Raw genomic sequence first — 57,671 nt, 5'->3', positions numbered from 1 at the left:
AGTTGGGAATCTGATCGATAAAGGTATGAAAAGCGTGCAGCATTGTGCCGTCTCCACCTATCGAGATGACGATTTCCGGAGACTCGGCATCCAGTTGCAAATCCCGCTCCGCCGCCAGCTTGTGAAATTGCTCGGCAAGTTTGATTGACAGCTCATCACCGCGGTCCAGAACATAATATCTCAAGATGTACAAGCTCCTTTATATAATTCCGTCATACACCGATCATAATCAATCTTGCCCCGGAACACAATATGTAATCAACTTCGGCGCATCAATCGGAGCATTGCCATAAAGACAGGAATAAGCAGTGACACTAGAAGAGCAGCGGCCAGTATAAGACTCAGTAGAGCTAGGCTGGCAGTGACACCAGAGGCTGAAGGTGTAAAGGCGGTGGAGGCTGGCAGAGAGACCCAGGCAGAAGACAATCCTGATCCCATCACAGGCTTCCATAGCAGCACCACGAGACCTGCTGCGAGTACGGCATGTATTAGTCTCGCTGTTAAGAACGGCAGATAACGCAGCCCGGTACCGTTCAAAATACTGGCGACTTGGGCATGTACAGATAATCCGCCCCAAGAGAGAATAAAGGCAGCTGCTGCGACCTTGAATTGAAGCGGGATGGAAGAAGCGGCTTCACCAGCAGAACGAGCACCTATGGTGACCTCGAATAATCCGCTGATCAAGGCCTGAGCTAATTCGGGAGGCCCTCCAACAAGGGAGACGAGAGATCCGGCCAGGCTAAATAGTGAGGGCAGGATTCCGGCACGGGCAAGCAGCTCCATTAGCACGTTGAAGAATACAACCAGACCCCCTACGACAATAATAAGCTGTAGCGAGGATTGGATCGCTCCTTTTAACAGCTCCCCGAAGCTACGTCCATCCTTGCGCCGGGCTTCGGACATCGCAAGGAGTGCGGCATGTATTCTGCCGAATCCTTGTTTTGCTGGAGCAGAGGGGACGTCAGAACTACTTTTTGTTGGGTCTTGGGTGGGGGTCTTTTGTTCCTTGCGTCCATGAAATGACATTAGGAGACCAACCATTAAGCCACTTCCGTAGTGGGCTAGTGCCAATATTAGCCCCAAAGAAGCATCGCGAAAGAACCCAACGGATACCGCCCCTAATAGAAAAATAGGATCGGAGGAGGTTGTAAATGCTACAAGGCGTTCACCTTCGATTCTGCTGATCAGCTTCTGCTCCCGCAGCTTAGCGGTTAATTTGGCTCCAACGGGATATCCTGATACATATCCCATGGCCGCGACAAAACCACCGCTGCCTGGTATACCGAAGAGGGGACGCATCAGTGGATCAAGTAAAGCGCCGAAGAGATGGACAATGCCTAAGCCTAGCATGATTTCAGAAATGACGAAGAAGGGAAACAGTGAAGGGAAGAGCACGTCCCACCAGATGGCCAGGCCACGTAAGGCTGCGGCAAGAGATGCTTCAGGATGAAGTAACATAAGCAGCATACAACCTGCCAATATGAATCCCAGCAGCGGGCCGCCAATCTTTTTAAAAGTCATAATTAACGCCTCCTGGTCTATGGTTAGATGTATGCAAAAAGAGGGACAAACAGCACAAAAAAATGGAGAAAGCGGTTACAATTATCTGTGCTTTTTCGCAGGAATTATGATATTATGTAATAAATAAATGCACCCTCTGTTACACGATTAAATGGGATGGAGTGATGGCGATGAGCGTTATAGCCGGAGTTCTCGTTTGTGCTTTTGTATATGTAATCCGGGTCTCTCTCGTCCCTCCTGGTGATGAGGAATTTAGGACCTACTAACCTTACTCTTCAGGCGCTGAACTATAGTTTAGCGCCTTTTTTCTGTAGTTTAGAGAGCACTTTCGACGGATATCCGTGTTATGCTTATCTTTGGTATAATAAAATAAGTAACGTTTCATTAATATGGAAGAAGGCTGGTAACCTCAATGAATCCAAATGAGAGTATATATGACAATCTAGGGGGGGCTGAAGCACTACATCGGTTGGTGGAAGTGTTCTATGCCAAGGTACAGCTTCATCCGCAGCTGGGGCCCTTGTTCCCTGAAGATATTACTCCAGTTCTGGAGAAGCAATATCAATTCCTGACACAGTTTTTTGGCGGGGGTCCACTTTATTCGGAATTACATGGACATCCCATGATGAGAGCAAGGCATATGCATATTCCTATTACTCCAGAACGTGCTGAGGAGTGGCTACAATGTATGAAAGAGGCACTGGTGGAGACTGGAGTCGAAGAACCACTGCGTTCATTCGTGCTTAGCCGCCTTGCAGGTCCTGCACATCATTTTGTTAACATGCCCCAAGAATAATAAGGGACAGGTTGATCCTGAAAGGAATGAGAGTACTTGACAGAGTTAATACCCCTATATTCTATTAAGGTCAAGTGTTGCAACTGTGAAAATGAATTTTCAACCTCGCGGGTACGCCCTAGTCTAAAAAAGGCTATTCGGCGTGATGCTGATTTCTGCGCGTATTATAAAAATGAGAATCCGGATTATTATGTTGTACGGGTCTGCCCCAATTGCGGGTTTGCCTCCACAGAAAATTCGGCTGACAAGCTGACGGAACGCCAGCGCAAGGCATTTAATGAACAGGTAGGGAAACGCTGGAAGAGCCGGGACTTTGGAGAGAAACGAGACTGGGAAACTGCGCTCGAGACCTATAAGCTGGCGCTTTTATGTGCTCAAAGTATTAACGATAAAGATCGGATTATCGCAAGTCTGCTGCATCATATTGCTTGGCTCTATCGCTATCAAGGGGAGACTGAGCAGGAGAAGCGTTTTTTACGCTATTCTTTGGACGAGTATGTTAAGGTCTATGAAATAGATGGCATTGCCGGCAATGATGCCCGGCTCATGTACCTGATCGGCGAACTTAATCGGCGGATCGGAGAATACTCAGTGGCTGTAATGTGGTTCTCCCGTCTGATCAATGATCAGAAGATCATGGATGCGGCGATGATTCGAGCGGCACGTGAGCAGTGGGTTATTTTACGGGAGCAAATGCGTGCTGAGGCTCTAGATGTTGAAGTAGATATCGAAGGCTTGTCTTCAAGTTCATAATGTTTGCGAACAACAAAAAGCGCAGAAGAGAATTAAATTCTCCTCTGCGCTTTGTAGAAAGAAAATGTTAGGATTTGCTTATCTGACAGCTCGATCGAACAAAAGGTAATCGCCGTCATTATCTATAACTGTAGGACTGGCGCTGCAGCAGGGGAAGACGAGCAGTTTTTTCTTGCCGTCACGAACGATTTGTAATTCTTTAGGCTTCATAGGCAGAAGCACATTCTCTGAGTTGCAGAATGGACAGTATTGCACATACATATCGCCTAGAATGATGTCATAAGGCCAGGTATGACTAAATGGAATCATTGTGAGTCCTTCCCAGAAGGAGTCTCTTCATTTTCGCCCTCAGTTTGTGGGGGATTTTCTTTTTTGGATAGCTCCGCTATTTTTTGTAGTAAAATATGTTGGGGCATATGCATCAAGTGTTCCAAAGGAACGCCTAGTTGCTTGGATAACGTAATGGCTGTTTCCGGTGAAATTTGTAGTGGCTTCATATGGATGCCCTCCTAAAGTTTATCGGCTATAAATGTTCAGATATCGTTATTCACTTTACCATGGTGTTAAGACAATTACAAAGAAAGTCAAATGAAAGCAAAGGAATGGTGAGTACACATGAAACAACCGTTATCACTGACTTGGGAACTCGATACTATTTTTCCGGGGGGTTCTTCGTCTGCAGAGTTAGAAGGGTTCTTGAGCAAGCTTGAAAAAGATATTTTATCCTTGCAAGGCTTTGTGAAGGATGCTGTGACACCAACGGATGTTGCGTCTACAAAAGCATTGGATGAGGTTATAGCATTGCTTCAGAGCTGTTCAGGAAGACTTGTGGAGGTCACTTCCTTCGCAGACTGTCTAGGCGCTCAGAATCAGATGGACAAGGGTGCGGTAAGACTGGCGGCTAAAGTGACAAGCATGCGCGCCGGATTCGAAGGGATCAGCTCGCAATTTAGCAATGTCCTTCGTCAGACTACGGACAAGGTATGGGCTGAGTGGATGGCTCGTCCAGAGATTGCTCCTTTAACGTTCGTACTGAGCGAGAGCCGTGATTTGGCCCGTGAGAAGATGAGCCCTGAGCTGGAAAGCTTAGCGTTGGAATTAGCTGTTGACGGATATCATGGATGGAGCGGGCACTATGATACGATTGTTAGCTCGATCAAGATCCCATTTGAGGATGAAGAAGGAACAAAGCTGCTATCTGCTGGTCAAGCTTTTAATAAGCTGGATGATCCAGATCCAAAAGTGCGTCAAGCGATGTTCCATAAATGGGAAGAGGCTTGGACTGAAGCGGCAGATAATTGCGCGGATACCTTAAATCACTTAGCAGGCTTCCGCCTGAAGCTCTATAAGGGAAGAGGCTGGGACGATGTTCTGAAAGATCCGCTCAGCATCAATCGTATGACACAGGACACCTTAAATACGATGTGGGACGTGATTACGAATAGCAAACCTGTACTTGTGTCCTACCTTCAGCGTAAAGCCAAGCTGCTGGGGCTGGATTCTCTCTCATGGGTCGATGTCGAAGCTCCTGTAGGCAAATCTTCCGGCAAGATCCCTTATGATCAAGCTGCGAAGGATATCGTCACACAGTTCCGTAAATTTAGTCCTAAGATGGCTGAGTTTGCAGAGCGTGCCTTTGATAATAACTGGATCGAGGTTGAGGATCGTAATGGCAAACGTCCTGGTGGATTCTGTACTTCCTTCCCTGAGAGTAAAGAATCACGGATATTCATGACTTACAGCGGCACACCTTCCAATGTTTCAACATTGGCCCATGAGCTGGGACATGCTTATCATTCTTACCTGCTTGATGATCAACCTGTATTTAATCAGAATTATGCAATGAACGTTGCAGAGACCGCTTCAACCTTCGCAGAAGTAATTGTATCTGATGCTCAGGTTAAAGCTGCGGGCAATGCAGAGGAGAAGCTGGCACTGCTTGAAACGAAGATACAGAACAGTGTGGCATTCTTTATGAACATTCACGCTCGATTCTTGTTCGAGACTCGCTTTTATGAGAAACGTAAGGAAGGTCTTGTAAATGCTGAGGAACTGTCCGCTCTGATGGTGGAAGCACAGAAAGAAGCTTTCTGTGGTGTGCTTTCTGAATACCATCCTCACTTCTGGGCGTCGAAGCTGCATTTCTATATCACAGATGTACCTTTCTATAATTTCCCGTACACCGTTGGTTATATGTTCAGTACAGGCTTATATCGTCTGGCATTACAAGAGGGAGCTTCCTTTGCAGACAAATACGATAGCTTGTTGCAGGATACCGGCGTGATGACATTGGAGGATTTGGTGCTCAAACATTTGGGTGTGGATCTGACAAAACCGGATTTCTGGCAAGGAGCTACAGATCTGATCGTGGCTGATATTAACGAGTTCTTGGAGATGACAGAGCATTTAGCGTGAAATGTCTAAAATAAGACAAATTTCAGGACACAAAAAATAACGGAATTTCAGTGTGAACACGCAAAGACCCCGGTTAAGGGGTCTTTTTTTAATGCTTAAATGTCGAAAACCCCCGGTTTATAAAAATTAATATACGAATGATCCATGAATTTTGCGCATTACTAGGGATAATAACCCAATTTTGTAGAATAATGTTGTTTGACGTATTTAAGGGGTCTATAATGAGCCTTGAGCCTTATAAAAGGCTTGCATGGAAGACAAATGAGCTCAGCTCAAAAAGCTTAAGTAAGCGCTTACTAAGCCGATTTGTACGAAGTAAACTCGAAGTAGCTAAGCTCACAAAACGATATAAATCGAACCAGAAACTTGGGAAAAGAGGAAGGAGTGGCGGAGGGGAATTTTGGAACTGTAAGAGCGAGAGCGACTGCCTTTGTCTCCGAATTTCACCCGCTATACGCGTAAGAATTCAAGAAATTTGGAGAGAACAGCGGCTGGAAGTCCAAACATTCCCCGCAGTGGCGACGGGCCCTTAGCCCAAATATTTAGGGTTCGATTTATAAGACGAAGTAAACTCGAAGTAGCTAAGCTCACAAAACTTTTAGGAGGAAAGATATGCTTAAGACAGAACAGCTATCATTAGCAAGACAGATGGATTTGGTGTTTAGGGAACTGCAAGAGGAATTGTCAGGACTATCTTCCGGTACGGTATTTGTGCAAATACGAAATAATACCATTGGCAAATTCGGCATACGTCATCATCCTTTAGCCGGTCGGGGGGGTGGATTCACAGAAGTGAAGGAAGGAATAACGGAGAGCCAGCAGTCTTCTTTTCGTCTAATGGCACTGGAGAGTCTGAAATACAAACGCCGTTGGACTCATGGTGAGATCAGCTATGAATTCGCTATAAGACAAGGCAAGCTAATCGTAGATGCTACGCTGGAGTCTAATTATAATATGGCGAATCTGATGATTCGATCTCCCCGTAATGCTTACGCCGAGAGTGCTGATCAATTTTTAAGTTAAACGTTTTACATAAAAATTGTTTGCAGCTGGGACTATAGGCTATAAATTAGAAAAACCCCCCACAGCTTCTGGAAGAAGTGTGAGAGGTTTGAAAGCTAGTCGGCAATAGGCTTTTTAAGACCTCTGCCGGATAAAACACTTAAGATAACGATGTTACTGACGACCGGACAGTTGTTGTTCTGCCAGTTGTACTAGACGTTTAGTGATGTAACCTCCCAAAGAACCAGTTTCGCGGGAAGTGTAGTTCCCGTAATAACCGTCAGCTGGGATCGTTACTCCAAGCTCTTGTGCTGCTTCATATTTCAATTGTTGCAACGCTGCATTTGCTTGAGGAACTACAAGGTTATTGGAACGGCTGCTACGACCTTGACCTGCTTGACCCATGTGTGTCACCTCCTTCGCCCGTTGTGAAGATAGTATGAGCGCTAAGAGGCTAATTCATGCATGCTATCGAAAGGTTTTAAGGATGGTAATTATTAGTCGATTAAAAGTAAGGGTAGAAAGCCCAAATAACTAAGCTCGCACAAAAAATCGGCCTTCTCTTACGTAAACGCAAGGGAAGACCGATATAATGTATATCTGCTTTAATTATCGGGATAGATCATTTCCAGCATAGTGGACAGCTCAAGACTTTGACCTGGTTCTACCTTCAGCAAGCCCGTGAAGGAAGGGTCATCGGAAACGTTAGGAGCATCCGGGAGCCAGGTGTAAGGTTCGATGCACAGAAATTGATCGGCCGGACCTTTGGTATACAGGACCCAGTGGCGGAAATGATTCTCGTCAGCTGTATAACGAAGACCATAACCATCATCGCGTAATAGCAAGGCTTCTACGGGCTGCTTGTCACCAATACGTAGAGCAGTATCAAAATTAGTTCCCTGGAGGTTGATTCCAGAGTTTAGTGAATCTAGATCACCAAGTGGAATTAGATTGCCGCTAGGGAGCAATTCATCGTTTAGTTCATAAATGCTGTTTACGGGCAGCTTGAGATTCCAGCGTTCAGGTTCTCCATCGATCATAAACCAGGTGTGATAGCCGATCCCAAAGGGAATACGGTGATCGCCGAGATTTGTAACCTTTAAAGTCTGGCTGAGCCGGGCATCCTGAAGCCTGAATGTCATTTCGAATTTGAGTGGAATGGGAAATTGCTCCATCCAGTGCGGATCATCTTCAGTAAGGAATTCAGTAGTGACTGCACAACCGTCCTCGTCTTCTTCAATATCGCTGACACACCAGGATTGAGTCCGGTGTAGGCCATGGATATGATTGTCACCAGCGGTATTCTGGTCAAATTGATAACTTGTACCCTCGAATTGAAATTTTCCTTTACGAATTCTTCCGGGTGGAATTAAGAGCGGGATGCCAAAATGGTAAGGTTTTTGCATAAAGAAAGCTTGATCGCTTTCATCAGGCCGCCGCAGAATTTCCCGTTGTTCTTTTACATCAAACAATGAAATCACGTTGTTTCCTAGTCGCGGCAAAAGCGTGACTTCCAGTTCGCGGCTGTGCAAAATATAAGTATCATAACCGCCCCACTGCCCTTTGGTCACCTGTTTCATGAGATATGCTCCTTTATCGTAACTGTAATCGAATAGAACATGGATAACCTTATCATAACAGATTTATGCGGAAGTGGTTAAGTGATTTGACAACTTCTCTTTATGGTTCTATGATGAAGGCATTAAATTATGATGAGAATGTGATGACGGGGACAAGTAGACAGGAAATGCACCTTCAGAAAGCCGGTGGTTGATGCGAACCGGTAGGACACTCCTGATGAATGGACCCCTGAGCGCCGCGCTTGAACGGGAGCAAGATGCCCTAGTAGACCGGCCGGATCTTCCCCGTTAAAGGAAGACTAAGGCTGTTTCCCTTCGACTATACAAAGGTTAAGCAGCGAATAAGGGTGGCACCACGGTCTCACGTCCCTTGCGGATGAGGCCTTTTTTTGCGTTCTCGGAAATCGGAAATTACATCTAACGGAGGTCTATATTATGTTGAAAAAAGTAATGTCAGGCATACAACCGAGCGGTTCTCTAACTTTGGGTAACTATATCGGAGCGCTGAAAAATTTTGTGAAGCTGCAAGACGATCATCAATGTTTCTTTATGGTTGTCGATATGCATGCGATCACCGTTGCTCAAGATCCTGCGGCACTGCGTGAGCAGTCTGAAGCTGTAGCTGCACTCTTTATCGCGGCAGGAATTGATCCTGTGCGTTCGAATGTATATATGCAGTCTCATGTGCCTCAGCATGCGGAATTGGGCTGGATCATGACTACGCTAACGGCAATGGGCGAGCTTGAGCGTATGACACAGTTCAAAGATAAATCATCAGGTAAGGATTCAGTTGGCGCGGGCCTATTCGTATATCCTTCTTTAATGGCAGCAGATATTCTTGTTTATAATGCGGATCTTGTGCCAGTAGGTGAAGATCAGAAGCAGCACTTGGAGTTGACCCGTGATTTAGCTGGCCGTTTCAATAACCGTTTTGGCGAATTCTTTACGATTCCTGAACCGTATATCCCTGAAGTGGGCGCACGCATTATGTCTCTGGATGATGGCACTAAAAAAATGAGCAAGAGCAGCCCGAATGCAGGCAGCTATATTGCCCTGTTGGATTCGCCGGATGTGATCCGTAAAAAAATCAGCCGCGCAACGACTGATTCTGGACGTGAAGTGATCTTTGATCCGGCTAACAAGCCAGAGATTAGTAACTTGATGAGTATTTACTCGGAATGTTCTGGGATGTCCCTCCAGCAAATAGCCGATCGTTATGAAGGACAAATGTATGGTGGCTTTAAGAAGGATCTTGGGGAAGTGGTTGTATCCACACTTGAGCCTTTGCAACAAAGATATCATGAAATTCGCAGTTCAGGTGCGATCACTGATATTCTTGCTGAAGGTGCTGAACGTGCACGTATTGTTGCAGCTGAGACGTTGAATGGCGTAAAAGAGCGGATGGGCTTTCTGCCAGCTCGTTAATCTTAGTCAGAGCTTAAGCTTTCCTGTTTGCGTCTAATTCTGGCTTTGAGGATAAATCCCCAGCCAATATTCATTACGCAAAGAAAACCAAGCAGAAGTGCCAGCCAGAAGCTATAGCTGATCGCGATTGAAGCGGCAGTGAGAATAAGAATAGAAGAACAAGCGAACCAAAGTGAGAGTCCTTTACCCATTAAGAGCCTTCCTTTCCGTGTCTGCTAAAATGAATCCCGGAGTATTATAAAATACTCCGGGATTTTTTGTGATTATAGAATAGATCTCTCAGTAAGTCTACAGTTTCATCGTAAAGAACCAGGGTCGATGGAGAATCGTTTGTCGAGCTTATCACTGCTAAGCCAGCCTACATAAGTATTTAAAGGTTTATATTGGTTATCCATAACTAATACAGCCACAAAAGGGTATTGTTTGCGGTGTAAATAACGAACGTCTCCCCAGCGCACCATATATCCTGAAGGAAGCTCCTCCACTTCGGCAACCGCATAAGAGGTGAAATATAGAAAGGACTGAATATCTGGATGCGACTTGGATATTTCCACAGCGGGATGATTCGAGCAGACCGCATGTTTGAACCATTCCAGACGGTTGTTCAGTAGCTGCCCAACGTCATAGCTGCCGTCTTTTTTCACTTTAACTACGTTCCAGCGTTTAAGTGAAATTGTAGGGATTACAATATAACGTTCACCAGCATTATGGTGTATATCTTTAAGCTTGATGTTTCGTGTAAGGCGGGCATGAACAATTGTTCTCCAAATATAATAAAGAATGGTACAGGCATAAAGCGTAATAAATAAAGGTTTGGGCGGCACAATCCCAGTGATCCAGAGTAGAATAGCTGCGATATGGCTGCCAAAAATAAATGGATCGAAAATGTGGATGATATTCCAGGCAATCCATTTCTCAGTAAATGGACGGGCGGCCTGGGTTCCATAGGTGTTAAACAGATCAGAGAAGACGTGCACGCCTACGCCTATGAAACCCCAGAGTGCAACATGGCTTAAAGCTGCCAAATCAGTAAATCCAAACAGAGGCCCTAAGACTAGGGCAATCAGAGCGGGCCACAAAATTAGAAAAGGCAAGGAGTGTGTGATTCCCCGGTGATTACGAATATATATTGCATTGTCCTTTAGTCTTAATGCGGTATCGGCATCAGGAGCTTGTGAGCCTAAAATCGTAGCCAGCATAACGGCCCCGGCCAGTTTAGGGTCAGAAGCAACGACAGGATCTACGAATGAAAGTCCGGCTAACCCTATGCCCATAACTAAATGTGTAGCGGTGTCCATTGGTCAGTTCTCCTTTGTTGTTCGGAAGTACATTATTAATAATTACCCAAATACAGCTTAGGTTATTAACGGGCTGGAAATAAATATTGTCACGTAATTGTCAAATTCATGAACATACTGTGCCATGACTGTCAAAGTCTCCTCGGGTTTGATATGATAAAGTTAACAGCGAAGTCTATTTAGTGCTTCGGCTAGAACGTTAGAAGTTCGTTTAGAAGGAGGATCATTTGGTGTGGATAATCATATAACATTTCAAGCTTCTTCCGATTCTGCAGCTATGTCTGCAAAATCTCCACCGGAAGGTGCAAGTTGGCGTGATTTCATTACCGTAACAAAACCCGGTATTATCCGATCTAACCTCATCGCTGCCTTTGCAGGATATTGGCTGGCTTCAGGTTGGGATGTTCAATACGGCAGATTAGTTCTGACTCTGCTCGGTACAATGCTGGTTATGGCTTCGGCCTGTGTTTTTAATAACTATTTCGACCGTGACCTGGACATGAAGATGGAAAGAACGCGCGATCGGGGGCTTCCTACAGGACGACTGAAACCCAAAACCGTATTGCTGTATGCTATTGGGCTTGGAATTGCGGGCTTGATTGTGCTGTTTGCTTTTTCCGGAGTTTTAGCCGGTCTGTTCGGGATTGTAGGGATGTTCGTTTACGTTGTAGTATACACCCTTTGGTTGAAACGGACATCAACATGGAGCACTTCAGTAGGTGCGATCTCTGGAGCTATGCCACCGGTAATTGGCTATGTTGCAGTTACAGGAACAGTTGATCTAGGGGCTTGGCTGATGTTTGCGATGTTGTTTCTGTGGCAACCTCCCCATTTCTGGGCGCTCGGGATTAGACGTAAAGAAGAATATAGAGCCGCTGGATTTCCGCTGCTGCCTGTAGTCAAAGGAACACGTCGTACGAAGTTTCAAATGATTCCTTATGTAGCACTGTTGCTACCTATTCCAGTGTTAATGTACGCCTACGACTATGCGGGCATTTTTTATCTGGTGATTTCAACAGCGCTGTCTCTGGCTTGGTTAATCATAACCTTGATGGGCTTTGCAGCAAAAGATGACGAAGTCTGGGCGAAGAAGAACTTCCTCTTCTCCATTAACTACCTAACGGTAAGTTTGATCGTACTTGTATTGAATACGATTCACGGTTAAGAAGAGGGAGGGTATTATTGTCCGTGCAGACCTTTAAGCGTTATAAATGGACCTGGATTCTATTATTGCTTGCTTTGGTAATGGCTGGTTATCTGGCAGTTAATTCTTTGAATTTAGGAAAAGAAAAACTGCCGGTAATCGGAGAAGTGCAGGACTTTTCACTTGAAAATGTGGATGGAGACCAGATTACTCTGGCTGATACACAAGGTAAGGCACGGCTGGTATACTTTTTTTTCACACAATGTCCGGATGTATGTCCTATAACTACGTTTCTGTTATCTCAGACGCAGAAAATTCTGGTCGACGATGGCAGCTTTGGAAAAGATACGGCGTTCGTCTCTATTTCTTTTGATCCAGAGAATGATACGCGTGAAGCCATTAAAAGCTTTGCGGACCGTTTCCAGGCAGATTATAAGGGTTGGTACTTCTTACGGGGGGATCAGGAAGTCATTCGTAAGCTGGCAACTGATTCTTTTAAAGTACTAATTGCAGGGAATAGTAAAGAAAATTTCGTACATGCCAATCGCATAGCATTGGTTGATCGAGACAATCGTCTCCGTGCATTGTATGACGCAGGGGATACGGATAACATAACGCCTGAATTTCTTGCCGATAGGCTGAATGAATTGGCTCGTGAATAGAACATAACCGCATAACAGAAACGCCTTTTTCGAATCCCATTTATTGAAGGATAACGAAAAAGGCGTTTTTAATTTCTTAGGCAATATATCGCGAATCAAAAAGGAATGGGTTCAGGGTAAATGATGAACTCTTCCAGACCCGCTTTTTCAAGCTGATTAATATTGTATTCATCTGGAGTGCCTTCCACTCCGGCATAACCCCGGCGCGTATAGATGTGACCAGCATCGGGAAAGGCATCGCGGAGAATCCCGCGTATTTTTTTGCCTGAACTGTCGTTATCCATATAAAGATATACTTCTCCATCTCCTACTTTTTGTCGCAGGGACTCGAGTTTGAGCGTATTTAATGTACCAAAGGTACAGAGGATTTCGACTTCCGGTACCAGCACGCGTCGTAATCTGCTGCGATCGTTTTTGCCTTCGACAATAATCGTAATGGACATTTGCTGACAATCACCTCCGGAAATGAAGTCTGAACTTACAGACTCATTATAGTTTACCGAAGGAGGAGCAGTTTTAACAACTGTTTCTACAGGAAAATCTTCATTCCCCGGGAAATGTCGTAAAAACAATAAATCATGCGGCCCGCCCATTCCATTTGGAAGAGTAGGTAGACAGCTTGGTTGAATTTTTTGGCGGAAGCAGTAATAGTGCAACCATCAGCAATAGAAAGGCAATGAAATAAGGCGAAACAACGGCTCTTAATTGTCCTGCGGCCACAGGGCCTGCGAATGCGCCTAGTGACATGGCTATCGACTGCATGGAGAAGGTGTGTCCCATACGTCCTGGTCCACCTAGACTAATAAAGAGCGATGCCATTGCAGGAAATAATATTCCTTTGGCTGCACCCAGCATAAAGAGAATAACGGAAGCGGGAATGCTGTGAAGTGAGGCGAGCGCAAAAAAACAAAGGGCCATACCTAGCAAGGCCACGGCTATTCTTCCTCCTGGGGAAAAGCGGTTTAGGAAGAACAAACTGAGTGTTACCAAAGCCCCTAAGCTAAGGAGCGATAAAAGAATGCCTGTGGAAACAATGCTATTACTTCCGGTCTGAGATAGAGGAAGTTCAAAAAACAGAACCCCTTGTGAACAAGAAACGAAAAAAGGCAGCAGATAATAACGTTTGGAAACTGGATTGGCATCGGATATAGGGACCGAAGGAAGATCCTGTTTTTTTAAAGGAGGTGCTGCAGAGTTTACAGGGCGTACTAAACGCCGGGCAGGTGCCGGTACACTGAAAAAAGCCATGATGCCTGTAGCGATAAGCAGCCATCCCAATGTGGTGAAGGTGCCGGAATAGCCAGCTTTAGCTACGATAAAGGCCCCCGCTGCCGGGGATACCACTGAAGCTAAGGTATGAACGATACCATGTCCGGACATATATTTCCCCTGCTCAGTAGCATCAGATGATAATGAAGCCAGCAAGGTCATGCACGCTGGAGAGAGGAAGGCGAGCGCGAACCCGCTTGCTGCTCGTAGCATCAGCAAATGCCACGGAAGCTGAGCATGAGCCTGCAGCAGTAGAATGGCTCCCGCAGTAACAAGGCTAAAGACGATGTAGCGGCGGCTGCCATTACGATCGACGAGTACGCCTGCGAGCAAATTGCCAGGAAGATGGGTTAACGAATACATGCCCATCATCCAGCCAATAAAGGCGGGTCCCGCACCAAGAGAGATGGCAAAGGGCGTTAGAATAGGATACTGTGCATGTAAATCAAAAAACGCCAGAAAAAGAAACAGGTACAGCCACAGCGCAGTTTTCACAGGGAAACACCTCCGAGAGCCACCTACAATAAAGATTAATGCAGGAAGGCGGATTTTAAGAAGATCAAATTTAAGCAACTACTTGTACTTTACGTGGGACAGAGAGGGCTTATACCGCTTTTTTAATTCCTATAAGCAGGTATACCTTTCTCTGGCTGTGGAACCATGAATTATGATGGGCATTCATGTATAATAATTAATATTGGCGTCATGTCTATAGAGGAGATAATCCTTAGGACGAAACTAGGTGATAGGGGTGTTGTGAGGTTGATGGATCCAGAGGTGTGGTCACAGTTTATTAGAGAGAATTGGTTAGTTATTGTTATTGCGCTCATTCTGTTGTTCGCGGTTGTTAATTTGGTCAAAACGATGTTGAAATGGGCGATTGTCATTATTATCGTTGTAGGTCTATTCATCTATAGTGGTGTGACAATGGACCAAATTGGTAACGCTGTGAATAAGGTGGCAGATGGAACGGTAAGTACGGTGAAGAAGGAAGCACAAGAGGTTATGCTTAAAGAGGCGCAGGATGCGAAGTACACTTCAAATGGTGACGGAACATTTACGATCACAACTCCGAATATTGAAGTGAAAGGTACTACTGGCGAAGATAAGGTAGAGGTTACTTTCCGCGGAGTTAGTCTTGGGAAGTGGAGTATTACTGATACCACACAAACATTTATCGAGGAAGCTCGGAAACATCAATAAACGGCTTCAGTTTAAATCATTATCAAAAACAAGCAAGCGGGCGACTGAAAGGGGAGATTGGATATGATAAACGGTTGGTTGACTAGTCTGAGTGATGCAAATATCATCTCCATCGCCCTCCTGCTGGTAGTAGTCTTTTCACTATTGCAAGGCTGGAGCAGAGGGTTCTCAAGTGCTACCGGAAGATTATTCGGTCTGCTGGGAACAGGACTGTATACAATAGCTTCTTTGGTGCTGGCCATTCCTGCTGCGGCTTATCTCAATCCTCATGTACAGACTTGGGCAGCAGGAATAAGTCTGCCTGATAAACAGCTGACCCAGTGGCAGCAAATTTATTATACGGCTGTGTCTGTGCTGGCGGAATCGCCGCTGGTGCGGTTTCTATTGTTGTTATTGCTCTCTTATATCTTAATTCGCATGCTTCTGGGATTGTTGTCTATGCTGCTCCCATTCCATCAGTTACGGCGCACCAAGACATTTAAGGACAGAAAGATTACGCAAGTAAGCCGTATGGGCGGAGCTATCATAGGATTAATTATAGGCTTGACTCGTGGTTTAATTATTGTGCTTGCTCTCTTCATTTGTGTTGGCCTAAATCCAGAAAGTCAATTTAGCCGTTATGTGGAATCTTCTCCGATCTACAGTCAAAGCGCTGCCGCTGTATTTGAGCCCTTTGTTGGGGAGACCGTGCAGAAAAAGCTGCCTATTCTGACGAAGACCGTTGCAGCTGAGATGAATGATATCCTGCGCAGAAAATATGAAGTTATTGATCATGACATTCCACAAGATATTGTGGGTGCGGCTGAAGATATTATTGGACAAGCGCAAGGAGACGAGAAGAAAGCCAAACTACTGTATGATTGGGTAGGAACACGAGTAACTTATGATTACGCCAAAGCGGAAAATTATGAAAAAAATAGAATTTGGCATGAACAGACCCCGCAGGATACCTTCGACACACGCATAGGGGTATGTATTGATTATGCCCGTCTTTACGCTGTAATGGCCCGCTCCCAAGGATTGCAGGTGCGCGTTGTAACGGGTCAAGGCTATGATGGTCGAGGCGGGTATGGCGCACATGCCTGGAATGAAGTTTATATAAGTGACCGGCAAGCTTGGATTCCATTGGATCCCACTTGGGCGAGCAGTGGAGATTGGTTTAATCCGAAGGATTTTGACGATACGCATATTAGGGAGAACGCACTCTGAGTGAGGGCGCCGCACTCCTTCCGTGTGGTACAATAAACTCATACCAACCGCTCTAACACAAATGCGAGTGCAATGCTCACAATCAGCTTCTTAGAAATCACCTTCATTATAAGAGCAATGTCGCTGGCTAAGGCAATTCAGACATTATTTTTATATAGAAGGGAAGAAAGCTGGTGAGCTTTGGGAAGCAGCTCCCGCCTGCGGACGGGAAATCTTCGAAACATTCTGTAGGTCTGAGATTGAATCTGTTTTTCTTTGGCACTTTTTTTATTTTTTGTATCATTATTGTGCGTCTTGCAGGTTTGCAGTTTACTGAGGGAGCTTTGCTGACAGAAGAAGAGATCAAACGGGATACGAAGTTTGTTCCGCTGGCAGCCATGCGAGGGATTATTTTTGCTGCCGGGGGTGAGCAGATAGCCTATTCTACACCTGTTGAGTCGCTCTATCTTACCCTAAATAAGGAATATACAGCTAAAACTACCGATAAAGTAACGGGTGAAACCTCACTAACGGAAAAAGCGAAAAATAAGTCTAATGACCTTGCAGCAAGATTAGTAGCGGAGTTTGAGAAATATGGAAGTGCAGATGCCCCTAAGTTAACGCAGCAGGACGTGCTGGATTTACTTGATCTGGACTTTAAAAAGTATCTGGGTTATGTACCGCGTCGTATAAAAGCAGGGCTAACTTCAGAAGAAATAGCTTATTTCATGGAACATAAGGATGAATATCCAGGTATTACCATTGTGGAAGAAAGTGTACGCCACTACGATAAAGATACGGTAGCTGTGCAGACGGTGGGTTTTGGTAAACCTTTTAAATCAACCGAAGACATAGCGATGTACAAAAATATTCGTAGTGCAATGAAAGACAATTCTTCACCGGGACTTATGTATAAAACGGAAGAATATGTAGGATTTGATGGTCTGGAAATGCAGTATCAACGCGAACTGCGCGGAGAAAATGGTTATCAGGTCATTTCGGTCACTCCTCAAAATATGGCGGAGAAGGTAGAACAGACCGTTCCCCCTGTAAAAGGCAATAACATTTGGATGACCATTAATAAGAATGTTCAGATGAAGACTGAACAGGCCATATTGGATCAGATTAAATGGCTGCATACCAATGCTGTTCAAGGCGAAACTCATCCTGATGCTTTAACAGGTTATGCAGTAGCAATGGAAGTAGAGACTGGGAATATTGTCGCTATGGCGAGTATGCCTGATTACGATTCGAATGTATGGACAAAGGACTCACTGCCTACATCTGTCTGGAATAAAATTATGAATAATCATCTGAATGGTACAATTACCTCGAATTCTTCCGGGAGATCGGGTCATGATTTTAGCTCACTTGTATTCTTGGGATCGACCATTAAACCGTTAAGTGTATTAATTGGTTTAAATGAAGGATTTTTTAACACCTCGAGCACCTATCCCGATGTGGGGATTACCTATTTCGGTAAGGATGATAAATCATCGGTTAGAAATTCATCAGGTCACGTCTATGGAAAATTGTATCCGGCTGATGCTATCAAGCAATCCTCTAACGTATTTATGGTAGATATGGTCGGAAAGCAACTATACAAAAAATACCAGGGGGATAAAGGTGTAGAGGTCTGGGACGAATATATGAAAAAGTTCGGACTGGGTGTATCAACACAAAGTGGTCTTCCCGGTGAATCACCAGGTCAGATTAACTATACAGATTTCAAGGCTGCAGGGAGCTCACAGGCCGCGCTCGTCTACGCATCTTTTGGCCAGCAAGGCAGTTATACTACATTACAGCTTGCCCAGTATGCTACTACACTTGCAAATGAAGGTGTGCGAATTAAACCGCAGCTTGTAAGTAAGATTACGGATGCGCAAGGTAAGGTGGTTAAGAAATTTAAAAAAGAAGTGCTTAATAGCGTAACCTTTGATAAATCGTTCTGGAGAGAAATCAAACAGGGAATGAGCAGTAAAGTTAGTGCTTTTGACGATTTTCCTTATGATTTTGCCCGTAAGACAGGAACCTCTGAAAAAACGGATAGAAAAAATATAAACCGTGATAACGGCGTTTTTATTGCCTTTGCTCCACGAGAGAATCCGAAGCTGGCTGTAGCGGTTGTGATTCCGGAGGGCGGCTTTGGCTCCAATAGTGCAGCTCCGGTTGCCCGTAAGATTTTTGATGCTTATGATTGGGAATATGGGCTGGATGGGGTTCCGAAGAAGAATATTCCACCTGTTGCAGATCCCGTTCAAGAACAATAAGCTTAAATTAGAGAAAAAGGAGAGACAAACTGTGAGTTTTTTCCGTAAGCAGGCCTCACCTCCTGACGAGACCAGTAGCAAAAGTTCCATCGGCCTGCGACTCAACGTGTTTTTCTTTAGCACGTTCGTTATATTTTGCGTAATCATCATCCGACTAGCTGTTCTGCAGTTCGTGGAAGGCCCAACTTTAACTGAGGTAGAGACGAGTAGAGATACTAAAAATGTACCGTTAGCTTCCATGAGAGGGGTTATATACGCTGCAGGTGGTGAGAAGCTAGCTTATTCCACACCTGTTCAATCGCTGTATATCACACTCAATAAAGAGTATACGGCTAAGGAAACAGATAAAGTCACCGGTAAAACAACGCTGACCCCAGAGGCTAAGGCCAAGTCTGATGCATTGGCAGCCAAGCTGGTAGCTGATTTCAATAAATATGGGGATCCAAATGCAGAGAAGATGACGGAGAAAGATGTAATTGATGCGTTGGATTTATATTTTCGTAAATCACTTGGCTTTATGGCACGGCGAATTAAGGCTGATCTGACTACTGAAGAAGTTGCTTATTTCATGGAACATAAAGGAGAATATCCGGGGCTTGAGATTGTCGAGGAGAGCATTCGTCATTACGATAAAGATACGGTTGCTGTACAGACGATTGGTTATATCAAACCTTTCAAATCCGCGAACAGTCTTAATATTTATAAAAACATTCTAAGTGCTATGAAAAACAATCCGGAGCCAGGGCTAACGTATAAGGATGATGAATTTGTTGGATTCGATGGGCTGGAGCTGAAATATCAGCGTGAGCTTCGCGGGCAAAACGGCTATCAGGAAATTTCCGTCAATCCACAGAATATGGCGGAGAAAATTGAGCGTGTCGTTCCGCCTGTCAAAGGAAATGACATCTGGACAACAATTAATAAGAACGTTCAGATGAAGACAGAACAGGCGATAACAGATCAGCTCAAATGGTTGCACTCTAATACCGTACAAGGCAGAACGCATCCGAATGCTTTAACGGGATATGCAGTAGCGATGGAAGTGGATACTGGTAATATTGTCGCTATGGCGAGTATGCCTGACTATGATACGAATGTTTGGACATCAGGTTCTTTGTCTTCAGATGTCTGGAACAGTATTATGGATAATTATCAGAACGGTACGATAACTCCTATTTCTTCGGGAACCTCAGGGAACGGACTAAGATCTGTACTGCTTCTAGGTTCAACGATTAAACCTTTGAGTGTACTCGTGGGCCTGAATGAAGGGTTGTTTTCAACTTCTTCTTATTATCAGGATAGAGGTTTTGCGACTTTTGGTAAGTCTGGGCATGAAACGAAGGTAAGAAACTCTTCTAACCACGTATATGGTTCTTTGGATCCTGCTAGAGCCATTGAGAAATCCTCGAATGCATTTATGGTCGATATGGTCGGTAAAAGATTGTATGACAAATATAAAAGCAAAGGGATAGACATCTGGGATGTCTATATGAAAGAGTTCGGCCTTGGTGTATCTACGGGAATTGACCTGCCTAATGAATTCTTGGGTCAAAGAAACTATACCAATATAGAAGCTGCTGGTAGTGCGCAGTCCGCACTGGTCTATGCCTCTTTCGGACAACAAGGAAGTTATACAGTAATGCAGCTTGCACAGTATGTTACTACACTTGCTAATGAAGGACAGCGGATTAAACCTCAACTGGTTAGCAAGATTACTGATGCAGATGGAAATATAATCAAAGAATTTAAACGTGAGGTGCTTGATGAAGTAACAAACTTCGATAAGTCCTACTGGAATGAAATTAAGCAGGGGATGCGAAGTGAAGTTAGTGCTTTTTCTGATTTCCCTTATGACTTTGCCCGTAAGACGGGAACCTCTCAGCAAGTAGCTAAGGGTGAAATTCGCGATAATGGGGTATTTATTGCATATGCTCCACGTAATAATCCTAAGTTGGCTGTGGCGGTTGTAATCCCTGAAGGTGGTTTTGGTTCACAAAGTGCGGCACCAGTCGCACGTAAAATATTTGATGCCTATGATTGGGAATATGGCCTTGATGGAGTTCCAAAGAAAAGTCTCCAGTCTGGCAATAATACTAATGATAATGCGAAGGAGGGAGAGACTACAGGTACCGAGTAACTCTGACCCTATGGCTAAGATTTAAAAAATAAACAGCTTCTCAAATGAGAGCATACAAGAATGGAGGGGTGGCAAATGATTGCCAAATACCGCCTGCTTGCATTGGATATGGATGGAACCCTACTGAATGATGAACAGATAATTACACCCACAACGGTGGAATGGATTCAAAAGGCGGTCAACGCAGGCGTTCATGTCTGTCTGTCGACAGGCCGAGCATTTGTAAGTGCCTTACCCTATGCAGAGCAGCTAGGTTTAGAGACACCGATGATCACTGTGAACGGCAGTGAGGTGTGGAGAGCGCCACATGAAATATACCGGAGATCACTAATGGATCCCAAGCTGGTACAAGAAATGTATGATCTTGCAAAAGCAGATGACATCTGGTTCTGGGCTTATTCTCTGGACGAAGTTCTTAAACAGGATAACTGGGATGGGGATGTAACGGGTAGAGAATGGCTTAAATTCGGTTATCACACTGAAGATGATGAGCTTCGTCATAAGCTGTTGCTTCGTCTTCAAGATATGGGTGGACTGGAGATTACGAACTCTTCTCCGCACAATCTGGAGATTAATCCTCTAGGCGTGAATAAGGCAGCAGGAATAAAGGAAGTCTGCAAGCTGCTGGGAATAGAAATGTCGCAAGTTGTAGCTGTGGGCGACAGCCTTAACGATCTGGCGGCGATCCAGCAGGCTGGGCTTGGGGTTGCCATGGGCAATGCGCAAAAGACGGTTAAACAAGAGGCTGATGTTGTGGTGGCGACCAATAATCAAGACGGGATTGCCGAGGTCATCCAAAAGTATATCTTTACCGAAGCTGCAGCCTCTGTAGGCAGCAAATAATAAAAGCAGTACTGCGAAGTGAATCCATGGAGCATTATGCTAGTAGGAGGTTAAGGAATTGACGATCCTGGGTTGGATTCTTATCATTGTTTTGTTTGCTGTAGGATTGGCAGGGGCTGTGTATCCCATACTGCCGGGTGCGTTAGCGATCTATCTTGCCTTTTTTGTATACGGCTGGTTCTTTTCTTTTGAGCCCTTTGGGGTTTGGTTCTGGATTATTCAAACACTGATCGTTGTAGTTCTTTTTGTTGCTGATTATGTTGTAGGAGCGTGGGGTGTCAAAAAATTTGGCGGTTCACGTTCATCGATTATCGGGAGCACGATAGGGCTGATCTTGGGACCTTTTGTTATTCCGGCTTTTGGTCTTATCATTGGACCATTTCTAGGGGCTTTTATTGGAGAACTGATCGTGGGATCTTCCCCGTCTAAAGCTGCTAAGGTAAGTGTTGGCTCCATACTCGGCTTATTTAGCAGCACCTTGGTCAAAATCGTGTTGCAGGTAATTATGGTCGTCCTCTTTTTTATATGGGTCGCCCGGTTTTAATTTAACAGTGAAGAAGGGGAAAGAGTTTGTCCAAGAAAGAGTCTTTTGTTAAAGGCACGCTTATCCTTGCTGCTGCAGCTTTGGTGGCAAGGGTACTCGGGCTTGTCCAGCGGGTGCCGCTGGAGCATTTATTTAATGATGTTGGTAATGCTTCATTTACACAGGCAAACACAGTTTATTTAATGTTATTACCGCTGGCTACAGCAGGGATTCCAAGTACATTAAGTAAAATGGTATCTGAGCGTTATGCACTGAATAGACCAAATGAAGCTCAGCAGGTGTATCGGGCGGCATTAATCTTTGGTGTTGTAGTTGGCGTAATTATGAGCGCATTGTTATACATAGGTGCTCCTTATTATGCAGAATATGCAAAAGTTCCTGAAAGTACTTTGGCGATCCGGGCCATAGCTCCGGCACTCCTACTCTTCCCTTCTATTGCAATGATGCGTGGTTACTTTCAAGGGCGGAATAATATGATGGCTGGTGGCATCTCTCAAATTGTGGAGCAGATCGCGAGGGTATCTACCGCTGTTCTTCTGGCATTTGTATTGTTACAAAAAGGGTACGACAACACGTGGATGGCTGCTGGTGCATCATTCGGTAGTGTATTTGGTAGTGTTGGTGCGTTTGGTGTAATGCTCTATTACGCTATGAAATTACGGCGTAGCGAGGGGCAAACTGCATTATACGAAACGAATGAAGCAAAGCTTCCTCTATTTGGAATTTATAAGGATATATTCAAATTATCCATTCCTATCGTTCTATCTTCAGTTACGGTTCCAGTAGTGAACTTTATTGATACATCTTTAATTGTACCGTTACTGAGTGGACAAGTTGGTGTAGCTGATGCCACACGTGCTTTGGGTATTTTCGGGAGTCGGGCACAGAGTGTCGCTGGGATTCCACCGGTTCTTTCTATAGCACTGAGCACATCACTTATACCAATTATTTCAGCTGCATATGCCCGTCGGGATGAAAAACATCTAAAAGGGCAAGTGACGTTAGCGCTTCGTATCTCTATTTTAACAGGAGCACCGATTGTTCTATCACTCGTAGTTGCTGCATATTCAGTTAATGGCCTCTTATTCAGTAGTTTAGATGGCAGTGGTATCGTAGCCATGCTTACTTTAGGAACGATTTTTCAGATTACGATGATGACAACGAACTCTATTTTGTTAGGTATGGGCAAATCGCGAATTTCCATGTATTATGTGTTAGCGGGTATTATTGTAAAATTAGTGGCAAGCTTATTACTTAGTAAGGTATTTGGCATCTACGGAATCATCGGTGCAACAGCACTTTGTTTCGTGGTCATTACTTTGCTTAACTTACGTATGCTGAAATCGATTGTGCCTTTTGAAATTATGGGCAAACGTTGGGGCGGTTTCGTGATTGCGGTACTTGTGTCCGGCGGGATTGGTTATGGCTTGAATGAGGCTGGGATTCTGTTAACAGATCTGATGCCTGCACGTTTGGCGTTTCTGATCACTTGTCTTGTTGTAGGAGCAGCCGTTGTTGTTATTTATCTAGTACTGCTTATTGTGCTGGGTGTGCTGACTAAACAGGAAATCTCCAGTTATCCGCGGGCGTTGCAAAAATTATTGAATCCGCTGATGAAGTTACAGCCTGCACGTGTTCGTATGAGAGAATAGGTTTGACTTCTACACTGCATTTTGCTTCACTTAAAGAGTAGAAAATAGACAGATATTGAAGAAGGGACTGAGTAAATCATGGACAAAATTAGTTCTCCTGCTGAATTTCAGGTAGCCATTCAATCACCTCGATTAACAGTGGCCATCTTCAAGGCTGACTGGTGCTCGGATTGTAAATTTATCGATCCTTTTATCCCAGAGGTAGAGCAGGCTTATGCAGACCGCCTTACACTGGTTGAGGTAGATGTTGATGCCGTGGGCGATGTTAGCCAAGAACAAAATATTATGGGTATTCCAAGCTTCGTCGCATATTCGGATGGACGGGAATTGGTTAGATTCGTTAATAAATTGCGCAAATCCCGTGAAGAGATTGAGAATTTCCTTGATAAAGCGGTCCAAGTGCATCAAAGCCTTCAAAAGTAATTCCTAAGGAACCACCGCTTTCGCCTGTTTGTGCAAAAGCGGTGTTTTTTTGAAATATAAGTCTGGCTGCTTCTTCATTACTAAAAACTGCGGGTGATATTTTTGACGACAAATCAGTTGAAATGGCTTAGTTATCTTACTTGCCTTATCATGTTCCTCGCTGTACTCGGAGGAGCGGTAGTGACGAAGACTGGATCGGGCTTGGAATGCGGAAATGAATGGCCGCTCTGTCATGGAAAATTAATTCCGGCTTATACTATAGGCTCGATGATTGAATACACCCATCGCTTGTTTAGCGGTTTGGCAGGGTTATTCTCACTTGCCTCGATGTTTGCTTTTTGGCGTTATGCTCGTACGCGGCGCGATTTGCTGGGATATGCATTTATGACCTTAGTATTCGTCATCGTTCAAGGTGGTATGGGAGCGCTTGCAGTAATTAAATCCCAATCCGCTGCTGTAATGGCGTTGCATATGGGTTTTTCTTTGATCGCCTTTTCAAGCGCTATGATGTTGGCTCTTGGAACCAAGAGATGGCATGAAGCACGTGAATATGATCATAAGCTGGAGGCTCAAAAGAAGCCCGTAAGTAAGGCTTTTCGCAATTTAACCTGTTTTACTGCCATCTATTCTTATATTGTCGTGTATATTGGAGCCTTTGTAAGTCATACGGATTCACAAGGCGGGTGTTCGGGTTGGCCGCTTTGTAATGGAGAATGGGTTCCGGAGCTTTCCGGAGGTGTAGGTGTTGTTTTTACGCATCGGATTGCGGCTTTAATCTTATTCATGCTTACTGCGCTGCTTGGGCATTTAGCATTTTGGAAACATAAGGATTATCCAGAGCTTAGAGCGCTAGGTATAGCTGCAGTGCTGTTATGCTTGATGCAGGTATTTAGTGGGGCGGCTGTGGTTTACACTCTAGATAATGAAAGGCTGTACATATTTGCCGCTTTGGCTCATATTTTACTGATTGCCAGTTTGTTTGGTGTCTTATGTTATATGAGTGTAAGAGTCTGGCAGCTAAATCGCGCGAGTAGTGTCGTGTCTGGAAAAAATGTAACGAGCCCAATGATTCCACCGCCTTGGTAGAACATTCCCTCCGTGGATAGAGGTGCTTCACCCGCGGAATAATAAAGTGGAAATCGGTATATCGTGGAGCTGATTGGCCGATGCTTACGTCGCGAGTTTTGTACGAAGCAGTCCATGGAAGCAGACGCTGAACAAAACTTTAGGAGGACTGGGATATGCTGCGGGTATTACTTGGAGAGCCGCCTCGAAAGAACAGCGGTGTGTTGGCTGATGCGATGGAGAATATGGCCACTTTTGCAGCATTGCTGCGCAAGGAAATGAGTGCCCATGAGGATAATGACCATGAATACCGCAAGCTGGAGATTTGGACACGTGGGCTGATTTCCTCTCTGGATGAACTGGAGCAAAGTTGGTTCGCGGCCGCTTTTTACCGGAAATTAGTGATTGCGGGTTATATGGATGATATGACACCGGTGGAACAGGGCGATTATGCACGTTATGTTTATTTTTATAAAGATGGCTTTATCCGGGTTTTCTCTCTTCTGGACAAGCTTGGGACGGTACTGAATCATTTTTATGATCTCAAAACATCCAAATTAAAAACGCACTTTTCTTACTTTACAGTGCTGCGTCAGCTTCAATTATTGAATGTGCATCCTGCATTAGCGGATCAACTGGAAGAGATTAAGAACTCCTACCGCGATCCATTGGAGAATTTACGCAAGCGCAGAAATGCTGAAATTCATTATATGAATTCCGAAATGCAGGATGATTTGTGGCAGCGGCACCAAGGTCTGCATGACAAAATTCAGCTCGAGGATCTGGATAGCCATCTTGAGGATTTAAAACAATCGCTCGAAATGAACTGTAAGACATTAATCGCGGCATTCAGCTACAGCAATGAACAGCTGCGTAAGGAAATAAGCAAGGTAAAGAGCATAAAATCGTAATTGTTCAATATATTTCCTTTTGACAAAAATAGATAAACTCACTATACTTATGCTTGCATTAAAGTATGTACGATTTCAGAAAAAATATAATTTCATAACTTTATCTTATCGAGAGCGGCGGAGGGATAGGCCCGATGAAGCCCGGCAACCGATTTGTATCCAGCGCGGGAAGCGTTGTACAAATGTCATGGTGCTAATTCCTACAATGGCGCAGGTTGCGGTCGTTGGCAGATGAGAAGGCATTGTCTTAATAAACCCACAGAGCCTCTTGCGATCTGCATCGATCGTTGGAGGTTTTTTTGTATAGAATAAGTGAAGTATAAAGGGGGGCGACGAGAGTTGATTAATCTAAAAGGGATAACAAAGGTTTATGGAAAAGGGAGTAATGCGGCAACAGCACTTTCTGGATTGAATCTGTCCATCGAGAAAGGTGAAATATTCGGAGTCATCGGCCACTCTGGAGCCGGGAAAAGTACATTGATCCGTTGCATTAATCTGTTGGAACGTCCGACAGAAGGAGAGGTCTGGGTAGACGGTGTTGAGCTAACCAGTCTTAACCAAGGTCAGCTGCAGGAACAGCGGCGCAAGATTGGGATGATTTTTCAACATTTCAATTTGCTGTCTTCAGCGACCGTGTACGATAATATTGCCTTTCCACTGCGCCTTGCAGGTACGTCGAGAACAGCTATTGATACAAAAGTCAAAGACCTGCTCGCTCTAGTTGGGCTTGAAGAACATAAAGATAAGTTTCCTTCTCAGTTATCTGGAGGACAAAAGCAGCGGGTCGGCATCGCCCGGGCACTAGCCAGTGACCCTGATGTGCTGCTGTGTGACGAGGCCACTTCTGCGCTTGATCCCCAGACAACGGACTCCATTCTTAAGCTGCTGCTCGATATTAATAAAAGATTCCATTTGACCATTGTGCTGATCACACATGAAATGCATGTAATCCAGAGCATCTGCGACCGTGTCGCGGTCATTCATGGTGGTGGGATTGTTGAGCAAGGCAAAGTTACAGAGGTATTTCTCAAGCCGCAGCATGAGGTTACACGCGATTTCATCCGCAGTGAGACACAGAATGAAGGACCTCTTCGAGTGGCGCTTGATGCTGCTGCCGGGGATAACTCTAAAGCTGTCAAAATTACTTTTTTCGGAGAAAAAACATACGGCTCGGCACTATCCGATGTCGTGCGTGATACGGGTGTAAGCTTTGCAATCTTACATGGTACCATCTCAACGATTAAAGATGTGCCTTATGGACAGATGATTGTGCGGTTCGAAGGGCCAGCTGAGGCGATTGCTGTAACGATCTCCAGACTAATTGCTCAAGGCCTTGATGTGGAGGTGATTTCGTAATGAATTTTGCAGATCTAAATTGGCAAGAAATGATGGATGCTACGGTTGCTACTATAAAAATGATATTTTTTTCCGGATTGTTCACAATTATTCTTGGTTTACCACTCGGAATTCTATTGTATTTATGGGGGAAATCGAATAGTATAGTAATCAGAGTAACTTACTCGGTCTTATCATTACTTGTAAATATTCTACGTTCCATACCCTTTATCATTTTGATGGTGGCTCTAATTCCTTTCAGCAAAGCCGTTGTTGGAACCTCCATTGGTGTACTCGGTACGATTCCACCTCTGGTGATTGGTGCAGCTCCGTTTTTTGCCCGCTTGGTAGAGACGTCGTTAAGAGAGGTAGACCGCGGAGTCATCGAAGCCGCACAAGGTATGGGAGCATCGACGAACCAAATCGTTATGCGTGTTCTTTTGCCAGAAGCTCGTCCAGGTCTGCTCGCTGGAGTTACGATCACACTGGTTACACTGGTCTCCTATACAGCAATGGCTGGTATGGTTGGGGGCGGCGGATTAGGTGACTTGGCGATTCGTTACGGCTACCACCGCTATGAGACGGAGATTATGATTGTTTCTATAATATTTATTGTCGTACTGGTGCAATTGCTACAAATGGCCGGTGACCGACTCGTAAAACATTACACACGGAAATAAGGTACATCCATATATATCCTTATTCAATACAAAATATAGATTAGAGGGGGATTTACAATGAAAAAAGTACTACTTACATTTTTTAGCCTGACACTGGTTGCGGTGCTTGCGGCTTGCGGTAACAACAATGCATCTAATAATGCTGGGAGCTCGGCTGCTACAACAGCACCAAACGCAGAAGCAACAAGTGAACCTACTAAAGATCCAGTAAAATTGGTGATTGGTGCCTCACCTGTTCCTCATGCTGAAATTTTGAAGGCTATTGCTCCATTGCTTGAAAAAGATGGAATTACACTTGAAATCAAAGAATTCACTGACTATATTCAACCTAACGTACAGCTTGATGAGAAGGAGTTAGACGCTAACTTTTTCCAACACCAACCGTATCTGGATGACCAAAACAAAAATAATAAAACCGACCTGGTCTCTGTTGCATCCGTTCACGTTGAACCTTTTGGAGCTTATTCCAAAAAAATCAAATCGATCGATGAGTTGGCTGATGGTGCAAAAGTTGCCATTCCGAACGATGCTACTAACGGTGGCCGTGCACTAATCCTACTTGCAAAAAATGGTCTGATTACCTTGAAAGATGATACAAACATTGCTGCAACAAAAGCAGATATCACTGAAAACAAGAAAAATCTCGACATCATTGAGTTGGAAGCTGCTATGCTCCCACGTCAACTGGATGAGGTAGACCTTGCTTTGATCAACACGAACTTTGCACTAGACGCTGGTCTTGTGCCAACTAAAGATGCATTGTTCATCGAGGGTGTAGATTCCCCTTATGCTAACATTTTGGTAACCCGTCAAGACAATAAAGATTCCGAAGCCATCAAAAAGCTGGTTGCTGCCCTGAATTCTCCAGAAGCTAAAGCTTTCATTGAAGAAAAGTACGAAGGTGCGATCATTCCAGCGTTTTAAGGAATGAAGCTAAATTCGTCTATAGTCATAACAAGAACCCGCAGCCAAGTTGGCTTGCGGGTTTTATGTTCTAAGGTTGTGAGAGAATGTTAAATCCTCTATAATAAGAAAATCCCGATCTCCTTTACAGGAGAATCGGGAGGGTTATTGAACGGGATTTAGAATACTTGAACTACTTCTTCAACGCCTTCTACTTCTTCAAGGAGGGCGCGTTCAATCCCGGCTTTCAAGGTGATCGTGGAGCTTGGGCAGCTGCCGCAGGCACCCATAAGTTTCAACTTAACGATGCCGTCTTCCACATCGACCAGTTCTACGTCACCGCCATCGCGCTGCAGGAACGGACGAAGCTTATCCAGCACTTCTAGTACTTCATCATACATTTCGGTGCTTTGTGCATTCTCACTCATTTCTCAATCACTCCTTTCGTAAGTTCATTATAGTACAAAAAGTTAAAAAATAAAATGGTTAGGCGGAATAGGGAGATCATCATGAGACCAATTATTGAATTTTGTTCCAGCAACATGGGTCACGGAACAGACAAGCTAATGCATAAGCTGGAGGAAAATCCAGATTATGATGTCATTGAATACGGATGTCTGAACAATTGTGGAGAGTGTTATTTAATGCCTTTCGCCATGGTTGAAGGTGACATTATTGCAGCAGACACTGTTGCAGAGCTAGAAGAGAAAATTGAGGCCAAGATCAAAGAGCTTGAGGCTTGGTTTAATATAGATCTTGACTAAATTTCTCGAGAAAAAAAGAGGGAGCACTCCATAATCTAAATTATGGAGTGCTCCCTCTTTTTGGAACCTTACTTGAACAAAATCCACCAATTTGATCGATTAGGCAACATATTGGAGAGTGCAGGGGCTACCGTGAAGGTGCCACCGGACTCAGGCGACCTTATATTGAGTGTTTTCCTACATTTGGATTGCTATCGGACCCCATAGTCACTATTCACCTGAAAAACAGCATAAATGAACCTCATTATAAGCAATAACTTCACTGGAGTCCGAAACTCTCCTTCAAAGGCTGAAAATTTGCGAATAAGGTCATCTGAGTCCGAAGGGTATACGCACCAATAACGTAAGGAAGCTACTCTCGTGTTTATCTGAGAGTAGCTTCCTTTAATACTTATGAACCAATCATAGGCTTATCCTAAAGTGCGTTTCGACATCCAGAGCACTCCGCTCTTGAGGATGCGGGGAACCCGTCCTTTGACGGAGCGTTGTCCCATAAGTCCGAATCCTGCTTTTTTTCCTAGTGACCCTAAAGTACCCTTCAGGCGAATAGGATGAAGCTTAGGAGTCTCACCGCGCCAGGTCGCTTGGATAACCTGAGCTACCTGCTCACCCTGTGCTCCGGCGGCTTGTGCGCTTGGTGCGAATGGCAGACTGGCACAGTCGCCAATCACATATACCTCCGGATAATCCGGTATACGATAATACTCATCCAGCATAATCCGTCCACCACGGTCCTTCGACACATTCAAATCTTGAACTACTTTTACAGGTTGAATCCCTGCGGTCCATACTGTCACATCTGAAAGGATTTCCTCGGTACCGTTAAAAATCGAATCCTTCTCTACATGAGATACAGAGATTCGTCCTAGCGTTTGCACCTGATGGTGATGAAACCATTCCTCTACGTACTGTGACAGCTTTGCCGGAAAGGCAGACAAAACACGTTCACCGCGATCCAGAATAGCGATGTTAAGGTCTGGACGGCTTTCCCGAAGCTCTGCGGCTAATTCAACACCGCTTAATCCTCCACCTACGATGTTTATCGTTCCGTAAGGCTTCACATCATTTAGTCGGCGGTAGGTTTCCCGAGTACCAGCAAAGGTCTGGATGCTGCAGGTATATTGATCAGCACCAGGGATGTTGTGGTAATTATCGGTACAGCCAAGAGCAATGGCTAGGAGATCATAAGATACAATCTCACCGGACTCCATACTGACTATTTTGCTCTCCAAATCAATGGAACTCACTTCACCGTACCGGACAGTAAGCCGGGGGTGAACCGGAAAATGAATGCGCAGGTGATAATCAGTTACGGTACCTGCGGCGAGCGCATAATATTCCGTTTTGATTCCTTGATAAGGCATTCGGTCAATTAAGATAATTTCAACATCATGAGGAAGATGATTATTGAGTAATTCTTGAATTAAGGCTAGGCCGCCGTAGCCACCGCCAAGAACGAGTATTGTTCTCATGCTGACCGAACTTCCTTTCCAATATGGGATAACAAATCTCAGGTAGTCTTCTTATTCGTATACCTTAACTTCATTATAGAAAGTGTCACGTTCGACAGGAATTCGTCCAGCACCTTTCACTAGCCAGATCAATTCGTCGCGAGTCAGACCTTCCGGTGTTAAGGCGCCAGCCGCGTGGCTGATACGTTCTTTTAGAATTGTGCCATGCACATCTGATGCACCGAAGTTCAGCGCAACTTGAGTAAGCTGAGGGCCAATGTTAATGAAGTACGCTTTGATGTGATCGAAATTGTCCAACATCAATCTGCTGATCGCAATGGTCTTCAGATCCTCATAAGCAGAGTTGCGGCGCATGATGCCAGCGTTTTTATTCTTAGGCTGCATGGACAATGGAATGAATACCATAAAGCCATTGGTTTCGTCCTGCAAATCACGGATTTGCATCATATGGCGGATACGGTCTTCGTGAGATTCAATGGAGCCGTACAGCATAGTGGTATGGGTCTTCATCCCAAGCTGATGTGCTGTCCGATGGACTTCCAGATATTCTTCCACATTAGCTTTGTCTACACGCATTTTTTTACGATATTGGTCGGATAATATTTCTGCACCACCACCGGTGAGTGTTTTCAGTCCAGCAGCACGCAATTGTTCCAGTACCTCACGAATACTCAAACCGCTAATACGGGTGAAAAAATCAATTTCAGCGGCAGTGTAGGCTTTTAAGGTAACCTCAGGGAAACGTTCGTTCAAAGCTTTTAAAGAATCCACATAATATTGGAAGGGAACCTTGTCGTTATGGCCACCAACAATGTGGAATTCGCGTACGCCTGGGTGGATATGCTGTTCGACATATTGCACCATTTCCTGACCGGAAAGGGTATAGGCTCCCTCTTCTCCATCATCTTTGCGGAAATTGCAGAATGCACAGTGCGATTCGCAAACATTGGTGAAATATAGACTCATGTTTTCGATAAAATATACCCGGTTGTGATTCTTGGCGATATTGACTTCATTCGCTAGCTGGCCAATGGTAAGTAAATCGTTGCTTTGATATAAATAAACGCCATCTTCCAAATTCAATCTTTCGCCGCTGCGAACCTTATCAATAATGTTCGCCATTCGGGCATCCGTGTGGGGGGTAAAAAGAGTAGACATATTATGATTTCCTCCTGAAAGTTTACGAGCAGATTGCTCGAAGATAAATTCCAGACGTACCCAAGTGGTAGCTGTTCATTCTAAAAAAGAAAGAGGCGAGCTTGCCTCCGTGACAAATTTCCGAATTTTTACTTAGAGTGCCTTCCCTATTATAAACCTACTCTCCTAAGGGTATCAACAGCTTGATATTGATGGTGTTTTTTGCTGTGAAGGGTCATGCCGAAGGCAGTTGTGACTTGAGGGTAACGGAATAGTCGGTTATACTGAATTTATCAAGCATAAACGTCATTGGCATCCTTATAAAGTTGATAAGCGTTTAAGCGAGAAATATAAGACATAAAGAATAGGTGCAACACTTATACTTTCTTATATTTTTAAGAAATAACTTTTGGCCGGAAGGTCCCTTAAACATAAGTTTCCGCTTATGAAGGGAGACGAATTTGTAGGAGGATGAGATCATGATTAATATTAGTGAAAAGGCAGCAGAACAATTAAAGGCGATGCTTGCTGAACAAGAAGTACCGAACATGTTCCTCCGTATTGGAGTAACGCCCGGCGGTTGTAGTGGATTCTCGTACGCTATGGGCTTTGATGATAATGAAACCGATCAGGACGTATATATGGACATTCAAGACATGAAAGTGGTTGTGGAGAAGGAGAACCTTCGTTACCTGGATGGTCTCGAAATCGACTTTGAAGAATCCGGCATGACGGGTGGTTTCACCATCAACAACCCTAACGCTACTGCAACTTGCGGCTGCGGTTCAAGCTTCCGGACAGCTACGGATGCAGGGAAACCTAACGAAGAGCCTTGCTAATCACAGCAATCACGGCTCCAAGCCCCGTGTTGGATTCTAACAACACAGGCTTGGAGTTTTTTTTTATTCTCAATGACAAAAATCATCACAAGGAGTTCGGAAATGGAAATGGAAATCAGAAAATTAAAAGCTGGTGAACAGCCTCCATTAGAATTACTTCTATTAGCAGATCCTTCGGAGAGCTTAGTTAACGGATATTTACAAAGAGGGTTATGTTGTGTGGCTGAGGTGGATAACAGCATCATCGGAGTCTACGTTGTGCTGCAGACAAGACCGGAGACTGTAGAAATCGTAAATATCGCCGTCGACGAAAATAAACACGGGCAAGGAATAGGTAAGCAGCTGCTGAACCATGCGATTCAGAATGCCAAGCTGCTTGGAGCAAAAACCATTGAAATTGGCACAGGTAATTCGAGTGTTGGACAATTGGCACTTTATCAGAAATGTGGATTCAGAATCACCGGCATTGATAGAGATTTTTTTATTAGGCATTACAGTGAAGAAATCTTTGAAAATGGGATTCAAGTCATAGATATGATACGCCTGTCGCTGGATTTATGAGTAATAGGGGAGTTTCTCAGAAGTCATTTAATGGGCGCTGGGGTAGTTCTTTATTCTTTTACATAGGAAGCAAACGATATATCGCTAACCATGTATCGCAAGCCAGGTATCGGACACAGAGGACCCTAAACGCCGCATTTTCCCATATTTGTGGTGCCAACGGACCGCATTGCCGCTATTGCTATGAAAATCAGTAAATATGAAGCTCTTTCTAAGCGATAGTGTCACTGGAGTCCGAAACCACGCCTCAAAGGTTGAAAATCTGCAAATAACGTCATCTGGGTCCGAAATGCTCATGGGTTAACGACACTGTTGAAGCAGATAGCTATTGTTTAAAAACACAGAGCAGCGATTATCCACATAACTGGATAATCGCTGCTCTGTGTTTTTTTTGCGAGGGTCGGACCGTCTGTGCATAGAAGTAAGCTGTTTATAGGCAGTCCCCTGCGTACATTAGGCTGGAATAATAAACTTGTAATTAATCATAAATACGATGAGCGCTGCAGCTCCAAGGGAGAAGGCGATACAGCACGTACCCAGTGCTCTGCGTTTGTCTTTAATAAATTTAAAGCCAATGGCGCAGATCAGGATAGTCGTTCCAGCCAATACAATGGACATCCCAAGCATAGCCACCCAATATAAAACCTCAAAAAACTGTGCCATTCTGAGCCCTCCCCGCGCTGTGCTTTTTAGTGATTCTGTTAGTACTCACTATAATAGTAGAAATTGAAAATGTAACCGCTATTAATAATACAACGATTTTGAAGATTATTCTAGTTATAGTGAACTCATCCATTAAGATAATGATGTCGAATTTCTTGAGAACTGAATCTACAAAATCCGCGGTTGTACCCTGTCGCTGTCGACTGATGCTGTGCTAAACACTAAGCCCTTTTTGCTAAGAGCGGCATCTTACACGGACAATCATACAAGAGGGCGAGACCTTCTCTGAGTAATGTATAGGGTAGGCTGGATTGTGAAGGGAGGGAAAGGACGATGGCAGGAAGACAATTGGCCAGTAAGTGGCTGAAGACAGAGGCGTTGCTGACCGACGCTCGGGTTGCACCCTATATCCCAATGACGAGGGGGTACAGGGCAGAAACGCTGCTGGCAATGCTTCGTAGATATGGAAATGTTGTCATTAAACCTATTGTGGGTGGCGGAGGTTACGGTGTAATCAAAGTTTTTCGGGATAGTCGCGGTTATGGATTCACCTATATGGACAGAACTCGAATTTACAAGGATTTTGGATCCATGAGACGTGCGCTTAATACTGTGAAGGCAAGACGCAGATATTTGATTCAACAAGGGATTTCCCTGGCGAGAATCGGTGGACGGCCTATTGATTATCGGGTCAAAGTAGTTAAGAATGGTGAGGTTTGGGAATTTCGCTCCATGGTAGGGAGATTGGCTCGGCCAGGTCTGTTCGTAACCAATCTTTGTAAAGGGGGAACGATGCTATCATGTCGTGAAGGACTTCGTAGATCGTTGCCGCGGATTAAAGCTTCAGCGAAGAAAGCAGAAATGCGGAGACTAACCCATGTATGTATCGGAATTATGGAACGGCATTTTCCGGGAATAGGTGAGCTGGGCTTTGATTATGCTGTAGATTATTCGGGGAAAATATGGATTTTGGAGGTTAATACAAGACCTCAATAAATTAACAATTATTTTAAGAATTGACGATAATAGAGTAGTAAGATAAAATTGCGTTTAGTTGCGTTCTTTTGGGGTAAATAACATTGTAATTTATTTACAATAAAAATATATTTTTTGCTTTATACAAGTGGTTCAATCCTGTGTATAACTATTATCCCCATAGTCCACTGTGTAGCTAGTACCTTTATAACGCTTACACACATTTTATACACAGGATTTCCACATGTACTTGTGGATAACGCGAACGCTTGTTCGAAAAATGATAGTTTGATATGATAGATTCAGATCCAAATAAAGGAAAGGTAGATGAAGTTTATGGTTGAATTGTCGGATGAGATGCTGCTTGACTCTTACCATAGAGCAATAGAGCTGCAACTAGAGCATGATTTCATCGCTCTTCTACTCGTTGAAATTCGCAAACGAAACTTACACTCTCCAGTACATGCGGTTCTTCATTAAAAAGCGCAAAGGATAACTTTGTAGCAGGCTACATATATAAAACCGCGAGGCACAAACAAACATAAAAGGGTATCCTCACAGGCTGTTATTAACAGGTCTGTAAGAATACCCTTTTTTATTGTGTTAATAGATTTAGAGTTTCATATTACTGCTGTGACCCGGTGATAGCTTCGCTTCTGGATCAATGTACACCTTAGCATTATTCACAGCCGTTGGAGCTTCGCCAAATCCTACAGCAATCAGCTTCAGCTTACCAGGATAAGTTGTGATATCGCCGGCAGCAAAAATGCCTGGAATGCTTGTTTCCATACGCGAGTCAACAACAATGGAGTTCCCCTCAATATCAATACCCCATTCGGCAATAGGACCTAGGGAAGAGATGAATCCGAAGTTAACAATAACGCTGTCCACTTCAATTTCTTGAGTTTCTTTGGTCTTGATATTTGACAATGTAACCTTGGTAATGAACTCATCACCATGCAGCTCTGTAATTTCAGTAGGGGTAACTACGTTAACCTTGGAAGCCATCAGGTTCTCAACGCTATGTTCATGCGCACGGAATTTATCCCGGCGGTGAATCAGGGTTACCTGTTCAGCGATGGGTTCCAGCATGAGCGCCCAGTCAACTGCAGAGTCACCGCCACCGCTGATCAGAACTTTTTTATCTTTAAAGGTATTTAGATCATTTACAAAATAATGGAGGTTTGCTTTTTCAAAACGTCCAGCGTTGGGTAATTCCAAACGACGAGGTTCAAATGCACCTACACCAGCTGTAATGATGATCGCCTTACTGTGGTATTCGGCTACATCGGTTGTAACCACAAAATGACGTTCGTCCCGTTTTTGAACAGAAATCACTTTCTCCTCCAGCCGGATATTGGATTGGAACATATCCATTTGCCGAGACAGGTTGTCGACCAATTCTTGTGCTGTTATTTTTGGAAAACCTGCCACATCATAAATGTATTTTTCTGGATAAAGGGCAGCAAGTTGTCCCCCCAATTGGGGCATACTTTCAATAAGGGTTACTGATGCCTGACGCATTCCGCCGTAAAATGCGGCAAACATGCCAGCTGGCCCGCCACCTATGATTAAAAGGTCGCTCATAGGAACGCTGGATTGCTCTTGGGTCACGGGATATTACACCTCCGAGTTGATATATTCATTTTGCCATACTTGTGTACCTACTTATTATAATCATTGTGACACATACCTGCAAAGAAAGACTTTAGAAGTCAATAAAAGTGTGACGTTTTTTAGTATTTTAATGTTTGATTAATGCTACACTAAGGTTTACAATGGATATGGTCAATTTAGAAATGCTTCAAGTTTGATTGGAATTTCTTCTAAATATAAGTGTATAAATTCACAAAAAGGACCGTACATTGTTTCAATAAAAAATACAAAGACAGATTTACCTCTTGGAAGGAGCCGGAACATGAGTAGTATTCCCAAAATCGTTATCTTAGGCGCGGGCTATGGGGGTATTTTGACCGCACAGCGCTTGCAGAAGGCTTTGAATTATAATGAAGCGGATGTCACGCTTGTAAACCGTCACGAGTACCACTATTTTACTACCCATCTACATATGCCTGCGGCGGGTACGGACAGTATTGAACACACTCGGGTGTCCATTTCGAAACTAATCGATGAATTCAAGATCGACCTCGTGAAGTCATCTGTTCAGGAAATTCGTACTCAGCAGAAAAAGATTATTTTGGAGGATGGTACCCTATCGTACGATTATCTTGTCATTGCTTTAGGTGGAGAGCCTGAAACATTTGGTATTCCTGGACTTGATAAATACGCACTGACAATCCGGAGCATCAATTCCGTTCGTTTAATTCGCGAGCATATTGAATATCAATTCGCTAAGTACAAGAACGAGAACAATGCTCAGGAGCATATTAATTTTGTTGTCGGTGGTGCCGGCTTTAGCGGTATCGAATTTGTAGCTGAATTAGCTGACCGTATCCCTGGACTGTGTAAAGAATATGACGTTGATCCAAGTATGGTTAATATATATAACGTAGAGGCTGCTCCGACAGCACTGCCTGGTTTTGCTCCTGAGCTTGTTGAGTATGCGATGGACTTGCTCACCAAAAAGGGAGTTACCTTCAAGATGGGTGTTGCGATCAAGGAGTGTCTGCCAAACGGGGTAATTCTGGCATCAGGCGAAGAAATCAAAGCCTCCACAATTATTTGGACAGGCGGAATCCGTGGCAATCGTCTTATTGAGGCTGCCGGATTTGAAGCTATGCGTGGGCGCGTGAAGGTAGATGAATATCTACGTGCACCGGGCCAAGAGAATATCTTTATTATTGGTGATGGCTCCCTTATGATTAATCCGGAAGGACGCCCTTACCCGCCAACCGCTCAAATTGCTATGCAGCAGGGTGAATGCTGTGCGCATAATTTGGTGGCGGCAATCCGCAATCAACAGCCGAAGAAATTCGCATTCAGCAATAAAGGAACCGTAGCTTCCCTAGGCAAAGGCCAAGGAATCGCTGTAGTAGGCAGCAAAACTTACAAGGGCTGGACTGCAGCTCAGTTGAAAAAAGTTGTAGATATGCGCTACTTGTTCATTATCGGCGGAATTCCGCTGGTTCTGAAAAAAGGAAGATTCTTATAAGATGCGCCATTGCAGCGTACAGGTACGCGGACTGCTGACTCGTGAAGAATTGGACCGTTATAACGGACTGATAGAGGTTGGATCTTATCTGGAGGATCAGAACCAGTATGATCTGGCTTATATCGTTCAGAAGGAAATTGATCTGCTCATTCTCCCTGGTATCGAACGCCTGAAGGATAAAGGGCGCGCTCGGGATCGGGCCACGGCTGAATATCTGGAAAGTTTACGTGAAGATGATGAGGATAACGAAGATGAGGATTCAGGAACTTCGGTGTCTTAATCGAATCATATGGCAGTTAAAAAGGGTGTGTCTCCATGCGAACTGGAGACACACCCTTTTTTTGTTGTTACAGCTTGAGCATTTCTTCAAAAGATTCTTCAGTCAGCAGATTGCCGACATAAAAAGGTCCGAATTCGCCGTAGCGAGCACTTACTTCGTCAAAACGCATTTCGTATACCAGCTTTTTGAATTGCAGTGCATCTTCAGCGAACAGAGTCACGCCCCATTCCCAGTCATCAAAACCGACGGAGCCGGTGATAATTTGCTTCACTTTACCTGCATATGAACGTCCAATTAACCCGTGTGAAGCCATGAGCTCCCGGCGTTTGTCCATATCAAGCATGTACCAGTTATCGGCAAGCTCGCGTTTTTTGTTCATAGGGTAGAAACAGATGTGTTTCGCTTGCGGTAAAATAGGCTTTAAACGTGCGGCAACATGCGGATTCTGCATAGGGTCGCTGCCGTCGCTACCACTGCCGCCAGCAGCGTAGTTGCTTAATTCAACAATACTTACATATGAATAAGCTTTGGTTGTATATTGAGCAAAAGCGATTTTGTTAAAGGCGGTCTCAAGCTGGTTCAAAGCTTCTAGGCTTTCGCGCAAAAACATCATTACAAAATCGGCCTTTTGGCCCACTATGGAGTATACTGCGGTGCTGCCTTCCTTAGCTTCCTCAACAGGGCTCCATTCCTGCATAAAAGAATGTAGTTCTTCCAGGGCAACGGCACGTTCTTCATCATCTGCTGCCGTCCAAGCGGTCCAGTTCAGAGAGCGGAAGTCATGCAGTGCATACCAGCCTTCCAGTGTCAAAGCGGCTTCGATCATGATCTCACTCCTTAAAAGTTTTACGAAGCATAAGCCTCGCCCAAAATAACATCGCGTAAAACTCGCAATTGAAGCATAAACTTAGTCTTACGAAGCATCTGCTTCATAGGCTATGTATGATCTGATTAATCTACTTGCATTGTATCGCAATCAAGCCGCCAAGAGCAAACGGAGGCATCCTCTAAGTGTGCGAATTAGTGCGTGGATTTGAATAAAGTTCATTGCTTCGTGACATTTTTTCTAGTAAACTTACTACTAGCTTGTAAAAGATGTGCGCTTCTTTATAGAAAGGGGTGGAGACGGTAAGATGGGATTTATTCCAGTGTTTATCCTAGCCGTTTTATTCTTTGTGATGATGTTTGGTATCGGCTTTATTCTTAACATGTTAATGAAGACAACCTGGTTTCCCGCTTATCTATTCGTACTTATTATTCTACCCGTCGTAATCTATTCTATTTGGGATAGAAACGCGATGTCGCTCTGGGAGCATCTCTCCAGTTTCCACTTTGTTGATTATCTTACAGGTGTCGCTGGTCTTGCAGGTGCTATACTTAGTGGATGGACCATTCAAAAGCTGCGCTTTGGCGGTTACAAGATGTTTTAAAGATTTGAAAGAGCCTATGTTATGAATCAGTCTTATATTTCTGCGAGAAACGGGATACCTTCCTCTTTAGAGGACGGCGAAGCCGTTTCTTCTTGTTTAATAGAGGTAGATATTCGTAAGAAGAAGTTGATTATATTGCGAAAAGAGTCGAAATTGGGATTTTATTTACATTTTCGCTATGTTAATTTGTGATAGAATAGAATCCTGTATGAATTCGTGTAAACAAGGGGGTATCCGTAGATGCGGATGAGTAACTTACATCATTTCACCGAACATCATCGGTACTGCGTTTCCCGCGAATTTGGTCTTAGTGTTATAGATGGACGTATGCTTAGCTCTGTATATCAACCTATGGTAGGAGCCTTTGCAATCAGTTTCTATCGCTTGCTGGTTGAACATGTGCCAGCAGATAGCATTGGCTATTCTGGAGTGGAGCAACAGCGCAGGCTATTTATGACTTTGGGTGTTGAACCCAATGAGAAAGGCCGCAAATATTTAATTGATCAGGCTTCCCGGTTAGAAGCAGTGGGTCTGTTGCAGACCTGTCGAATCTATGTGCCGGAAACAGATGATTATTTATATGAATATGAGCTAATGCCGCCGCTATCGCCAGCCGACTTTTTTGCCACTCAGCATTTAACCTTGCTGTTACGTGATAAGATTGGCAAATTTGCTGTGCTGTCCTTACGGGAACAGTTCTGGAATCGCGAGCCGGAAGAGTGGAGTCGCAGATCTATAGGCAAAGAGAATATTTCCGTGCCTTTTTATGATATTTTTCAACTTAATACACATGTCATTGATTATGAGCTGGAGCAAGCTTTGGCAGAGGTAGCCTCTGTTCGACAGCCCGGCACGCTTGAATCCGGAGAACAGGCAATCGGATACAGTGACATTATTTTGCGTTTTCCACGGGAGTCTGTGAATCGGGCTCATGTAGAAAAACTGCGCTTTGACCATACTCAAATGGGTGTAATTAACTATGTTGCTCATAAATACGAACTGAGTCCGCAGGATTTATGTCGTTTGCTGGATGAGGATGGAGTGTTCTCACCGGAGGGCGAGGTCATGCTGGATGCGTTGCAATATAAAGCGAGCCAACATTTCAGGCAAGATATGAAACGACAGGAAAAACGTGAAATTGCAGCTGCGAAAGTTGTTTCTATCCGGTCCAGTGCGGCCGAAGAGAATGATGATTCTATAGCACCACCAGAGCAATCTGTTGAGATGGAGTATTATGTAGAAGTACCGCCACAATTTTTGTCCAAATGTGACATTCACCAATATAATATGATGCTGCGGAACGAACCTTATACAAGACTGCTACAAACCTTTTTCCCGGGTGCAGTGCCCAGCCATCTGATGGATATGTTCGAGAAAATAGATCTGAACTATAAGCTGAGCGGTGAAGTAATTAATGTACTCATTCATTATTTAATGACTATGGTAGCCTCGGGTGGAGAACAGCGGATGAACCGCAATTTTGTAGAGGCTATCGCCTCCAATATGCTGGTGAAACAAGTGAACACCTACGAGAAGGCTGTAAGATATATTAGAGATCAGTCCAAAGTGAAGGGCAAGGGGACAACGGCTAATGCTGCTGGAGGAACACGATCACGTTCTTATGCCAAAAATACAGGCCGCTCCAATAAACCGGAAATTCCGATTGTGCTGGATGATGGAAGTGCTGGAACAGTATCGGAAGAGGAATTCGCGGCGATGATGAAGAAAGCGGCAGAAATTAAGGCTAGTAAGAAAAAAGGCGTATCGCAAACGCCTTAATGAAAGAGAGGTGGAACAATGGAGTCTATGGGCGATGTACTTCGTTCGATCAACAATCCAACTCTACGGCAGCGTCAACGCGATCTTGAACAGGGGTTATTCAATCATCCACTTGTGAAGGCATTACAGTCCGAACATCCTGAACTGGACGAATCACGACTGCGGCTTCATATGAGTCGCCTGTATCAATATGTAGAGGAAAGCCGAAACTGTGCGAACTGCCCAGGACTAGAGAAGTGTCCAAATGATTTTCCTGGCCATTATAGTAAACTAACGGTAGAAACTGTGAATGGTTCAGTGGATCTATATGAACGCAAGACGGCATGCCGACTTAAAGTGGCACAAGATAATCAGGATAACATCCGCAAACGTATTCGTAGCTTTTATGTGGACGAGCGTGTACTTAACGGCGGTTATGATGAGATAGATATTATGGGCAAAGACCCGCGCCGGGTCTCGGCTGTGAATAAAATATTTGATTATATCACGAATGTTAAAGAGGAAGGCCTGACTTCACGCGGCATTTATTTACATGGCTCTTTCGGAACAGGCAAAACTTTTTTGATGTGTTATTTGCTGCATGAGCTTGCTGTTGCTGGATATACCGGAGTGATCGTATACATGCCAGACTTTATAGAGGACTTGAAATCGATCATGATGGATGGCCAGAAGATGAAGGAAACTGTCGATACAATGAAAAACTGCGATTTACTTATTTTTGATGACATTGGTGCAGAAAATTTGAATCCTTGGGCTCGTGATCATGTACTTGGGGCGATCTTGAATTATCGGATGAACCGCAAACCAACCTTCTACACCTCGAATTATCCGTTGGATGGCTTGGAGAAACATCTTAGCTTTACGAGCAAAGATGGTGAAGAGGTCTATAAAGGCCAACGACTAATGGATCGCATTGCTCCTTTTGTGGATGTTCTTCCACTTCATGGGGAGAATCAAAGAGGGGCCAATAGATAAGCCTGGAATATTCATAATGTAAAATTCAAAAGAGCAGTGATTCCCCTTTTATTGGAGGATCGCTGCTCTTCGTTTTTTTTGGTTATTCGAACTCAAACGCCGCTTTCTCCCTGCTACGAAGCAGGATCGCCTTAAGTCCTGATTGTTTTTCACTTGTTCAAACACACTTTCGGGTTGCAGCATCTGGCGGGCATACTGAATCTGATCGATAATTAGGGAATATCTCCCTAAAAATGAACTGATTCGTCAGCGAAAACAGATATTCTCCCGATTATTAGGGAGGAATTCCCTGATTCCGTTCATTTATAGCAAATATCGGCTATAATCAGGGAGGTTTTCCCTCATTATTCTTAAAAAAGAAGCCGCCCCATAAGTAGCATTCACTACTTTTGAGACAGCTTCTTTTTATTGTGCGATGATTCCTTTACTCCGAGAGAATGAACTTAAGGATGACCATTCCGAAAAAGACAACCGTCATAAACGTGGTCATTCCGAAAAATCCGGTCATTAAATCCCCAAGATCATTGCGGGGTTCTTCGTTGATATGTTCTCGTGGGTCCCGTACTTGCGCGTTAACATCCATAGTTTCTGCCTCCTTACAGGGACAAGCCCTGTATTATTAGATGCAAATTGACATTAGTTTATGAAATAAGTCATTGACAATTAATGCGCTTTCTTTAAGTATACCGAAATGCTGGGGAGGTTGTAAAGAAAAGAGTACGTAAAAAAAATACATTGAAGGCAATATAATTGCGAGTGATATTTCACATATCCCATAAAGATATGTTATACTTGTAATGTGTCGGTAAGTGGTAATTTGGTTATCATATTACATGAAACAATTTATTAACTCATATTTCGGAGCAGCTTCCATGAACTAAGCTTTGGCTTAAGATGTGCATAATGCTTCGCAAAACTTAAAGGAGGAACAATATCATGGCTATCGTGAACGTGTCTGACCAATCCTTCAGTAACGAAGTGGAAGGTCAAGGTACTGTAGTAGTAGACTTCTGGGCTCCTTGGTGTGGTCCTTGTAAAATGCTCGCTCCAATCTTGGATGAATTGTCCACAGAGCTCGGAGACGACGTGAAAATTGCAAAATTGAATGTGGATGAGAATCCGGAAACGGCTTCCCGTTTTGGTGTTATGAGTATCCCAACTCTGATCTTCTTCAAAGATGGTCAACCGGTAGATAAAGTTGTGGGACTGAACTCCAAAGAATCCCTGAAAAATATCGTAGCAAAACATCAATAATTGATAGATGCTACTGTTCGGGCCTCGGCCCTGCCACTCAGCGCCTTCGGTTCATTCCGGAGGCGTTTTGTGTGCTGAATGCCAACTAATCATGGGTCCAATTTAGCTGGAGGGGATCATTTTGGACAATATCCGCAATAAACTGGCACTACTACCCGATCTGCCTGGCTGCTATCTGATGAAGAATCAGGAAGGCACTATTATTTATGTGGGCAAAGCGAAGGTACTTAAGAATCGGGTACGCTCTTATTTTACAGGCAGTCATAATGGTAAAACGCAGCGGCTTGTCGCTAATATTGCTGATTTCGAATACATCGTTACGTCCAGTAACATGGAAGCGCTCATTCTAGAGTGTAATCTGATTAAGAAACATATGCCGCGTTATAATGTGCTTTTGAAAGACGACAAGACGTTTCCTTATATAAAAATAACGAATGAAACTCACCCGCGCCTTGAGGTTACACGCCGGGTGATTAAAGATAAAGCAAAATATTTTGGCCCTTATCCTAATGCTTATGCTGCTCAGCAGACAAAAAAGCTCCTAGATCGTATGTACCCGCTTCGTAAATGCGGCGTGATGCCAAAGGAGGTCTGTCTTTACTATCACATGGGCCAGTGTTTGGCACCGTGTGAGAAGGAGGTTCAGAAATCCGAGTATGAGCAGATTACGCAGGACATCGCTGCTTTTCTAGGCGGAGGTCATGAGGCGGTCAAAAAGGATTTACAGCAAAAAATGCAGGAAGCTGCTGAGGAATTATATTTTGAGCGGGCGAAGGAACTGCGGGATCAGATTATCCATATCGATGCATTGATGGAGAAGCAGAAGATCAACACTACAGATACTAAGGACCGGGACGTATTTGGTTATGCTGTAGACAAGGGATGGATGTGTGTACAGATTCTGTACATGAGACAAGGGAAGATGATCCAGCGCCATTCCTCCGTGTTCCCGTTCTATGGTGAAGCCTACAGTGACTTTATGTCTTATGTGACGCAGTATTACAGTGATAATCCCGCTTTGCCGCAGGAGATTCTGCTGCCGGATGTGCTCGATGAGGAGTCTCTGGCTAATAAAGAGACTAAACCCGAGATCGCCATAGCTGCTCCAGCAGAAGCGGATTTACAACAGGGTGAAGATACTCCTGAATCGGCTGAAGAGGCTGAGGCACGTGCAGCGGCAGCGGAGGAAGCTGCGGCAGCAGGGATCGTGGATGCCGCTGGCGGCGCCTCCATTCTGCAGGAGTGGCTGGGCATTAAGGTGCTTGTGCCACAACGCGGTCTTAAGAAGCAGATGGTTGGCATGGCTTGCCAAAATGCAAGAGTGGCTATCGACGAGAAATTCCGGCTGATTGAACGGGATGAAGAGCGTACCTCTGGAGCAGCGATCAGCTTAGGCGAGAGCTTGGGGCTTGAACGCTTGAGCCGTATTGAGGCGTTCGATAACTCGAACATTCAGGGGACTAATCCGGTCTCAGCGATGGTTGTCTTCATTGATGGTAAGCCTGCACGAAAAGAGTACCGTAAATATAAGGTTCGTACGGTAGTGGGTGCGGATGATTATGGAACGATGCGCGAAGTCATTCGGCGGCGATATGAACGGGTATTGAAGGAGAATCTTCCGATACCGGATCTTATCGTGGTCGATGGAGGGAAAGGGCAAATCTCCTCTGCTATTGATATTCTGGAGAATGAGCTGGGATTATTCATTCCGGTCTGCGGCCTTGTTAAGGATGATAAGCATAAGACGGCTCAGCTTTTAGTTGGAGATCCGCCAGAGCCTGTCGCGCTAGCCCGGGACAGTCAGGAATTTTACCTTTTGCAGCGGATTCAGGATGAGGTCCATAGGTTCGCGATCACCTTCCACCGTGAACAGCGCGGGAAGTCCATGGTTACCTCCAAGCTGGACTCTATACCTGGTATAGGTGAGAAGCGCCGTAAAGCGCTGCTAAAGCATTTCGGATCGCTTAAGAAAATTAAAGAAGCCTCCGTGGATGATTTCCGTACACTTTCTATTGGAGAAAAGCTGGCAAAACAAATTCTTGATGCGCTCAAGGATGAAGAGCCAACCTCATAGCAATGGTGACAAAAGAAAAAGGGTATCAAAGCAGCGACTAAAGCTGCTTTGATGCCCTTTTTTAATTTTATTACGTCTTCACATTAGTTTAAATCAAAGAAGAAGGCTCCACCGGCTTAGGTTTCTGTGGTGGATTAAATCGATAGACGATGTAAGCGACTATGAACGGCATAATAATCGCGAAGATACCCGCGCCTACATTTACGCTCTCCTTCATAAAGATCAGCGTAGCGCCCATCAGGATGCTGTCAAACACGACGTGGCTGAACATGACAGCAATAAACCCGTAACGAAGGAAAATATAGCTGAACAGTAGCCCGATTACAGTCAGCTCAATGGGACGGGAGCTGATGGGATAGATCGGATATAACGTATGGCCAAACGCCCAAACCAGCGTGGTGATCAAGCAAGCGATAAAAGTGTTCCGGAACACCTTTTTCAGCATAGGAATTCCGAAAAAGCGATAAATGGCTTCCTCAGATAAACCAGCGAGCCATGCGACGATAGGCAGAAGCCAAGCATATCTCATGTTATAAGGAGATTGGGTGGCGTCTGTAGTAGACCAATTGTGCAAGGTAAACGATAATATGATGAACATAACCGTCTGCACCCCTAGCAGAACGAAAGCCCAGATGTATCCAGCCCGGATACTGTCCAACACATATTGTCCATAGCCGGGCTCTTTGGCGCGGGGCCAAGGGTTCATGCCTTCCTCTTTTCGCCATAGGCCATTACCGCCCACTAAAGAGAAGTAGAGCAAGGAGGACATCAGCAGGCTGTACAAAGCATAAATGATAAACATAATGACAGAGGTAATCTGTGCTTCTAGCCCTTCGCCCGTTGATTCAGGCAGCATATTATAGGTGCTGATCATCATGATTACAAAATAGGCTGAGCTTAGGAATACTCCACGTTTAAAGGAAGTATGCTCTCTTCTAAGAATACTGTAGACGAGTGCCAGAATTCCTAAAATCAGTGTGGGTACACCGTAACCGAATAATGTTAGCTTTTCCGCTAAAGAGGTCTGTCCTTGTACGTAGGAGGTATGCCAAGCTGGTGCAGTGAATCCGGCATTAAAGCTGGATACCTGCTCTCCACTGAAATCAAAATAATAGTGCAATAAGGATTCGCCGACCTGAACAGTACTATCCGTATACACTAGCCCATGGCTTCCTGTATTCGATTCAATTTGTAGCTTGGCAGGATTTACTTCCCATTCCTGAAGCCAAGGACGAGCAAGATTCTCCTTCTGCGCTAGAGTGAGGTCAGCTCCCTTGTCCTCTTTTGCACCAACGGAAGCGATGCCTGACCCCTCTTCGGAGGTAACTTTTGCAGCCTTTGAGAAAGCGACAATCTTACCGTTATACATATTGAGGTCAACGATGATTTGCGGCTCTTGCTCCGCTGAAGGAGTAAGCGTTGCACGAAAGACATCAAAAGGATATTTTTGATCCAATTTTTTCTTGGTGTAGTCCTCCACAAGCTTCTCGCGAGACATATAACCATAAAAGGAAGAGTCCGTCTGGTAAAGTACATTCCATTGATCGTTTGGTGCTTCGGTGTAGTTGAGCTTTTGTTCTGCGAATAATATGGCTTGATCACGGGCTTCTGCCTTGCTAATGACGGTGGTATCTTCACCTGTAGGACTACTAAGCAGTGAAGGGGAAATCTGAAACATAATAAATAGAATAAGACCGATAATGCCCGAGATGATGAGCCTCTTGGAGAGGGCACGTTGCTGTAAGGGCTGGCCGACGGGATTCATGTAACGCCTCCTTGTTATGTACTGTGACAATGTTATGTTCCATTATAGTATTAGTGCCTGGTTGGTTACAAAAAACATTATATGTTCTTTTTATGGGTAATAGAGATAGTATAGAATAGTCATGTGAATTTATACCATGAATTTTATCGTGTTCATTTCTGCACGAATGATGAGAATCGGTGTAATTGCAGGGAAAACACGGAAAAGTGATGAGAAAAGGCACTCCTTTTGATGCAGTCTCTTTAAACCGCATTTTTTCATGTGAATGAGCATTAATTGTGTCTTTGTGAATTCACTAAATAACGTATATAATTTGTATGCAATTGTATAGTAGCCGAATTTCTGGTGAAAACGGGGGAACCATAAGAAGTGATGAAAAGTGGAGTGTACACGATAAATGGCACTTTCATCAGGGGTGAATTTCGTTCTGGGAACGAATAGGGCAGCCTGCACAGTCCGAATCCGACAGCTAACCTCGTAGGCTAATTTACTGCAGGAACCAAGTCAGCATTGGTTTTCCAGTGCTTTTTTTGTTGGAATTTTTGATAAGAAGGTGAGCAAAGTGGCTTCACAGTTTCGCAGGATTTCTGAATTTAAGTTTCTGAAGCTCTCGCCACCGCAGATACTGGTGCTTGGTTTTGCATCGATCATTCTGATAGGGGCCCTGCTGCTTATGCTGCCCATCTCAAGCACAAGCGGGAATTCCGTGGAATTTATTGATGCATTATTTACTTCAACGTCGGCAACCTGTGTTACAGGGCTTGTTGTGCTGGATACCGGAACTTCGTTCACGATTTTTGGGAAAACCGTAATTATGATCCTGATCCAGATCGGCGGCTTAGGTTTTATGACCATGGCCACTCTATTTTCACTGGTGTTAAAGCGTAAAATATCTTTGCGGGACAGGCTAATCCTACAGGAAGCCATGAATCAAGGCTCTATGGAAGGAATTGTGCGACTGATCCGGAGAGTCCTCATATATTCTCTTGTCATAGAAGGCTGTGCCGCTGTGCTGCTGTCTATTCGCTGGGCTTTTGATATGCCGTTGGGAAAAGCGATTTATTATGGCATATTTCATGCGGTGTCTATGTTTAATAATGCGGGGTTCGATATTTTTGGGGATTTTCGCAGTTTAACTGATTATGTATATGATCCGCTTGTGAATATTATTGTAATGTTTCTGATTGTCTCCGGCGGGATTGGTTTTATTGTAATGTCAGATCTGGTGGAGTTTCGGGTAACCCGCAGGCTGTCTCTACATAGTAAAGTTGTCCTGTCCACCAGCACAGGGCTGATTCTGATCGGAGCTTTGGTTATTTTTATATTTGAGTTTACTAACACTCGTACCCTGGGTTCACTGAATTTCGGCGGTAAAATATTATCGGCCTTCTTTCAATCCGTGTCTCCCCGTACGGCTGGCGCGAACACAGTAGATATTGCTGGACTTCGGCAGGCTACACAATTTTTTATAGTGATTCTTATGTTTATTGGTGCTTCTCCGGGCTCAACGGGCGGCGGGATCAAGACAACAACCTTTACAATGATGATTGGTGCTGTAATTGCTATGCTGCGTGGACGGGAAGATGTTGTGTTGTTCCGTTATCGGCTGGCTCAAGAGCGCATCTACAAGGCATTAACGATCACGCTGCTGGCTTTGTTGTTAATCGCCTCTGTGTCGATGATACTCTCCACAACTGAAGACAGTAATTTCTTGGCAATCTTGTTTGAGACGACCTCCGCCTTTGCTACGGTAGGACTGACTATGGGGCTAACTCCGGAACTGTCAGCGATCGGTAAGATTCTACTCTGTCTGACGATGTTTGCAGGTCGGCTAGGTCCACTAACCTTAGCGTATGCACTCGGTCCCAAACAGGGTAAACCACTGTATAAGTATCCGGAAGGTAAAATAATTATTGGATAGGAGTTAATTAGAAATGAAAGCACAGCAATTTGTAGTAATCGGCTTAGGTCGCTTCGGTTCAAGCCTGGCGCTTGAGCTGATGGAAATGGGCTACGAGGTGCTCGGCATTGACCACCATGAAGAACGCGTGGAGGAAATGAGCGATCAGCTGACGCATACGGTAGTAGCAGATGCTACAGATGAGGGAATTATGCGCTCGCTTGGTGTACGGAACTTTGATTGTGGGATTGTTGCGATTGGTGACAATATGGAGAGAAGCATTCTGGCGGCCATTTTGTTGAAGGAGATTGGAGTCAAGCAAGTGGTGGCTAAGGCAATCTCTATCCTTCATGGCCGCGCACTGTCGCGGCTGGGGGTTGATCGGGTTATTTTTCCGGAGCGGGATATGGGGATTCGTGTGGCACATCAGCTGGTGACGCCCAATTTGCTGGATTATATTGAACTGTCCAAGGATTATAAAATTGTCGAGCTGACCGTACCTTCCTGCATGAACGGCAGAAGCTTGTCTGATTTAAATACAAGAGCTAAATATGGCTGCAGTATTGTTGCCCTAAATAGGGAAAGCGGAATAATCGTCGCTCCAACTGCCCATGATTATTTGAGTGAAGGCGATGTTATGGTACTCATTGGTCCTAATGAAAGTATTGACCGTTTTGAGAGTGAAGTTGTGAACCAAGAATCATAGGAAAAGAAGCTGACTCAAAAGTAGTGAATTCTACTTGGAGGCAGCTTCTTTTTTATGGAGTAAAGAGTAGGAAAAGTAATGGATTTACTGTGTCGTATGACATTAGACCACGCGTTGTTTTCTATAATGTTGGTTTGGTCGGTGCGCGACTTGCTAGGTGTGGTTATCGTACGGCTTGCAATTAGATGATTTGTGGTATCTGTGACGGTGCATTATGGGCGATATGCGTTCTTTGTTTGTACGATGTACAGAGTGGGTGTGAACTAATTAGGAAAACCTCCCTAAAAATAGCCGCTATTCGCTCTAAATGAACGACATCAGGGAATTCCTCCCTAATAAACAGAGGGATTCCTTTATTAGTTAGTTACTGAATCGGCCGAAAATTAGGGAAGTTTTCCCTAATTATAAGTCTGCTGAACAGAAATCTCTGAACTTCAGGGAGAAATTCTCTAATTACGCTATAAGTACTTCACTTATTGCCTCATTTGGAGATCAATAGGTGCGCCCCTTGATTCATTTGGTCCGGCTTTACTGCTCACGTTCTGTCAGAAACATCTCTTCGGTAACTTGCACCAGACTGCGAGCCGCCGTGCTCATGCTTCCATCGTCACGGTAGATCAGGCAGGTGGTCCGTTGAGTCTGTTCCAGCTCCTTGATATGTAAGGACACCAGCCCGCCACCGTTCAGCAGTTCTGGACGCAGATAAGACTTTGGCAGCAACGCAGCCGCTTTGACAGTCGGAAGCAGCCGTACGATGGCTTCGAAGGAGTCAATCTCCATGCGCACATCGGGATCAATCCCGCAGCGCTGGAATAGATCGTCCGTCAGACGCCGGTACCAGGTCCCCTTTGAGAAGAGAATCATAGGCAGCCGGGATAGATTATCCATGGTTAGCTTGGAAGATAAATTTAAAGGATGCTGCTCTGAGACGACCAGTCGCAGTTGATCCTCAAACAGAGAAATGCAGCGTAACCCGGGTTCTTGAATAGAGGAAGCGATCAGACCTACGTCTGATTTTCCCTCACTAACTGAGGATACGATCTCATGCGTTCGGCCTGTGATCAGCTTCAGCTCTGCGGTCGGATATTTATCCATATAAGCGTTTACCAGCGGCGGAAGCGTGGTCTGCAGTGAGGTAAGACTAGCCCCCAAGGTGACAAGCCTTGGCTCCCCCTCTTTAAATTTGGAAAGGGCTTCCAGAAACTTGGAGCGCTGCTGCCGTTGTTCAAGCGCATAGGAATAAGTGAGACGCCCAACCTCGGTTAATTCCAGTCGTTTGCCATAACGATTAAATAGTGCGACCCCCAGACGTTCCTCGAGTTTAGAAATTTTGCGAGACAAGGCGGGCTGGGATAGATTGAGCTGGCGTGAGGCCCGGTTTAAGCTGGAATGTTCCACAACTGCTGCAAAAACATCTAAATCGTCAAACATAATTGAGTTCCTCTCCTAATGCGATGTACGATCAGTAGTGATGAAATTCATAGCCGTAAGAGTAACTGTTCTTATTACATAAGGAAAATCAGGTTATGTCGGAAAATGTTGTTTTGCTAAATGAGAATTATTATCATATAAAATCTATTCTTATGCGTTTATTGTATAACGTTTAATAATTAGATTGCAATTCCCTTATAAGCGAAAAAAGAGTAACATGAAAAGTGACACAAGATATTCACATTTTGTGAAAAATAAAACTAAGTCCGGTAAACTCTAGGATAACGGTAAATTAAGGAATTATGTCATTGGATTGTCAACGTTATCCTGTGTCAAATGTAGTTCCGGCGGTGAATACCCATTAATGAAAACGCTGTTTTAATCGGAAAGGGGTTACTTTGTATGAAAGGATTTTATTCCAGAAAGATTCATTCCTTGCTAGGCGTTATCCCACTTGGAGCCTTCTTCATTGAGCACATGATGACGAATTTTGCGGCTGTAGAGGGTGGCGCTTCCGGTTTCACTGACAGCGTGTTATGGCTGAACAGCCTGCCGCTCGTTTTCTTCCTGGAATTGTTCGGTATATGGCTTCCTCTGCTGTACCATGGGGTATACGGACTTTATATTGCGTATCAATCCAAGCCGAACTTGAACCGTTTCAACATTGAAAGAAACTGGCGTTATACCCTGCAACGGATTACAGGTATTGTTACCTTCATCTTTATCGTCTGGCACTTGTTCCAAACACGGGTTCAGGTGGCGGTGGGTAATGTGGAGCACGAAGAATTAGGCGGTCTGATGCATGATATCGTGACTCAGCCACTTCTGCTGACACTGTATATTATCGGTATCGTTGCTGCATGCTTCCACTTCTCGAACGGTCTCTGGTCTTTCTTGATCAGCTGGGGAATTACCGTAGGTCCACGTGCACAGCGGGTATCTTCTTACCTCTGTCTTGGCATATTTGTATTAGTAACTTTCATGTTCCTGATTTCGCTGGTTACTTTCCGTGACAGTGAATTTCAAACTGCAGCAACCATTGCCCAGTCCATAAAGACCTTCATTTAATTTAAGAATCCTTTCTGATATTTTCGATAAAAGGAGTGAACTATCATGGCAACATCCGATATCATTATCGTGGGCGGCGGCCTGGCCGGCCTGATGGCTACCATCAAGGCAGCGGAAGCTGGTGCGCATGTCCATTTATTCTCATTAGTTCCTGTAAAAAGATCACACTCCGTATGTGCGCAAGGCGGCATCAATGGCGCTGTAAATACCAAAGGTGAGGGCGACTCCCCTTGGGAGCATTTTGATGACACCGTCTATGGCGGTGACTTTTTGGCGAATCAGCCGCCGGTTAAGGCGATGTGTGAAGCTGCGCCAGGTATCATTCACCTTATGGACCGGATGGGCGTTATGTTCAACCGTACGCCGGAAGGCCTGCTCGACTTCCGGCGTTTCGGCGGAACGAAGCGGCACCGTACAGCTTTTGCCGGCGCGACTACAGGCCAACAGCTGCTGTACGCGTTGGATGAGCAGGTGCGCCGCTGGGAAGCTGAAGGTCTCGTAACTAAACGCGAGAACTGGGAGTTCCTTTCAGCTATCATCGACGACGAAGGTGTATGCCGAGGCATCAGTGCCCAGAATCTTAAGACGATGGAGATTGAGACTTTTCCTGCGGATGCTGTTATTTTGGCAAGCGGCGGGCCGGGTATTATTTTTGGCAAAACAACGAACTCCGTAATTAATACAGGGACAGCCGCAAGTGCGGTATACCAACAGGGCGTACATTATGCCAACGGAGAATTTATCCAGATTCACCCAACGGCTATTCCAGGAGATGACAAGCTCCGCCTGATGTCGGAATCGGCACGTGGCGAGGGCGGCCGTATCTGGACTTATAAAGACGGGAAACCGTGGTATTTCCTCGAAGAAAAATATCCGTCCTACGGTAACTTGGTGCCGCGCGATATTGCTACACGTGAAATTTTTAATGTGTGTGTGGATCAAGGGCTGGGCATTAATGGCGAGAACATGGTGTATTTGGACCTCTCTCACAAGGATCCGAAAGAGCTGGACGTGAAGCTTGGCGGGATTATTGAAATTTACGAAAAATTCATGGGGGATGATCCCCGTAAAATACCAATGAAGATCTTCCCTGCTGTGCACTATTCTATGGGCGGCATGTGGGTTGATTACAATCAAATGACGAACGTTCCTGGTCTTTTTGCAGCCGGAGAATGTGAATATCAATATCACGGAGCGAACCGTCTAGGCGCCAACTCTCTGGTATCTGCTATTTACGGCGGTATGGTCGCAGGACCAAAGGCTGTTGAATACATTAAAGGCCTGAAGAAATCATCGCAGGATATCTCTTCTTCCGTATTCGATAGCTTCCACAAAAAGCAAACGGACAAATATGAGTCTCTATTGGCAATGTCAGGGACAGAGAATGCTTATGTGATCCACAAGGAACTGGGCGAATGGATGACCGCTAATATGACCGTGGTGCGGCACAATCCGAAGCTGGAAGCGACCATTGGTAAAATCAAAGAGCTTAAGGAGCGTTATCGCAAGATCAATATGAATGATGCATCGCGCTGGAATAACCAAGGTGTGGCCTTCACTCGCCAGCTCTGGAATATGCTGGAGCTGTCCGAAGCGATGACACTTGGAGCGCTTATGCGCGATGAGAGCCGTGGTGCACATTACAAACCGGAATTCCCGAATCGTAATGATGAGGAGTTCTTGAAGACCACAAAAGCAGCCTGGACTGCAGAGGGTCCACAAATCTCCTACGACGAAGTGGATGTCTCGCTGATTCCTCCACGGGTACGCGATTATTCGAAGGATTAATGCTTTCCAGTAACAGAATAGCTTGCGAGGCAAGCTTCATGAAATAAAATCAGGCAATTTTAGGAGGGAACCATTATGGCGGAAACAGCTGCAGCTCCCAAAAACGTAAAGTTTATCATCACCCGCCAGGACGATCCACAAAGTTCATCGTATGTCGAGGAATTTGAACTTCCTTATCGTCCAGGTATGAATGTGATCAGTGCTTTGATGGAAATTCAGCGTAACCCTGTGAATGCCAAAGGTGACAGCACAGTTCCCGTATGCTGGGATTCCAACTGTTTAGAAGAAGTGTGCGGAGCTTGCTCCATGGTGATTAATGGCAAACCCCGCCAAGCCTGCGCTGCACTTATAGACAATCTGGAGCAGCCTGTACGAATTGAGCCTATGAAGACATTTCCGGTGGTGCGTGACTTAGTCATTGACCGTACCCGGATGTTCAATGCACTAAAAAGGGTGAAAGCATGGATTCCGATTGACGGTACGTACGATCTTGGACCGGGACCGCGGATGCCGGAGAAAAAACGGCAGTGGGCCTATGAATTATCCAAATGTATGACCTGTGGCGTATGTTTGGAGGCTTGTCCGAATGTCAACGAAAAGACGGATTTCATCGGACCGGCAGCCATTTCTCAAGTACGTCTGTTCAATGCTCACCCTACAGGTGAAATGAACGCTGACGAAAGATTGGACGCTCTGATGGAGGATGGCGGGATCGATGGCTGTGGTAACTCACAGAACTGTGTACGTGCTTGTCCAAAGGGGATTCCTCTTACGACATCCATTGCAGAAATTAACAAGCAAACAACGAAGCATATGTTCAAACGTTGGTTAGGTGTGTAATTAATAGTACCGCCAAATGTTTATCTATTGAGCTATCCTCAAAGTGGATTCCATTCGCTGGGGGGTAGCTTTTTTTATGTTGTTATGACTCTCTTATCTGCTTGTGGCGGGAAAGTCTTGCAGGGCTGGAGCAGGTTCAGAACATTGACCAATTTATGCTATAATATCCATTGTTAACGTAATGTTAGCTGTGGAACAAGGAGGAATAATCGTGATTTGTCGGGAGCAAGATGGAGCAATTGTAATGGTTAAGCAGCATGATCACGGGAAACTTGCCGGAGAGCTGGCCATTGGGTTCAAAGAGCAGCATGTGCCAACTGAAGGACGCCGGGAAGAGGTACTGTGGGCAGTTGCCCAGCATGATAGGGGTTGGATTGATCTCGATGAGACCCCTTTCTGGAATGATGCGGAGCAAGCACCCTACACCTTTATTGATTTTCCTGTAGTGCCTAAGTTGACCTTTTATAAGCGTGGATTAGATGAGATCGAGGAACACACACCGTACGGAGCGTTGCTGTGCAGCTTGCATTTTGAGCGGCTTATTAAGATTGCGGGACTCGATTATCCAGAACTTACATTGTATCAAGAACATGAAGAGGAACGCAGAGCACGTATCCATCGGGAACTTGAAGCTTCCAAGCCTATTGGGGAAGATGAGCTGTATTATGATGCCCGCCTTTTAGAATTCTGCGATGATCTGTCCTTGTATTTGGCCTTAAATGAGCCGGGGTGTCCGAAATCAGAGGAGCATCCATGGTGGCGTGAAGGGTTCTCAGGTACTGAAGATTTCAGTTTTACGTCAGGTCGTGTTATCACAGCGGAGTGGCAGGATAAGTCAACGTTAATGCTTGAACCGTTTCCTTTTGAAAAAACGCTGGAAGTAGCATTTATGCTGAGACGAGTTGAAAAATCAGAAATCGCAAAAAAAGGGATTGCACGCGCTTACAGCGAAACTCCGGAGAAAGAATGCCGGATTGTTCTAACTGCCCGGAATAATATATAAGTTATTATTTGGACCATCTGTTTTTCGGGGAAAAGGTAAAGAAAGGAGAATCTCCCTATGAAGATACAATCGTCTGGGGCTTCTCCCAATAAGAATGGCGATAAGATCCACAAGGACACCTCTAAGGGGCGTTCTGGTGGCGAGTCAACAATTACCCGCCGGCAGTTCCTGACTCGGAGTGCGGCTGCTGTAATCGGCGCAGGATTGCTTACAAGCGGATATGCATGGCAGGGGGAGCCGAACTGGATTGAGGTCACTAAGCTGGACTTGCGCTTTAAGGAGCTTCCTTCCGCTTTTTCAGGGATGAAGCTTGTTCATTTCAGTGATACGCATCTCGGATTTAATAAGGATGCCAGGGATCTGACCCGGCTCGCTAAACATATAAGCAAAGCTGAACCGGATCTTATTTGCTTCACGGGTGACATTGTGGACAGCGATCCTGAGGATCTTGTTGAAGCCGTACCGGTGCTGGCAGCGTTAAGTGCGCCATTGGGTAAATTTGCGATATTAGGCAATCATGATTACAAGAATACCCAGCTGGTTACCGAGCTGCTGGAGTCTGCGGGCTTCCGGGTGCTAAGGAATAAATCCTACCTTCTAAAAAGAGGCGGGGCAGTCATGGCGGTTACGGGTCTGGATGATCTGTTGCACGGTAAACCCGACCCAGCGAAAGCCATTACTGGTGTTCCTGAAGGAACCTTTAACGTCCTTTTGATGCATGAGCCGGATTATGCGGATACCGCACAGGCCTATTCATTTGATCTACAGCTTTCCGGGCACAGTCATGGCGGACAAATTCGCCTGCCCTTTATAGGTGCGCCATTTACACCTTATGG

General features: G+C 44.7%; 58 protein-coding genes, 2 riboswitches and 1 other annotated feature (2 of these 61 only partly in view). Of the genes, 39 read left to right on the top strand and 19 right to left on the bottom strand.

Annotated features, from left to right (window positions below):
* Positions 1–184, bottom strand: partial view of an NAD kinase gene (locus tag NST94_RS25005; RefSeq protein ID WP_076184770.1) — the 5' end (the start) only. Its footprint begins 620 nt before the window's first position; only the first 184 of its 804 coding nucleotides appear in the window; its start codon is at positions 182–184; the stop codon falls past the left edge of the window.
* A gap of 74 nt (positions 185–258) precedes the next feature.
* Positions 259–1,521: a sporulation integral membrane protein YlbJ gene (gene ylbJ / locus NST94_RS25000; protein WP_036685315.1), complete on the bottom strand. Its 1,263-nt coding sequence runs from the start codon at positions 1,519–1,521 to the stop codon at positions 259–261.
* Positions 1,522–1,933: 412 nt separating this feature from the next.
* On the opposite strand from ylbJ, the gene NST94_RS24995 reads away from it, so the two are divergent.
* The gene (locus NST94_RS24995) at positions 1,934–2,317 is read left to right on the top strand and encodes a globin (protein ID WP_076134176.1); all 384 of its coding nucleotides are present in this window, start codon (positions 1,934–1,936) and stop codon (positions 2,315–2,317) included.
* Positions 2,318–2,353: 36 nt separating this feature from the next.
* A complete protein-coding gene (locus tag NST94_RS24990) occupies positions 2,354–3,070 on the top strand; it encodes a DUF2225 domain-containing protein (RefSeq protein ID WP_036685310.1) in 717 nt (238 codons plus the stop codon).
* Between the two features lie 78 nt (positions 3,071–3,148).
* Here the strand turns inward: NST94_RS24990 and NST94_RS24985 are convergent, their stop codons facing one another.
* Both NST94_RS24985 and NST94_RS24980 read right to left on the bottom strand, forming a co-directional pair.
* Entirely contained in the window at positions 3,149–3,379 is a 231-nt protein-coding gene (locus tag NST94_RS24985) for a hypothetical protein (RefSeq protein WP_036685307.1), read from the bottom strand.
* Entirely contained in the window at positions 3,376–3,567 is a 192-nt protein-coding gene (locus NST94_RS24980) for a YycC family protein (protein ID WP_036685305.1), read from the bottom strand. The genes NST94_RS24985 and NST94_RS24980 overlap by 4 nt, the downstream gene beginning before the upstream one ends.
* 118 nt (positions 3,568–3,685) lie before the next feature.
* Here NST94_RS24980 and NST94_RS24975 point away from each other — a divergent pair, with 118 nt between their 5' ends.
* On the top strand, positions 3,686–5,485 hold the full coding sequence (locus NST94_RS24975; RefSeq protein WP_076127997.1) for a M3 family oligoendopeptidase: 1,800 nt from the start codon (positions 3,686–3,688) through the stop codon (positions 5,483–5,485).
* 612 nt (positions 5,486–6,097) lie between these two features.
* Complete coding sequence (locus NST94_RS24970; protein WP_036685297.1) at positions 6,098–6,508, top strand: hypothetical protein; 411 nt, start codon at positions 6,098–6,100, stop codon at positions 6,506–6,508.
* 153 nt (positions 6,509–6,661) lie between these two features.
* Here the strand turns inward: NST94_RS24970 and NST94_RS24965 are convergent, their stop codons facing one another.
* Together NST94_RS24965 and NST94_RS24960 are read right to left on the bottom strand one after the other, a co-directional pair.
* Positions 6,662–6,892, bottom strand: coding sequence for an alpha/beta-type small acid-soluble spore protein (locus NST94_RS24965; protein ID WP_036685295.1), 231 nt, complete (start codon positions 6,890–6,892; stop codon positions 6,662–6,664).
* A 200-nt stretch (positions 6,893–7,092) separates the two neighbouring features.
* A complete protein-coding gene (locus tag NST94_RS24960; RefSeq protein ID WP_076127994.1) occupies positions 7,093–8,067 on the bottom strand; it encodes an aldose 1-epimerase in 975 nt (324 codons plus the stop codon).
* A 134-nt stretch (positions 8,068–8,201) separates the two neighbouring features.
* Positions 8,202–8,441, top strand: a binding site (T-box leader).
* Positions 8,442–8,505: 64 nt separating this feature from the next.
* Here NST94_RS24960 and trpS point away from each other — a divergent pair.
* Positions 8,506–9,492: a tryptophan--tRNA ligase gene (gene trpS / locus NST94_RS24955; protein ID WP_036685592.1), complete on the top strand. Its 987-nt coding sequence runs from the start codon at positions 8,506–8,508 to the stop codon at positions 9,490–9,492.
* A 2-nt stretch (positions 9,493–9,494) separates the two neighbouring features.
* Here trpS and NST94_RS24950 read toward each other — a convergent pair whose 3' ends face one another.
* Both NST94_RS24950 and NST94_RS24945 read right to left on the bottom strand, forming a co-directional pair.
* Positions 9,495–9,683, bottom strand: a complete 189-nt coding sequence (locus NST94_RS24950) for a hypothetical protein (RefSeq protein ID WP_036685291.1) — start codon at positions 9,681–9,683, stop codon at positions 9,495–9,497.
* Between the two features lie 105 nt (positions 9,684–9,788).
* Positions 9,789–10,790, bottom strand: a complete 1,002-nt coding sequence (locus NST94_RS24945; RefSeq protein ID WP_036685288.1) for a metal-dependent hydrolase — start codon at positions 10,788–10,790, stop codon at positions 9,789–9,791.
* Positions 10,791–11,022: 232 nt separating this feature from the next.
* Between NST94_RS24945 and cyoE the strand changes: the two genes are divergently transcribed.
* Positions 11,023–11,955 (top strand): heme o synthase, encoded by a 933-nt coding sequence (gene cyoE / locus NST94_RS24940; protein ID WP_036685285.1) that lies wholly within the window; start codon positions 11,023–11,025, stop codon positions 11,953–11,955.
* 23 nt (positions 11,956–11,978) lie between these two features.
* Positions 11,979–12,596, top strand: a complete 618-nt coding sequence (locus NST94_RS24935; RefSeq protein ID WP_036685589.1) for an SCO family protein — start codon at positions 11,979–11,981, stop codon at positions 12,594–12,596.
* 95 nt (positions 12,597–12,691) lie between these two features.
* On the opposite strand, the gene NST94_RS24930 is transcribed toward NST94_RS24935, so the two are convergent.
* On the bottom strand, positions 12,692–13,039 hold the full coding sequence (locus NST94_RS24930; protein WP_036685586.1) for a DNA primase: 348 nt from the start codon (positions 13,037–13,039) through the stop codon (positions 12,692–12,694).
* Positions 13,040–13,172: 133 nt separating this feature from the next.
* On the bottom strand, positions 13,173–14,360 hold the full coding sequence (locus NST94_RS24925; protein ID WP_339281401.1) for an MFS transporter: 1,188 nt from the start codon (positions 14,358–14,360) through the stop codon (positions 13,173–13,175).
* A gap of 270 nt (positions 14,361–14,630) precedes the next feature.
* Here NST94_RS24925 and NST94_RS24920 point away from each other — a divergent pair, with 270 nt between their 5' ends.
* From NST94_RS24920 to NST94_RS24860, 13 genes are all read left to right on the top strand, one after another.
* The gene (locus tag NST94_RS24920; protein ID WP_076127990.1) at positions 14,631–15,068 is read left to right on the top strand and encodes a hypothetical protein; all 438 of its coding nucleotides are present in this window, start codon (positions 14,631–14,633) and stop codon (positions 15,066–15,068) included.
* 63 nt (positions 15,069–15,131) lie between these two features.
* A complete protein-coding gene (locus NST94_RS24915; protein WP_076127989.1) occupies positions 15,132–16,277 on the top strand; it encodes a transglutaminase-like domain-containing protein in 1,146 nt (381 codons plus the stop codon).
* 173 nt (positions 16,278–16,450) lie between these two features.
* The gene (locus NST94_RS24910; protein ID WP_339281400.1) at positions 16,451–18,526 is read left to right on the top strand and encodes a penicillin-binding protein 2; all 2,076 of its coding nucleotides are present in this window, start codon (positions 16,451–16,453) and stop codon (positions 18,524–18,526) included.
* Between the two features lie 31 nt (positions 18,527–18,557).
* Complete coding sequence (locus NST94_RS24905; protein ID WP_280753727.1) at positions 18,558–20,663, top strand: penicillin-binding transpeptidase domain-containing protein; 2,106 nt, start codon at positions 18,558–18,560, stop codon at positions 20,661–20,663.
* Between the two features lie 75 nt (positions 20,664–20,738).
* The gene (locus NST94_RS24900; protein ID WP_036685270.1) at positions 20,739–21,506 is read left to right on the top strand and encodes a Cof-type HAD-IIB family hydrolase; all 768 of its coding nucleotides are present in this window, start codon (positions 20,739–20,741) and stop codon (positions 21,504–21,506) included.
* A 58-nt stretch (positions 21,507–21,564) separates the two neighbouring features.
* The gene (locus NST94_RS24895; protein ID WP_038573189.1) at positions 21,565–22,050 is read left to right on the top strand and encodes a DUF456 family protein; all 486 of its coding nucleotides are present in this window, start codon (positions 21,565–21,567) and stop codon (positions 22,048–22,050) included.
* 26 nt (positions 22,051–22,076) lie between these two features.
* Positions 22,077–23,702 carry a polysaccharide biosynthesis protein gene (locus NST94_RS24890; protein ID WP_076279677.1) on the top strand — a complete coding sequence of 542 codons (1,626 nt, stop codon included), beginning with the start codon at positions 22,077–22,079 and terminating at the stop codon, positions 23,700–23,702.
* A 78-nt stretch (positions 23,703–23,780) separates the two neighbouring features.
* Positions 23,781–24,125 (top strand): thioredoxin family protein, encoded by a 345-nt coding sequence (locus NST94_RS24885; RefSeq protein WP_036685265.1) that lies wholly within the window; start codon positions 23,781–23,783, stop codon positions 24,123–24,125.
* Positions 24,126–24,227: 102 nt separating this feature from the next.
* Positions 24,228–25,211 carry a heme A synthase gene (locus NST94_RS24880; protein ID WP_076184763.1) on the top strand — a complete coding sequence of 328 codons (984 nt, stop codon included), beginning with the start codon at positions 24,228–24,230 and terminating at the stop codon, positions 25,209–25,211.
* 155 nt (positions 25,212–25,366) lie between these two features.
* Complete coding sequence (locus tag NST94_RS24875) at positions 25,367–26,101, top strand: Cthe_2314 family HEPN domain-containing protein (RefSeq protein ID WP_076127978.1); 735 nt, start codon at positions 25,367–25,369, stop codon at positions 26,099–26,101.
* 102 nt (positions 26,102–26,203) lie between these two features.
* Positions 26,204–26,339: riboswitch (SAM riboswitch) on the top strand.
* A gap of 101 nt (positions 26,340–26,440) precedes the next feature.
* Positions 26,441–27,457 (top strand): methionine ABC transporter ATP-binding protein, encoded by a 1,017-nt coding sequence (locus NST94_RS24870; RefSeq protein ID WP_076193371.1) that lies wholly within the window; start codon positions 26,441–26,443, stop codon positions 27,455–27,457.
* On the top strand, positions 27,457–28,116 hold the full coding sequence (locus NST94_RS24865) for a methionine ABC transporter permease (protein WP_339281399.1): 660 nt from the start codon (positions 27,457–27,459) through the stop codon (positions 28,114–28,116). Before NST94_RS24870 ends, NST94_RS24865 begins: the two co-directional genes overlap by 1 nt.
* Positions 28,117–28,173: 57 nt before the next feature.
* A complete protein-coding gene (locus NST94_RS24860; RefSeq protein WP_036685252.1) occupies positions 28,174–29,040 on the top strand; it encodes a MetQ/NlpA family ABC transporter substrate-binding protein in 867 nt (288 codons plus the stop codon).
* 158 nt (positions 29,041–29,198) lie between these two features.
* Here the strand turns inward: NST94_RS24860 and NST94_RS24855 are convergent, their stop codons facing one another.
* On the bottom strand, positions 29,199–29,447 hold the full coding sequence (locus NST94_RS24855; RefSeq protein ID WP_036685249.1) for a NifU family protein: 249 nt from the start codon (positions 29,445–29,447) through the stop codon (positions 29,199–29,201).
* Between the two features lie 81 nt (positions 29,448–29,528).
* Here NST94_RS24855 and NST94_RS24850 point away from each other — a divergent pair, with 81 nt between their 5' ends.
* Positions 29,529–29,783 carry a YuzB family protein gene (locus NST94_RS24850; RefSeq protein WP_036685247.1) on the top strand — a complete coding sequence of 85 codons (255 nt, stop codon included), beginning with the start codon at positions 29,529–29,531 and terminating at the stop codon, positions 29,781–29,783.
* Positions 29,784–30,193: 410 nt separating this feature from the next.
* Here the strand turns inward: NST94_RS24850 and NST94_RS24845 are convergent, their stop codons facing one another.
* Together NST94_RS24845 and mqnE are read right to left on the bottom strand one after the other, a co-directional pair.
* Entirely contained in the window at positions 30,194–31,255 is a 1,062-nt protein-coding gene (locus tag NST94_RS24845) for an NAD(P)/FAD-dependent oxidoreductase (protein ID WP_076099373.1), read from the bottom strand.
* Positions 31,256–31,306: 51 nt separating this feature from the next.
* Entirely contained in the window at positions 31,307–32,413 is a 1,107-nt protein-coding gene (gene mqnE / locus NST94_RS24840) for an aminofutalosine synthase MqnE (protein ID WP_036685236.1), read from the bottom strand.
* 458 nt (positions 32,414–32,871) lie between these two features.
* Here mqnE and NST94_RS24835 point away from each other — a divergent pair, with 458 nt between their 5' ends.
* Both NST94_RS24835 and NST94_RS24830 read left to right on the top strand, forming a co-directional pair.
* Positions 32,872–33,231 (top strand): iron-sulfur cluster assembly accessory protein, encoded by a 360-nt coding sequence (locus tag NST94_RS24835; RefSeq protein ID WP_036685235.1) that lies wholly within the window; start codon positions 32,872–32,874, stop codon positions 33,229–33,231.
* Between the two features lie 108 nt (positions 33,232–33,339).
* Positions 33,340–33,792: a GNAT family N-acetyltransferase gene (locus tag NST94_RS24830; RefSeq protein ID WP_076128052.1), complete on the top strand. Its 453-nt coding sequence runs from the start codon at positions 33,340–33,342 to the stop codon at positions 33,790–33,792.
* A 453-nt stretch (positions 33,793–34,245) separates the two neighbouring features.
* Here NST94_RS24830 and NST94_RS24825 read toward each other — a convergent pair whose 3' ends face one another.
* Complete coding sequence (locus NST94_RS24825; protein ID WP_339281398.1) at positions 34,246–34,455, bottom strand: hypothetical protein; 210 nt, start codon at positions 34,453–34,455, stop codon at positions 34,246–34,248.
* 333 nt (positions 34,456–34,788) lie between these two features.
* Between NST94_RS24825 and NST94_RS24820 the strand changes: the two genes are divergently transcribed.
* A complete protein-coding gene (locus NST94_RS24820) occupies positions 34,789–35,451 on the top strand; it encodes a YheC/YheD family protein (protein WP_076127972.1) in 663 nt (220 codons plus the stop codon).
* Between the two features lie 315 nt (positions 35,452–35,766).
* The gene (sda, locus tag NST94_RS24815) at positions 35,767–35,910 is read left to right on the top strand and encodes a sporulation histidine kinase inhibitor Sda (protein WP_036685584.1); all 144 of its coding nucleotides are present in this window, start codon (positions 35,767–35,769) and stop codon (positions 35,908–35,910) included.
* Positions 35,911–36,042: 132 nt separating this feature from the next.
* Here sda and NST94_RS24810 read toward each other — a convergent pair whose 3' ends face one another.
* Entirely contained in the window at positions 36,043–37,017 is a 975-nt protein-coding gene (locus tag NST94_RS24810) for an NAD(P)/FAD-dependent oxidoreductase (RefSeq protein WP_076310267.1), read from the bottom strand.
* Positions 37,018–37,348: 331 nt separating this feature from the next.
* Between NST94_RS24810 and NST94_RS24805 the strand changes: the two genes are divergently transcribed.
* Positions 37,349–38,542, top strand: coding sequence for an NAD(P)/FAD-dependent oxidoreductase (locus tag NST94_RS24805; RefSeq protein ID WP_036685230.1), 1,194 nt, complete (start codon positions 37,349–37,351; stop codon positions 38,540–38,542).
* 1 nt (position 38,543) lies between these two features.
* A complete protein-coding gene (locus tag NST94_RS24800) occupies positions 38,544–38,822 on the top strand; it encodes a hypothetical protein (protein ID WP_036685228.1) in 279 nt (92 codons plus the stop codon).
* 67 nt (positions 38,823–38,889) lie between these two features.
* On the opposite strand, the gene hemQ is transcribed toward NST94_RS24800, so the two are convergent.
* The gene (hemQ, locus tag NST94_RS24795) at positions 38,890–39,648 is read right to left on the bottom strand and encodes a hydrogen peroxide-dependent heme synthase (RefSeq protein ID WP_076310258.1); all 759 of its coding nucleotides are present in this window, start codon (positions 39,646–39,648) and stop codon (positions 38,890–38,892) included.
* 307 nt (positions 39,649–39,955) lie between these two features.
* On the opposite strand from hemQ, the gene NST94_RS24790 reads away from it, so the two are divergent.
* The 3 genes from NST94_RS24790 (at position 39,956) to dnaI (ending at position 43,006) form a co-directional block, all read left to right on the top strand.
* Positions 39,956–40,252, top strand: coding sequence for a YuiB family protein (locus NST94_RS24790; RefSeq protein WP_036685224.1), 297 nt, complete (start codon positions 39,956–39,958; stop codon positions 40,250–40,252).
* 240 nt (positions 40,253–40,492) lie between these two features.
* A complete protein-coding gene (locus NST94_RS24785) occupies positions 40,493–42,031 on the top strand; it encodes a helicase DnaB (protein ID WP_339281397.1) in 1,539 nt (512 codons plus the stop codon).
* 18 nt (positions 42,032–42,049) lie between these two features.
* Entirely contained in the window at positions 42,050–43,006 is a 957-nt protein-coding gene (gene dnaI, locus NST94_RS24780) for a primosomal protein DnaI (RefSeq protein WP_076134190.1), read from the top strand.
* A gap of 424 nt (positions 43,007–43,430) precedes the next feature.
* Here the strand turns inward: dnaI and NST94_RS24775 are convergent, their stop codons facing one another.
* Complete coding sequence (locus NST94_RS24775; RefSeq protein ID WP_094902239.1) at positions 43,431–43,589, bottom strand: YqzM family protein; 159 nt, start codon at positions 43,587–43,589, stop codon at positions 43,431–43,433.
* A 353-nt stretch (positions 43,590–43,942) separates the two neighbouring features.
* Here NST94_RS24775 and trxA point away from each other — a divergent pair, with 353 nt between their 5' ends.
* Entirely contained in the window at positions 43,943–44,260 is a 318-nt protein-coding gene (trxA, locus tag NST94_RS24770) for a thioredoxin (protein WP_036679814.1), read from the top strand.
* 121 nt (positions 44,261–44,381) lie between these two features.
* Positions 44,382–46,334 (top strand): excinuclease ABC subunit UvrC, encoded by a 1,953-nt coding sequence (gene uvrC, locus NST94_RS24765; protein WP_280753733.1) that lies wholly within the window; start codon positions 44,382–44,384, stop codon positions 46,332–46,334.
* An 88-nt stretch (positions 46,335–46,422) separates the two neighbouring features.
* On the opposite strand, the gene NST94_RS24760 is transcribed toward uvrC, so the two are convergent.
* On the bottom strand, positions 46,423–48,099 hold the full coding sequence (locus NST94_RS24760) for a CPBP family intramembrane glutamic endopeptidase (RefSeq protein WP_248549595.1): 1,677 nt from the start codon (positions 48,097–48,099) through the stop codon (positions 46,423–46,425).
* 322 nt (positions 48,100–48,421) lie between these two features.
* Positions 48,422–48,597, top strand: a riboswitch (cyclic di-AMP (ydaO/yuaA leader).
* Positions 48,598–48,661: 64 nt separating this feature from the next.
* Here NST94_RS24760 and NST94_RS24755 point away from each other — a divergent pair.
* Positions 48,662–50,020, top strand: coding sequence for a TrkH family potassium uptake protein (locus NST94_RS24755; RefSeq protein WP_249267754.1), 1,359 nt, complete (start codon positions 48,662–48,664; stop codon positions 50,018–50,020).
* 13 nt (positions 50,021–50,033) lie between these two features.
* Positions 50,034–50,705 (top strand): TrkA family potassium uptake protein, encoded by a 672-nt coding sequence (locus NST94_RS24750; RefSeq protein ID WP_036679808.1) that lies wholly within the window; start codon positions 50,034–50,036, stop codon positions 50,703–50,705.
* Positions 50,706–51,233: 528 nt separating this feature from the next.
* On the opposite strand, the gene NST94_RS24745 is transcribed toward NST94_RS24750, so the two are convergent.
* Complete coding sequence (locus tag NST94_RS24745; RefSeq protein WP_036679806.1) at positions 51,234–52,136, bottom strand: LysR family transcriptional regulator; 903 nt, start codon at positions 52,134–52,136, stop codon at positions 51,234–51,236.
* A 402-nt stretch (positions 52,137–52,538) separates the two neighbouring features.
* Between NST94_RS24745 and NST94_RS24740 the strand changes: the two genes are divergently transcribed.
* From NST94_RS24740 to NST94_RS24720, 5 genes are all read left to right on the top strand, one after another.
* Entirely contained in the window at positions 52,539–53,204 is a 666-nt protein-coding gene (locus NST94_RS24740) for a succinate dehydrogenase cytochrome b558 subunit (RefSeq protein WP_036679804.1), read from the top strand.
* 45 nt (positions 53,205–53,249) lie between these two features.
* Positions 53,250–54,992 (top strand): succinate dehydrogenase flavoprotein subunit, encoded by a 1,743-nt coding sequence (sdhA, locus tag NST94_RS24735; RefSeq protein ID WP_076193302.1) that lies wholly within the window; start codon positions 53,250–53,252, stop codon positions 54,990–54,992.
* Between the two features lie 75 nt (positions 54,993–55,067).
* Positions 55,068–55,832 (top strand): succinate dehydrogenase iron-sulfur subunit, encoded by a 765-nt coding sequence (sdhB, locus tag NST94_RS24730; RefSeq protein ID WP_036679800.1) that lies wholly within the window; start codon positions 55,068–55,070, stop codon positions 55,830–55,832.
* Between the two features lie 211 nt (positions 55,833–56,043).
* Positions 56,044–56,835: a DUF3891 family protein gene (locus tag NST94_RS24725; protein ID WP_076206377.1), complete on the top strand. Its 792-nt coding sequence runs from the start codon at positions 56,044–56,046 to the stop codon at positions 56,833–56,835.
* A gap of 57 nt (positions 56,836–56,892) precedes the next feature.
* On the top strand, positions 56,893–57,671 hold the 5' portion of the coding sequence (locus tag NST94_RS24720) for a metallophosphoesterase (RefSeq protein WP_081387889.1). 151 nt of this gene lie beyond the right edge of the window; 779 of the gene's 930 nt are visible here — the first part of the coding sequence; the start codon lies at positions 56,893–56,895; its stop codon lies off the right edge, out of view.

The sequence above is a fragment of the Paenibacillus sp. FSL H8-0282 genome (assembly GCF_037963825.1).
GTDB classification, from domain to species: domain Bacteria; phylum Bacillota; class Bacilli; order Paenibacillales; family Paenibacillaceae; genus Paenibacillus_AQ; species Paenibacillus_AQ odorifer.
This window is presented reverse-complemented; position numbering and strand designations above follow the sequence as displayed.

Excerpts from the sequence above, each read along its gene's own strand:
- ylbJ (WP_036685315.1), bottom strand. The coding sequence starts at position 1,521 with ATGACTTTTAAAAAGATTGGCGGCCCGCTGCTGGGATTCATATTGGCA.
- NST94_RS24995 (WP_076134176.1), top strand. The coding sequence starts at position 1,934 with ATGAATCCAAATGAGAGTATATATGACAATCTAGGGGGGGCTGAAGCA.
- NST94_RS24985 (WP_036685307.1), bottom strand. The coding sequence starts at position 3,379 with ATGATTCCATTTAGTCATACCTGGCCTTATGACATCATTCTAGGCGAT.
- NST94_RS24980 (WP_036685305.1), bottom strand. The coding sequence starts at position 3,567 with ATGAAGCCACTACAAATTTCACCGGAAACAGCCATTACGTTATCCAAG.
- NST94_RS24975 (WP_076127997.1), top strand. The coding sequence starts at position 3,686 with ATGAAACAACCGTTATCACTGACTTGGGAACTCGATACTATTTTTCCG.
- NST94_RS24970 (WP_036685297.1), top strand. The coding sequence starts at position 6,098 with ATGCTTAAGACAGAACAGCTATCATTAGCAAGACAGATGGATTTGGTG.
- NST94_RS24965 (WP_036685295.1), bottom strand. The coding sequence starts at position 6,892 with ATGGGTCAAGCAGGTCAAGGTCGTAGCAGCCGTTCCAATAACCTTGTA.
- NST94_RS24960 (WP_076127994.1), bottom strand. The coding sequence starts at position 8,067 with ATGAAACAGGTGACCAAAGGGCAGTGGGGCGGTTATGATACTTATATT.
- NST94_RS24950 (WP_036685291.1), bottom strand. The coding sequence starts at position 9,683 with ATGGGTAAAGGACTCTCACTTTGGTTCGCTTGTTCTTCTATTCTTATT.
- NST94_RS24945 (WP_036685288.1), bottom strand. The coding sequence starts at position 10,790 with ATGGACACCGCTACACATTTAGTTATGGGCATAGGGTTAGCCGGACTT.
- NST94_RS24930 (WP_036685586.1), bottom strand. The coding sequence starts at position 13,039 with ATGTCCATTACGATTATTGTCGAAGGCAAAAACGATCGCAGCAGATTA.
- NST94_RS24920 (WP_076127990.1), top strand. The coding sequence starts at position 14,631 with ATGGATCCAGAGGTGTGGTCACAGTTTATTAGAGAGAATTGGTTAGTT.
- NST94_RS24915 (WP_076127989.1), top strand. The coding sequence starts at position 15,132 with ATGATAAACGGTTGGTTGACTAGTCTGAGTGATGCAAATATCATCTCC.
- NST94_RS24900 (WP_036685270.1), top strand. The coding sequence starts at position 20,739 with ATGATTGCCAAATACCGCCTGCTTGCATTGGATATGGATGGAACCCTA.
- NST94_RS24885 (WP_036685265.1), top strand. The coding sequence starts at position 23,781 with ATGGACAAAATTAGTTCTCCTGCTGAATTTCAGGTAGCCATTCAATCA.
- NST94_RS24875 (WP_076127978.1), top strand. The coding sequence starts at position 25,367 with ATGCTGCGGGTATTACTTGGAGAGCCGCCTCGAAAGAACAGCGGTGTG.
- NST94_RS24865 (WP_339281399.1), top strand. The coding sequence starts at position 27,457 with ATGAATTTTGCAGATCTAAATTGGCAAGAAATGATGGATGCTACGGTT.
- NST94_RS24860 (WP_036685252.1), top strand. The coding sequence starts at position 28,174 with ATGAAAAAAGTACTACTTACATTTTTTAGCCTGACACTGGTTGCGGTG.
- NST94_RS24855 (WP_036685249.1), bottom strand. The coding sequence starts at position 29,447 with ATGAGTGAGAATGCACAAAGCACCGAAATGTATGATGAAGTACTAGAA.
- NST94_RS24850 (WP_036685247.1), top strand. The coding sequence starts at position 29,529 with ATGAGACCAATTATTGAATTTTGTTCCAGCAACATGGGTCACGGAACA.
- NST94_RS24845 (WP_076099373.1), bottom strand. The coding sequence starts at position 31,255 with ATGAGAACAATACTCGTTCTTGGCGGTGGCTACGGCGGCCTAGCCTTA.
- mqnE (WP_036685236.1), bottom strand. The coding sequence starts at position 32,413 with ATGTCTACTCTTTTTACCCCCCACACGGATGCCCGAATGGCGAACATT.
- NST94_RS24835 (WP_036685235.1), top strand. The coding sequence starts at position 32,872 with ATGATTAATATTAGTGAAAAGGCAGCAGAACAATTAAAGGCGATGCTT.
- NST94_RS24830 (WP_076128052.1), top strand. The coding sequence starts at position 33,340 with ATGGAAATCAGAAAATTAAAAGCTGGTGAACAGCCTCCATTAGAATTA.
- NST94_RS24825 (WP_339281398.1), bottom strand. The coding sequence starts at position 34,455 with ATGGCACAGTTTTTTGAGGTTTTATATTGGGTGGCTATGCTTGGGATG.
- NST94_RS24820 (WP_076127972.1), top strand. The coding sequence starts at position 34,789 with ATGGCAGGAAGACAATTGGCCAGTAAGTGGCTGAAGACAGAGGCGTTG.
- sda (WP_036685584.1), top strand. The coding sequence starts at position 35,767 with ATGGTTGAATTGTCGGATGAGATGCTGCTTGACTCTTACCATAGAGCA.
- NST94_RS24810 (WP_076310267.1), bottom strand. The coding sequence starts at position 37,017 with ATGAGCGACCTTTTAATCATAGGTGGCGGGCCAGCTGGCATGTTTGCC.
- NST94_RS24805 (WP_036685230.1), top strand. The coding sequence starts at position 37,349 with ATGAGTAGTATTCCCAAAATCGTTATCTTAGGCGCGGGCTATGGGGGT.
- NST94_RS24800 (WP_036685228.1), top strand. The coding sequence starts at position 38,544 with ATGCGCCATTGCAGCGTACAGGTACGCGGACTGCTGACTCGTGAAGAA.
- hemQ (WP_076310258.1), bottom strand. The coding sequence starts at position 39,648 with ATGATCGAAGCCGCTTTGACACTGGAAGGCTGGTATGCACTGCATGAC.
- NST94_RS24790 (WP_036685224.1), top strand. The coding sequence starts at position 39,956 with ATGGGATTTATTCCAGTGTTTATCCTAGCCGTTTTATTCTTTGTGATG.
- NST94_RS24785 (WP_339281397.1), top strand. The coding sequence starts at position 40,493 with ATGCGGATGAGTAACTTACATCATTTCACCGAACATCATCGGTACTGC.
- dnaI (WP_076134190.1), top strand. The coding sequence starts at position 42,050 with ATGGAGTCTATGGGCGATGTACTTCGTTCGATCAACAATCCAACTCTA.
- NST94_RS24775 (WP_094902239.1), bottom strand. The coding sequence starts at position 43,589 with ATGGATGTTAACGCGCAAGTACGGGACCCACGAGAACATATCAACGAA.
- trxA (WP_036679814.1), top strand. The coding sequence starts at position 43,943 with ATGGCTATCGTGAACGTGTCTGACCAATCCTTCAGTAACGAAGTGGAA.
- NST94_RS24760 (WP_248549595.1), bottom strand. The coding sequence starts at position 48,099 with ATGAATCCCGTCGGCCAGCCCTTACAGCAACGTGCCCTCTCCAAGAGG.
- NST94_RS24750 (WP_036679808.1), top strand. The coding sequence starts at position 50,034 with ATGAAAGCACAGCAATTTGTAGTAATCGGCTTAGGTCGCTTCGGTTCA.
- NST94_RS24745 (WP_036679806.1), bottom strand. The coding sequence starts at position 52,136 with ATGTTTGACGATTTAGATGTTTTTGCAGCAGTTGTGGAACATTCCAGC.
- NST94_RS24740 (WP_036679804.1), top strand. The coding sequence starts at position 52,539 with ATGAAAGGATTTTATTCCAGAAAGATTCATTCCTTGCTAGGCGTTATC.
- sdhA (WP_076193302.1), top strand. The coding sequence starts at position 53,250 with ATGGCAACATCCGATATCATTATCGTGGGCGGCGGCCTGGCCGGCCTG.
- sdhB (WP_036679800.1), top strand. The coding sequence starts at position 55,068 with ATGGCGGAAACAGCTGCAGCTCCCAAAAACGTAAAGTTTATCATCACC.